Here is a 56756-nt window from a genome sequence, read left to right as displayed (position 1 = left end):
GCGAACTCGGCATCACGGTGCGGTACTTGACCCCGCACAACAAGTGGTCCATCCACTCCGAGTACCAGGACAACCTGTTCATGCTCTCGCTCTCCCGGGGCGGCCCGACCATCTGGATGAGCAAGGAGGACGCGGCCAAGATCGGCGTGCACGACAACGACTGGATCGAGGCGGTCAACCGCAACGGCGTCGTCGCCGCCCGCGCGGTCGTCTCCCACCGCATGCCGGAAGGCACCGTCTACATGCACCACGCGCAGGACCGGCTCATCGACGTCCCCCGCACCGAGACCAACGGGCGGCGCGGCGGCGTCCACAACTCGCTGACCCGGCTCCTGGTGAAGCCGAGCCATCTCATCGGCGGCTACGCCCAGTTGACGTACGCCTTCAACTACCTGGGCCCGACCGGCAACCAGCGCGACGAGGTCACCGTCATCCGCCGCCGCACCGACCAGGAGGTGACGTACTGATGGCCCCGACAGCCGCCACGCCTCCGACCGCACCGCCCGGCCGCCGGGTCATGGCCCAGATGGCGATGGTGATGAACCTCGACAAGTGCATCGGCTGCCATACCTGCTCGGTCACCTGCAAACAGGCGTGGACCAACCGCCCCGGCGTCGAGTACGTGTGGTTCAACAACGTCGAGACCCGCCCCGGCCAGGGCTATCCGCGCCGCTACGAGGACCAGGAGAAGTGGCGCGGCGGCTGGGACCTCAACAAGCGCGGCAACCTGAAGCTGAAGGGCGGCGGCCGGTTCAAGAAGCTCATCAACATCTTCTCCAACCCCACGCTGCCCTCGCTCGACGACTACTACCAGCCGTGGACGTACGACTACGAGACGCTGACCAACGCGCCGCTCCAGGAACACACCCCGGTCGCCCGCCCCAAGTCGCTGATCACCGGCAAGGACATGAAGATCACCTGGTCGGCCAACTGGGACGACAACCTGGGCGGTTCGGCCGACCACGGCGACAAGGACGTCCTCCTCGCGGGGATCGCCGAGAAGGTCAAGTTCGAGTTCGAGCAGACCTTCATGTTCTATCTGCCGCGCATCTGCGAGCACTGCCTCAATCCGTCCTGCGTCGCCTCCTGCCCCTCCGGCGCGATCTACAAGCGTTCCGAGGACGGCATCGTCCTGGTCGACCAGGACCGCTGCCGGGGCTGGCGGATGTGCGTCTCCGGCTGCCCGTACAAGAAGATCTACTTCAACCACCGCACCGGCAAGGCCGAGAAGTGCACCTTCTGCTTCCCGCGCATCGAGGTCGGCCAGCCGACCGTCTGCGCCGAGACCTGCGTAGGCCGGCTCCGCTACATCGGCCTGGTCCTCTACGACCCCGACCAGGTACTCGAAGCCGCGTCCACCCCCGACGACACCGACCTCTACGAGGCTCAGCGGAAGGTCTTCCTCGACCCCGACGACCCGCAGGTGGCCGCCGACGCGGAGCGCTCCGGCATCCCACGGGACTGGATCGAGGCCGCCCGGCGCTCCCCGGTCCACGCCCTGATCAACACGTACAAGGTCGCCCTGCCACTGCACCCGGAGTACCGCACCCTGCCGATGGTCTGGTACATCCCGCCGCTGTCCCCGGTGGTGGACGTGATCCGCGACACCGGCTACGACGCCGAGGACCGGGGCAATCTCTTCGCCGCGATCGACGCCCTGCGCATCCCCGTCGACTACCTCGCGCAACTCTTCACCGCCGGTGACCCGGCCCCCGTGGACGCCGTACTGCGACGGCTGGCCGCCATGCGCAGCTACATGCGCGACATCAACCTCGGCCGCGAACCCGACGCGACCATCCCCGCCGCCGTGGGGATGACCGAGGAGCAGATGTACGACATGTTCCGCCTCCTGGCGCTGGCCAAGTACGAGGACAGGTACGTCATCCCGCCCGCCCACGCCGAACAGGCCCACAGCCTGGAGGAGTTGGCCACCGAGTGCAGCCTCGACTTCGAGGACGGCCCCGGCATGGGCGGCTCGGGTCCGTTCGGTGAGGCGTCCGGCGACGCTCCGACCCCGATCGCCGTGGAGAACTTCCACCTGCTGCGCGACCGCCAGACCGCCGACGCCGTGGACACTCCTGCCGATTCCCCGGCCGCCCCCGGCGACAAGTCCACCCGGCTCAACCTCCTCAACTGGGACGGCAACGGCCGCCCCCAGGGCCTGTTCCCCCACTCCCCCGGAGACGACGAGAGCGAGCCGCGTCCATGACTCCCACCGGCAAACGCAGCCCCGCTGCCCGAAACGCCGCCGCCTGGCAGGTCCAGTCGCTGCTCCTCGGCTATCCCGACGCACAACTGCTCGAACAGACGCTGCTCGTACGGGTGGTCACCGACACGCTGCCCGACCGGGTCGCCGAGCCGCTGCGCCGATTCCTCGGGCACCTCGACCGGACGCCCGCCACGGAACTGGCGGCGGACTACGTCGCCACCTTCGACCACCGCAAACGCAACTGCCTCTTCCTGACCTACTACGCCCACGGCGACACCCGCAATCGCGGGGCCGCGCTGCTGCGCCTCAAGCAGACCTACGCCGCGGCCGGGCTGCGCCTGACCGACGACGAACTGCCCGACCACCTCTGCGTCGTCCTGGAGTTCGCCGCCACCGGCGACCCCGAAGCAGGCCGCCGCCTCCTCACCGAGCACCGGGCAGGACTGGAGCTGCTGCGCCTGGCACTGCGCGACTCACGCTCCGCGTGGGCCGATGTCCTGGACTCCGTATCGGCGACCCTGCCCCCGCTGGCCGGCGACGAGCGCGAGGCCGTCGCCAAGCTCGCCGCCCAGGGACCCCCCGAGGAACAGGTGGGCCTGGCGCCGTTCGCACCACCCGCCGGCAGGGAGTTCGGGAGCATGCCCGCCCCGGCTCCGGCGGGAGGCCGGTCATGACCCCCGACACGCACCCGCTCGACATCATCCTGTGGGTCGTCCTGCCGTACCTCGCGCTGGCCCTGTTCGTCGTCGGCCATGTCTGGCGCTACCGCTACGACAAGTTCGGCTGGACCACCCGGTCCAGCCAGCTGTACGAGAGCAGACTGCTGCGCATCGGCAGCCCGCTGTTCCACTTCGGGGTCCTGGCGGTCGTACTCGGCCATGTGGGCGGCCTGGTGATCCCGAAGGACTGGACCGGAGCCATCGGCGTCAGCGAGCACGCCTACCACCTCATGGCCACCACGCTGGGGACGGTTGCCGGGGTCAGCACCCTGGCCGGGCTCGCGATCCTCGTCTACCGGCGGCGTACGGTCGGATCGGTGTTCAGCGCCACCACCCGCAACGACAAGCTCATGTACGTCATGCTCACCCTGACCCTGGCGCTCGGTCTCTCCGCCACCGTGATCAGCAACATCCTGGGCGGGGGATACGACTACCGCAGCACCATCTCGCCCTGGTTCCGGTCGGTCTTCTACCTGCAACCCGACCCCGCGCTGATGGCCGGCGCTCCCGTGCTGTTCCGGCTGCACGCGCTCAGCGCCCTGCTGCTGTTCGGCGTCTGGCCGTTCACCCGGCTGGTGCACATGCTCACCGCACCGCTCGGCTACCTCACCCGCCCCTACATCGTCTATCGCAGCCGGGACGCGCAGCTGGGCTCCCGCACGCCCCGGCGCGGATGGGAACGCACCTGATGAACACCCACCACAACAGTCCCGCCCGGCCGCCCGGGACACACCTGTCGGCCGGTGAGGTCAGCAACCTGCCGGCCATGGGAGAGGAGTTGCTCGCCGATGCCAGGTCCGGGAACTCCGGGAACTCCGGGAACTCCGGGAACTCCGGGAACTCCGGGAACTCCGGAAGCTCCGGGCGAACGGCACGAACCGTCGTCGCGCTTCCGGGACTCCGCGTCACCCTGATCGCGCTCGCGGCGGGTTCCGAACTCGCCGAGCACGAGGCCCCGGACGCCGCCACCCTCACCTGCCTGACCGGCCGGGTGACACTCCGCGCCAACGACCGCGCATGGCCCCTCGGCCAGGGCGACATCGTCGCCATTCCCGACCAGCGGCACAGCCTGACCGCCGAGACCGACGCGGCGGTACTCCTCACCGTCCGGCTGGCATGAACACCGGCGGAGAAACCCCGTGCGCCTCGCGCCGTCCTCTCCCCCGAGCGTCGTGGTGTCGGACGTGAGCCGGCCAGCCGTGTGAGGACGTGCACGCGCCCGTGTGACGCAAGGCGGCGCGTCGGCCAACTGGCTTTCACAACAGATGAGTTGCCGTGTCACAGCCGTGCCACAGCGGTGTCCTGAAGGGAGGACATGTGTGACCTGGGGGCTCTGCGGGACCTCATAGTGATCACAGAGCGGGAAACGGTGAGAACGCCGCCAGCTCCCTGCTGATCCCGCCCCCGGAAGGAACCTCCCTTGAAGAACCGCCACCTGCGCAAGGCCATCCTCACCAGCGCCGCGATCACCGTCGGACTGCTGATGACGGCATGCCAGAACGGCACCGCCGACAGCTCGTCCGACAAGAGCTCGGCGAGTCCGGTGGCGACCACGGACAACGCGTCGGACTCCAAGGACTCCAGCCCCGGCACCGACTCCAGCTCAAGCCCCGGCACCGAACCCGACTCCGACTCCGACTCCAGCCCCGGCACCGAGGATGACTCCGACTCCCGCGAGACCGTCGTCGAGGGCATCAACGAGGGCAAGGGCGTCAACGGAACCTGGTTCGGCACCGTCTCCTACGTGGCGCCGAGCAAGTACAGCGTCTCCGACTCGAAGGGCACCGAGCAGCAGTTCTTCGTCGCCGAGGACACCAAGATCATTGGCTACGACGACATCTGCGACGCCGTGAACACCGGCCCGGGCGGCGAGGGCGGCGTCGAGTGCACCGAGGACCAGCTGGAGGCGGCTGCCAAGAAGGGCCTCTCCGCCCAGGTCGAGATCAGCAACGGCATCGCGACCACGATCACCGACGACAACTGAGCCGCGGGCCGGGCTCGGTCGCGTCTGACGACGTGACCGAGTCCGGCCGCCAGGAGCGGTGACATGACCGATACGACTGTCCCTGACCGGCTGCGGCCGGTCAGGGACAGTCGTATGTGAGGTGGCTGATGACCGTGCGGTCGACGGGGGAGATGACGCGCAGTTCGGCCCGGGCCGCGTAGTGGCCCTTGCCCTGGAAGGTCCACAGCAGGTGCAGACGGGCCTGTCTCTGGCCCCGGACCACCACTTCCCGCAGGACGCCGGAGGCGGTGCCGTCGCTCCTGGTCCAGCGGTACGAGAGTGTGCCCGGGCGGCCGTTCGTGGCGACGAGGGCGACGATGTCCGCGGTGCCGTCGCACCCCAGAACCGTCGGCCGGGCCGTGACCTCCACCGTGCGCACCGCGACGGACGGCCCGAGACGCTGCCAGGCGAGGAACGCGATGACGGAGATCAGCACCAGCGCGGGCAGGGCATGTCTGCGCAGCCGTCGGCGCGAGGGTGCGGCAGGAGGCGGCAGGGCGGGCAGCGTCCGGTGGGTACGGTGCGCGACGGCGGCGGTCACCCCCGGGCCGAAACGCAGCACGGTGCCTTCGGTGCGATCAGGCAGCGTCGGCGGCGTTGCCGACGTAGGCGTCGACGTAGTCGTCGGCGGCGGCAGGACCTGCGTGGAGAGCGGCTCGACGAGGGTGTCGTCCCGCTCGGGCCGCTGGATCCAGTGGCTGGCCAGCACGGTGGCGCTGTACTCGGCGTCGGCGGAGCCGGGTTCGTCGCGCGGGGCGTCCTCGTCGGAGGGGCCGAGCACCTGGGTGGGCTCGCGGTCCTCGGCGGAGGCGGAAGCCGGGACGGTGCGGTCGTTCTGAGCGGTCATCGGATATCACACTGCCTGGTCAGAAGCTGCTGCGAGCCGCCGCCGTCGGCGGAGGCCGGAGTCGTCGTGGCTTCCACCGCCCAGTAGCAGCCCTTGTTCTGGAAGGTGTGGTCGACGGTGAGGGTGTACTGGGTGGCACCGCTGCGCTCGAAGGTCTGGGACGCGCCGTCCGGAGTACCGAGCGCTGCCCGGGTGCCGAGCCCCGCCGCGGCGTCGCTCGTGGACCACGAGACGGTGATGGAGAACGGCCCGGTGCCGTCCGTGGTGATGTCGATGGTCGCCGCGCCGGTCGTGGAACCCGTCTGCCGGAAGCCCGTCACCGCGACGTCCTTGACAGCGGGAGCAGTCGGAGCGGTGGGGGAAGCCGTCGTCGGCGTCGGCTCAGCGGTCGCCCCGCCGGGCGTCGTCGTCTCCTCGGCCGGAGCCGCGGTGGTGGACGCCGAGGGCTCGCCGGTACCGGCGGTCGCCGCGCCCGAGGACGACAAGGTGGGCGAGGGTGAGGTGGACGTCGGGAGCGGGGAGGTGGAGGGCGACTCGGACGGGGAGGAACTGGGCGACGCCGGCAGCAGGCTGGGCTCTCCCGACTCTCCCGGCCCCACGGCGGGCTGGGCGCTGCTGGTGGCCAGGGCCTGTGCCGCCTCCTGCGGAGCCGCTCCCGGGCCGCGCTGGATGCCGTACGACAGAAGGACGCCCAGGAGCACGGCCGCACCGGACACGAGCAGCCCCGGCCGGCCGGGGAGCCACTGCGCCCAGCCGTGGCCCGGTGCCTGGCTCAGGACGGTGCGCGCGGTGTCCGTGGTGGTCCTCGGGGCGCTGCGGGCCGAGGGCAGCAGCAGCGGCAGCAGTGCCACCAGCGCGGCGAGCCTGCCTCGGCCGCATTCCTCCCAGTCGGGCCCGTAGGCGGCGCCGGCGATCGCCTCCAGTTCCGCGACGAACGCCTCGGCGTTCGTGGGGCGCTGTGCCGGGTCCTTGGCGAGACCGAGCCGCACCAACTCCCGAACCGCCTCAGGGACTTCGTCGGCGGGGACGGGCGCTTCGACGTGCTGCAGGGCCAGTTCGGCGAGGTTGTCACCGGAGTACGGCCGGTGGCTCGTCAGGCACTCGAAGAACGTGGCCGTGGCCGCGTACACGTCGGCGGCGGGAGAGGCGGGGGCGCCGGTCCACTGCTCCGGGGCCATGTAGGAGGGGGTCCCCGCCGCGCCGGCGCTGGTGCCGGCGTCCACCGCGATCCCGAAGTCGACGAGCCTGGACGATCCGTCCGGCACGACCAGGACGTTCGCCGGCTTGTAGTCGCGATGGACGACGCCGACGCGGTGCGCGTCGGCCAGCCCGAGCAACGATCCCTTGAGGATCACGAGCGCGGCCTCGGGGTCGAGCGGGCCCTGACCGTTCAACAGGGTCCGCAACGTGACACCGTCCACCAGCTCCATCACGATCGCGGCGCCGTCCGGGCTCTCGACGTACTCGTACAGCTCGGCGACGTACGGGCTCTCCAGTCCGCCGAGCAGTCGTGCCTCCGCCCTGAAATCGTGCACGAAGCCCGGCCTGGTGCGCAGTGACTCGCTGAGGTACTTGACCGCGACCGGTACGCCGGTCTCCTCGTGCACGGCCAGTACGACCCGCCCGCTCGCCCCGGCCCCGAGTTCCAGTGACTCGTTGTATCCGGGCACTGCCCAAGTGTTCATTTCCATCCCCTCAGGGCGGCCGTCCGGGCGGATTCCGCCCCTCCGGAGCATCGGGCCACGCGTTGGGAGACACATTTTCGGCCACCGCGGTTGCGGTGCGACAGCCCCCGGCCCTCGTTCCAGAAGATAACCATGAACACGTCAGCGATGTGGGCGGGTTCCCGCGAGGTGGATCGAGGGAGGTGGATCGAGGTCAGTGAGTGTGGGCCGATTCCGCCGCCGCCGCGATGTTGCGGGCCATGCCGCCGAAGACCGCGGCGTGGAAGGGGGCCACGCCCAGCCAGTAGGCGTGCCCGGCCAGGCCGTGCGGATGGAACAGGGCCCGCTGCCGGTACACCGTGCGGCCCTGGGGATCCCGGTCGACGGTCAGCTCCAGCCAGGCCAGGCCCGGCAGTCGCATCTCCGCGCGCAGCCGGAGCAGCCGGCCCGGCTCGATCTCTTCCACCCGCCAGAAGTCCAGGCTGTCGCCGACCCGCAGCCGTTTCGCGTCCCGGCGGCCCCGGCGCAGGCCGACCCCGCCCACCAGGGTGTCCAGCCGGCCGCGCACGGACCAGGCCAGCGGCGAGGAGTACCAGCCGTTCTCGCCGCCGATCGACTCCACCACGCGCCACAGGGCCTGCGGCGACGCCGCGACCGTACGCTCGCGCTGATCCGTGTAGAGGCTTCCGCCCGCCCAGTCCGGGTCGGTCGGCAGCGGGTCGCTGGGGGCGTGGGGAGTCGAGGCCGAGGACCATCTGGTGGCCACGTCCGCGTCCTGGACGCGCCGCAGCGCCAGCCCGATCGCCCGGTCGAGGGTGAGCGGTCCCTCCGGCGGGTCCGGCACGTAACGGACGATGTCCCGCTCGGCGCAGACCACCTCGTGCTTCAGCGACTCGACCAGCGGGCGCGCGAGAGCGCCCGGCACCGGGGTGACCAGACCGACCCAGAGGCTGGACAGCCGGGGCGTGAGCAGCGGAACGGGGACGATGACGCGCTTCGGCAGTCCGGCGACGGCGGCGTAACGCCGCATCATCTCCTGGTACGTGACGATGTCCGGCCCGCCGATGTCGAAGGTGCGGTTCACGTCGTACGGCAGCCGCGCGCACCCCACGAGGAGGCGGAGCACGTCGCGGACGGCGATCGGCTGGATGCGGGTGCGCACCCAGCTCGGGGTCACCATCGCGGGGAGCCGCTCGGTCAGATGGCGCAGCATCTCGAACGAGGCCGAACCCGACCCGATGATCACAGCGGCCCGCAGTACGGCGGTCGGTACGCCCGAGGCCAGGAGGATGCGGCCCACTTCGGCGCGGGACCGCAGATGGGGTGACAGCTCGCTCTCCGGTACTCCGGCGGGGCTCAGGCCACCGAGGTAGACGATCCGCCGGACTCCGGCGGCACGCGCCTGCTCACCGAAGATCCTGGCCGCGCGCCGGTCGGTCTCCTCGAAGCCCCGCCCGGTGCCCAGCGCGTGCACCAGGTAGTACGCGACGTCCATTCCCTCCATGGCCACCCGCACGGAAGCCTCGTCCGTCGCGTCCCCGCGCACGGCCTCCGCCTGCCCGGCCCACGGGTGGTCCCGCAGCTTGCCGGGCGAGCGGGCCAGACAGCGCACCGAGTACCCGGCCGCCAGCAACTCCGGCACCAGCCTGCCGCCCAGGTAACCGGTGGCGCCGGTGACGAGACAGCGCACCGGCCGGTCGTCCGCATGAAACGTCATGGCACTCATGCCTTCCCGTGTCTTCCCGGGACGTGCCCTCCGAGGGGCGCGGTCGCTGTTCCGTGTTCCCCGTTCCCTGCTCCCCGTTCCCTGTCCCCCTGAGGCCATGCTTGGGGCCGGGGGCGGGCACCGCAACCGCGCGGTCGCGACGACGCGAGCCGGGTCACTGGGCCCGGATGGCGTCGGCGGGCGGGGTGCGCAGGGCCTGGCGGGTGGGGAGTTCGACGGTGAGGAAAGCCGTGGCGGTGACCGTCAGCGCGAGGGCGGGCAGCAGCCACACCGGGCCCGTGGGCCACGGGTGGCCGAGGAAGCCCTGGCCCAGGAGCGCGAGGGGCACCGCCGACAGCAGCAGGGCCGCGGTGAGCGCGGTGGCGGCGGTCACCGCTGCCTCGCGCCGCATCATCGCGCGGATCTGCCGGGGTGTGGTGCCGATGAGCCGGAGAGCCGCCAGTTCCAGCCGGCGCTGGGCGGTGGCGGCGACGAGCTTGTTGGCGATGCTGAGGAGGAGATAGCCGAGCAGGACGACGATCGTCGCCAGGTTGATCCACACCTCCGGCGGCGCGTCCCGCAGGCCGTCGGTGGTCGTGGGGGCCGTGTCCGTGAGTGCCAGGCCCGGGTGGGACGCGGCGAGGGACGCAAGGGCCTGCCGGGCGGTCGCCGTGCCGTCCGTGCGGATCAGGATGCCCTGGTCGAGCCCCGTCGTCGTGTGTCCGGCCGCCAGGTCGTGGGACAGGACCACCGTGCCGAAGCCGAGCCCTCGGGCGTAGACGGCGACCACCTCGGCCTCGACCTTCGCGCCGTCGCCGAGGACGAGACCCACCCGGTTGCCCACCGACGCGGAGCGCGAGCGGGCGACATCGCTGCTGACGGCGACCGTGGCGCCGGTGAGCCGGTCCAGGCTCCCTTCCCGTACGCCGAGGTCGAGGACGTCCGACGCGTCCGGGGTGAGGATCATCGCGGAGGCGGACTCGGTCACCGTGTCGTCGAACATCTTGTACGGCCACACCACGGTGGTCGTGCTCACCGGGGCCGCCGCCCGTACGCCGGTCGTGCCCCGTACGTCGGCGAGCGTGCCGTCGGGCAGTCCGCCCAGGCCCGGTGCGTCGAGGCGCTGCTGGGCGAGAGTGCCGGTACGGGTGTCGTCGGCGGTGGCGGCCAGCACGGTGGTCTGGGTGAGTGTGTACGTCAGGACGAACACGACCGCCATGGCCAGGGTGCTGACGATCCCCGCGTTGCGCAGGGCGTACGCGCGGACGTTGGCCATGGCCAGCCAGGTCGGCGCGGAGACACCGGAGCCAGTACGGGTGCGCCTGGCCGCCGCGTTCCCGATGCCCCGGACGAGGGCCGGACCGGCCAGGGCCAGACCGATCGCCCCGAGGATGCCCGCGATGGACGTGGCCGCCGCGCCGAGAACCGTCGGGGAGAAGAGCGGTACGGCCGACATGGTGGTCGCGCCGACGATCACGAGGAGACCGATGCGCGTCCGGGTGCGCGACGGATCACGCGGCTCGCTGCGTGATTCGGCGACCGCCTCGGTGGCGGGCATCCGCGAGGTGCGCCAAGCCGAGCCGCGGGCCGAGATCTGCACGGTCAGGGCCATGAGGACGATCGTCGCGAGAGCGGGCAACGGGCTGACGGTCAGGGGTAGTTCGGGCGGCACGAGACCCTGGTCCGCCAGCAGTCCGCGGAACTGTCCGGCCAGCAGATAGCCGAGCGCCACCCCGGGTACGAGTGCCACGGCCGCGACGACGGTCGACTGGGCGGCGGCAAGTCGCCTGATCTGCCGGGGCGTTGCGCCCACGGCCCGCATCAGCGCGAGGTCGCGGCGCTGCCCGGCGATCGACACGGCCAGCGCGCTCGCCGTCACGAACCCGGTGATCAGCAGGACGATCCCGGCGAGCGACCCGGCGAGGAGAACCAGGAGGAAGCGGGACGCGCCCGCTCCGGGCGACACCAGGTCCCCGCGGTCCGCGCCGGTGACCGTCTCGAGTCCCGTCACCTTCAGCTTCGTAAGCCTCGTACGGACTTCGGCGGCGACCTGCTCCGCGGCGCCGGGCGCGGTGCGGAGGCCGATCAGGTCGACGGTTCCGGCGCGCGGGCCACCGCCACCGCCTCCCTCCTCTGGGAGCGCAGGCCGGACTCGACCAGGACACCGGTACCGGTGATCAGGGCCGCGCCGCCGAGAACCGCGCAGGCCACGGCGATCAGCGCGGTGATCCGGTGTCCGGCCATCTGGAGAGGGAGACGGAACATGTCGAACCTGGCGAAATTGGCGAACATGGCTCAGACCGTTCCTAAAGACTGAGCGGGAGTGAGTCCTGTTGCCAGAACCCATACTCAGTCGAACGCCCCGGACGGTGTTGGGCGTTCTGGTTGCCCGCGTTCGCTCCGCGTCCGGGCGGCACGGATCGTGTCCGTGGTCCGGGGATGCGGGGGCGGGTTTCCTCACGCCCAGGGACTCCTGGTCCGGCCTGGACGGTCCGATGCCCCACAGCATCACTCCGGTGCTGTGGGGGCGGTGTCGTCCGTCGCCGGATCGGGTGTCCCTGGGCGCGCCTTCCGATCGCCACGGCAGCAGCATCGTGGCGGGTGGTTGTGCGGGTTGTGGTGGTGAGGGGTTTCTGCCAGTGCTGGGCACCCCAGCGGCTGGTGTAGGCCGGGTCCACGGCGATGACCGCGATCCCCGTCTGATCGGCCATCGACGACAGCCGGGCGCGGAGCTTCCCAGTGGGCATACCGGAGATCAGCTGCCGGAAGCGTTTCCTGCGGCCATGCTTCTCCCGGGTCTTCTCAGCGGCGAAGTCCAGGTCCTCGACGGCGATCGCCTTTACACCACAAGCTCGGGCCCAGTGCAGGAGGTGGGTGAGGGCGTGCCGGACCTGCGCGTCACGGTGCTCGGCGCTGCCGGTCAAATCGTAGAAGAAACGGCGCGGACTGCCGGTCGGGTTGCCGTAACTGTCGAGGTGCCAGGCGGCGAGGTGATCGGCGTTCATGTCGACCCCGATCACGCCGTGGGCGAGCGCCGCCTCAATGGGGAGGGCCGGGGTGGGCGGGATCTGCCAGGACGCGGTCAGATACCAGCGGTCCCGGCCGGTATCGAGGTGAATGCGGTAGGCGACCGCCCGGTCGGCCGCGACACGGTCCGCCCACTCGCCGCCCCGGTGCGCGAACGCGACCCTGGACGTGAGGACGTAGCGGCCGTATGGGGCGTTCGCCAGATGCGCGAGCGGCGCGGGCAGCTTGATGCTCACCTCACCGTCGGGACCGATACGGATGGTCTCGTTGCCGTAGCGCTTGCCGGACTCACCGTCCGCCTGGCAGAACCAGCGCTCCGCCTCCCAGCGCCCGCGCCATCCGGGCTCGGTCAGCTGAGCCGCCTCCAGGTGGTGGCGGGTGCGGGCCAGCCGCTTGCCGCCGCGCACGACGTGGACGAGTCCGGCCTCGCGGTCGGCCCGCGCGGCGGCCAGCCGGTCCTGAAGCACCCGCAGCCGCCTCGACTTCGCATGCCACTCCCGCCGGGACCGGTAACCCCCCGGCGACTTCTTCGTCCCCCTCTGCCCGACCGGCAGTGACAACCGGTCCTCGACAGTGCGGACACCGGCTTCCAGATGGTGGATGTTCGCAGCCTGGCCACGCCGGGCCAGCGCCCACTGATCGTGAGTGGCCTTGGTGATCGACCCTGCCCACCGCGACGACGACAGCGGCGTCAACTCACGCTTCCGTACCGCCCACGCCTCCCCGAAATGCGACAAGCCGTCCCGACAGCGCGCCTTGAGATCCTTTGAAGCCAACGACCCCAGATGCGCACCCACCAGACGCAGCACCTTCTCATCGTCCTAGGTCAGGTCCTTGAAACGGGTCCGCACGGCCACACCGGACGGACCGGACGCGACGAACGGCGGCGCGATACTTCTCAGCCCACCCACCCTGTCACCCCCGCCCGTCCCCACCCGAAGATCCCGTCGCCATGGGAAACGAGCGCCGCCCGTGAAGGTCACGCATTCGATGCAAGAACATCAGTTCTCCACCCAAAACCGATCCCGCAGCCCAGACACGCGACACGACACCGACCACCCACACTCACTCCCGCTCACCAGAACGCACTTGAAGGCATGCCAGCCGCAACAGCTCCACACCCTTCTCGAACGGCCCCTGCGCAAGCGGTGTCCGGCTCATCGGCCTCACGATGTGAGCGACACTCCACTCGTCTGAGGGACATCGGTTCCGGCGGGCCACCCGCGTTGGGCACGCACTGTTGCCGGGAGAGATGGGACCGGACCAAGTAGCTTTGTTCTGAACGCTGTTCGAACTCGGTTGTCCGGGAACCACATCGGGATTGTCCTTGATCGGTAACGGACGCATCCTGTGGCCGCTTTTTCTCGTCATGCAGGTTGGTCGCGAGGTGACCAAGGACCGGCGAGGAACTGCGGGAAATGGGTGGGGACATGGCGCGGCACAGTGGCGGGCGCGGCTGGTACGGCAAGGTGCTCGGTGCGGCGCTCGGGGTGACGTTGCTCGCCACCGGTGCCTCGGTGTGGACCGCGCAGGCCGGCGCCGTGGACGGCTCCTCGCCGAAGACGACCGCTTCCGCCAAGCCCGGCGGCGCCGTCAAGCCGGTCGCGGTGACCATCGTGCACGCCTCGGACAAGGGTGCACGCGGCGTCAACATCACCATCGACGACGGCCCCGACCCCGACTGGACCCCCCAAGTGCTCGACGTACTGCGGGAGTACGGGGTGAAGGCCACGTTCTGCATGGTGGGGACGCAGGCGCAGGCCTACCCCGACCTCGTGAAGCAGGTGGTCGCGGACGGGCACCGGTTGTGCGACCACTCGGTGTCGCACGACACCACCATGGACAAGAAGTCCCAGGCCTACCAGTCGCAGCAGATCCTCGACGCCGAACGCATGATCACCGAGGCGTCCGGGGGCGTACGCCCGATGTACTACCGGGCGCCCGGCGGGGCCTTCACCCCGTACAGCCGCAAGCTCGCCGCCTCCCGGGGCATGCGCCCGCTGGGCTGGAACGTGGACACCAAGGACTTCGAGCGGCCGGGCACGGACGCCATCGTCGCCACCGTCGAGCGGGAACTGCCGAACGGGCCGACGCTCCTCTTCCACGACGCCGGAGGCGACCGCTCCCAGACCGTCGAGGCCCTGCGCCGGATCCTCCCCGAACTCAAGCAGCAGGGCTACTCGTTCGGCTTCCCGGTGCGCTGAACACCGGCCCTGGTCGCCCAACAGGGGACAACCTGGGGGCTCGGATCAGACGACGTCATGGACGTCGTGCACGTTGTGCTCGATCAGATCGGATGCGTGCCGGGCGACAGCGCGGTAGTCGGCATCGTCGTGGAGGACGGCCAAGCCGTGGTGGGCGGCGGTAGCGGCGATGACGAGATCCACCGCCGAGGCACTGCGATGCTCCCCGGCCTGAGCCATACGGTGTTGCACCGCGCTGATCCAGCGCCCCGCGTTCTTCGGCACGGAGGCATCCGGGTAGAGGTCGGCGAACATTTCGGCGATCTCGTCGTACTCGCGACCGTTACGAGCGCTGTACAGGAACTCGGCGCGCTGCACGAAGCAGGACGCGACGGCCCCGGCATCGATCGCGTCGTACCAGGCCGATCGCAGTTTCGGATCGCTGAGCAGCCGGACCAGGCCGGACGTGTCGAGCAGGTAGATCACCGGCTGTCCTTCTCCGCCCGGTGCAGACGCTCGGCATCCTCGACGGCACCCCAGGCACGCGCACGCTCGAAGTGACGGCTGATGCGCGCCGCGCGCTCCTGCTGCTCGGCGTAGAAGTGCAGAGCGAGATTGACCGCCTCTTTCTTGGTCCTGACCTTGGACAGAGCCATGGCGCGTTCCAGGGCGTCGTCGTCGATGTCGATCTGGGTCACTGACATGCGGCACCTCCTGCACGATGTTGGTGATGTACATAGAAGAATATGCCACCAACATCCCTAGGTCCAGCCCGCTGGCGGCACGCGCCGTCCGGTCCGCGTCGCCGTACGCCACCCGCACACCACCTGCGATTTCACCCTCACTGCAACCAATCCGGGGTCTCAGCGGGAACGGATTACGACCGGACATGTCCCGACCGTGGAGGCCCTCGGTGAAAGAAGTAGTACATATCGGCAGAAATCCGTCGGCCAGTCCCGCCCTGGAGGAGTTGCTGGGCCGGGTCGCGCTCGGGGACGAGGACGCGTTCGCCGGTGTCTACGACGCCGTGGCGGGGCCGGTGCTGGGTGTCGTGCGGGCCGTGCTGCGTGATCAGGCGCAGTCGGAGGAGGTGACGCAGGAGGTGCTGGTGGAGGTGTGGCGTACCGCTCCCCGCTACCGGGCCGACCGTGGGACGGCCATCAACTGGATCCTCACGCTGGCGCACCGCCGGGCGGTGGACCGGGTGCGCTCGGTGGACGCCGCCGCGGCCCGCGACCACAAGGCCGCGCTGCTGGACCGGCTTCCCGAGTACGACGAGGTGGTCGAGCACGTGGAGGCACGGCTGGAGCGGGAACAGGTACGGCGCTGTGTGCGCACGCTGACCGAGCTCCAGCGTCAGGCCGTCACCCTGGCTTACTACCGGGGGCTGACCTACCGCGAGGTGGCGGAGGCGCTGGCGCTGCCGCTGGGGACCGTCAAGACCCGACTGCGCGACGGGCTCATCCGGCTGCGCGACTGCCTGGGGGTGACCGCGTGACGACCACCGATCTGCACCGGCTGACGGGCGCCTACGCCCTGCACGCCCTGTCCGACACGGAGAACACCGCGTTCGAGCGTCATCTGGCGGGCTGCGAGGCGTGCGCGCAGGAGACCGCCGAGCTGTCCGCGACCGCGGCCCGCATGGGACTCGCCGTCGCCACGACACCCCCTGCCGGACTGCGTGAACAGGTGCTGCGCCGGATCACCTCGGTCCGCCAGGAGACCCCGGGCAGACCGGCGGCCCAGGCTCTCGCCGTCCGGTCCGGCCCCCGGGCCCGGACACTGTCCCGGTGGGCGCTCGCCGCCTGCCTCGCGGCGGCCACGGCGCTCGGCGGAACGACCCTGTGGCAGCACCAGCAGGCCGAGGACGCACGCGACCGGGCGCGCAGCGCCACGCAGGCCACGGACGAGATCGCCGCCGTACTGGCCGCGCCGGACGCCAGGACCCGCGCCGCCGGGCTGACCGGCGGCGCCACGGGTACCGTCGTCGTCTCCCGTGGCCGGGACAGGGCGGTGTTCTTCGTCTCGGGGATGGCTTCTCCGCCCGGCGGGAAGGTCTACCAGCTGTGGTTCGACGAGGACGGAACCATGCGGCCGGCCGGTCTGATGGACCCCGCCCGCAGCGACCAGGCCGTCCTGCTCCGGGGCTCCGTCGACGGGGCCTCGGGAATGGGCATCACCGTCGAACCCGACGGCGGCTCGAAAGCGCCGACGTCCGCCCCGGTCGCCCTGATGACCTTCCCGAGTTGAACGGGGGCAACGTGGCGGCAACGGGGATCAGACGAGGCCCGTGACCGTCACGGTGACCCTCGGGGCGGGCTGCGAGGGCTGGGCGTACTCCAGGGCGCCCAGGCGGCGCTCGACGGTGTCCCGGCCGACGCGGGCCACGTCCAGGGTCCTGGCCCGTCGCAGCGCTACGAGATGGATCTCGACGTGCCAGGAACCGTCGCCGTCCTGGCGGGTCACGCGCACTCCGGCGGACGGTGACCCGGTGGTCCCGGCCGGGGGCCGCGACAGCGCGGAGCGCAGCCGGTCCGTCAGGCCCGGCCGGAGAAAGGCCACCCCCGGCACGCCCTCCACGGCCGTGGCGAGTTCCGCGACGAGTGCCGCGTGCGCGGTGCCCTCGTGGTGCACGGTCATGGCGTACGGCCTTCTTCCTGGCCGTCGTCGGCCGGAGTGTGGAGGAGATCGGTGACACGGATGTCCACGGCCGCCACGACCATGCCCAGTTCGCGGTAAGCGGCCTCCCGTACCCGCTCACGCACCCGGGCGGCGAGGTCCGGCAGGGAGACGTCGGCCGGGGCGTGGATGTCGAGGCGGACTCCGACGGCGCCGTCGGCAGAGGTGTCGGAGTGGGCGTGGGAGCTGGAGCAGGCGTCGGAGTGGGCGTCGGCCGGAGCATCAAAAAGCCGGCAGGAGCCTGCCCGGACGCCCGCGACCGTCTCGGCCGCCGCGCGCAGCGCGCGGGCCGCGACCGCCTCCATGATCCACAGGTCCTCGGCGGGTTCACCGAGGGGCAGGGGGCGCCCCGGACGCAGTTCGAGGCGTACGACGTCCATGACCCGCCGGGTCAGCGGCCCGGCGTCGTAGGCGGCGGTGTCCGTCTCCTCCTGCAGGCCGCGCACCACGGACTCCAGGCGGTCGAGTCCGCTGACGGCCTGACTGCAGTACGGGCAGGACCGCAGGTGGGAGTCCGTGCCGCCGGTGTCGTCAGAGTAATCGGTGCCGTCGGACCGCTGTTCCCAGTCGTTCCAGGTCCGCGACAACAGCCTTCCGCACGGCAGGAGTTCGTCGTCGTCAGCGTGGGTGGACGCGTTGTTCGGCGGTTCGGTGCGGTCGGTCATCGCCAGGCCCCCAGTGCTTGGGTGAGACAACGGCGGGCGCGGAAGACACGGGCGCGGACGGCCTCCTGGCTGATGCCGACCGTGTCCGCGATGAACTCGTAGGAGCGGCCGTCCAGTTCGCGCAGCACCCAGCAGGCCCGCTGTTCGGCCGAGAGCAGGTCGAGGGCCTCCCGCAACTCGCGGACGGCTTCGTGGGCCTCCGTGATGCGGGCCGGGGAGGTGGTGTGCTCGGCCGCGGGCACGTCACCCGCCGCCTCCAGCGAGGCCACGGGTTTGCGGGCCCGCAGCACGTTCAGGCAGCGGTTGGTGACGATCCGGTAGGTCCAGGTGCCGAAGGAGGAGCGCCCCTGGAACTCCGGCAGCCTCCGCCAGGCACTGAGGAAGGCGTCCTGCACGGCGTCCTCCGCCTCGGTACGGGTCCCGAGCAGACCCGTGGCGAGCCGGATCAGGGCGGGCGCGTGCCGCTGCACGAGCACGGCGAAGGCGTCCTCGTCGCCTTCGCCGGCCCTGACCGTCAGCAGGACGTCGTCCGGGTCGGCCCGGGTGTCCGGTGGTGCGCTCCGGGTGCGGTCACCCGCCACTGGCGACTCCTTTCGTCCGGTCGTCCCGTTTTCCAGTCGTCCGAAGGTTGGACACCGCAGCGCCGTCCCCGTTACGGAGAACGACAAGAACGACAAGAACATGAAGAACTTCGGGAGACGGGCACCTTACGGATGCCGCGTGGGAGCACTTTCACTCCCCTTTTTCCGTAACGGAAGCGGGCACGGATTGGTCGGAAAGGGAAAATCATCCGATCGTGGGGGCGACCAATCCGCCCGGCTTTCGGGGCCGGATTCCCACCGTGACCGAGAACGAGAAGAAAGCACCGCCGCTGCTGGGCGCGCTCAGCGGCGTCTTGGCGGGATTCGCCGCGCTCACGGTCGCCGAGGCGGTGGCGGGAGGCGTGCGTCCGCAGGCCGGTCCTGTCGTCGCAGTGGGCGGCGCGGCGATCGACAGGACTCCCGCCACCGTCAAGGACTGGGCGATCCGGAATTTCGGTTCCGACGACAAGCTGGTTCTTCAGCTCGGAATTCTCGCGGTACTGGCGCTTTTCGCACTGGCGCTCGGAATTCTCGCCCTGCGGTTCAGGCGCACCGGCGCGGCCGGCGTGCTGTTGTTCGGAGTCGTCGGCGCCGTCGCGGCGACGAGCAGGCCCGACTCGACCGGTGTCACGGACGCGCTGCCCTCCGTGGCAGGCGCCGCCGCCGGAGCGGTTCTCCTGTACGTCCTCACGGGCCGCCTCGGGCCCCGGGCATCCGCGTCCGGAACGTCGGCGCCCGGCCGGTCACCGTCCGGCACATCGGCGCCCCACTTGTCGGCGCCCGATGCGTCGGAGTCCCGCACATCACCGTCCGGGACTTCGGAGTCCGACACATCCGCGCCCGGCCAGTCGGCGCCCGGCACATCGCCGTCCGGAACTTCGTCGTCCGGCGAGGGCTGGGACCGGCGCGGCTTCGTGATCGTGGCGGGCGCGGCGGCCGTGGCATCGGCGGGAGCCGGTCTGCTCGGCCGCTCACTGAGCGCTTCCGGCGGGCAGGACGCGGTCGCCTCCCGCAGGAACGTGGTGCTGCCCGCACCAGCCTCCCCGGCCCGGGCCGTGTCCAGGGGCGCCCGGCTGCGGATCCCGGGGGTGAGCCCTTTCGTCACACCCAACAGCGACTTCTACCGGGTCGACACCGCCCTGGTGGTGCCCAGGGTCGACGCCACCGAATGGCGGCTGCGCATCCACGGCGCCGGCGTCGTCCGGCCGGTCACCCTCTCCTTCGACGACCTGCTGCGGCGCGAGCTGGTCGAGCGGGACATCACGCTCACCTGCGTCTCGAACGAGGTCGGCGGCCCGTACGTCGGCAACGCCCGCTGGATCGGCGTACGACTGGCCGGTCTGCTGGCCGAGTGCGGGGTGAGGCCGCCCTCGAAGGGCGGGCCGGCCGACCAACTGGTGGCCCGCTCGGTGGACGGGATGACGATCGGCAGCCCGGTCGAGGACGTGATGGACGGCCGCGACGCCCTCCTCGCGCTGGGCATGAACGGCGAACCGCTGCCCTTCGAGCACGGCTTCCCGGTCCGCATGGTGGTGCCCGGCCTCTACGGCTACGTCTCGGCCTGCAAGTGGATCAAGGACATCGAGCTGACCACGTTCGACGCCTACGACCCCTACTGGGTCAGGCGCGGCTGGGCCCGCAGGGCGCCGGTCAAGACGCAGTGCCGTATCGACACCCCCAGGCCCTTCGCCCGCCCCGGCACCGGCGCGGTCATGGTCGCCGGGGTCGCGTGGGCCCAGCACCGCGGCATCGACAGGGTCGAGGTCCGGGTCGACGACGGCCCCTGGCAGGAGGCCCGGCTCGCCGCCGAGGACACCCGCGACACCTGGCGCCAGTGGTCCTTCCCCTGGCAGGCCACCAAGGGCGGCCACACCCTCACCGCCCGCGCCACCGACCGCACCGGCGCGGTGCAGACCGAGAAGCGCGCCCGCACCATCCCCGACGGCGCCAGCGGATGGCACTCCGTGGTCGTGACCGTCGACTGATCCCGGCCTCCCCCTGACCCCTGGCCTCTGGCCTCTGACCTCTGGCCTCTCAAGCCACCTTCCCCGACCCCCGTACGAACGCGGCTCAGACCGCACCGACCCACAGGAGAAACACCATGAACACCCGCATCAGCCGTACCCGCCGTATCGCCGCGACCGTCGCCGCGGCGGCCGTCCTGCCGCTGGCCCTGAGCGCCTGCTCCGACGACAGCGGCAGCGACTCCGCCAAGTCCGACTCCTCGACGAAGGCGTCCGCTTCGGCCGCCACGTCGGACGACGGCATGACCGGTTCCGGCAGCGCCACCACGGCCGACCAGCCGTTCGGCTCCGCCTGTTCGGCGGTGCCCGCGAGCGGTGCCGGCTCGTTCGACGGCATGGCCCAGGACCCGGTGGCCACCGCCGCGTCCAACAACCCCGCCCTGTCCACGCTGGTGGCGGCGGTGAAGAAGGCCGGCCTGGTCGACACCCTCAACAACGCCCAGAACATCACCGTGTTCGCGCCGACCAACGACGCCTTCGCCAAGATCCCGAAGGCGACCCTTGACAAGGTCCTGAACGACAAGGCCCAGCTGACGAAGATCCTCACCTACCACGTGGTGGGCCAGAAGCTGACCCCCAAGGACCTGGAGAAGGGCTCCTTCGACACCCTGGAGACGTCGAAGGTGACCACCTCGGGCTCCGGTGAGTCCTACACCGTCAACGACTCCGCCAAGGTCGTCTGCGGCAACGTGAAGACCGCCAACGCCAACGTCTACATCATCGACACCGTTCTCATGCCCACCAGCTGACGGACCGTCATATTCGGGGCGCCACTTCGGTGGCGCCCCGAGGTTTTTCCGGGTACCCGCGTCACAGACCCGGCCGGGCCGGGTCTGACGGAGTGAAGGCACATAAGCGGAGCACATCAGCGACGAGACAGAGATGGGCATGCCATGACCACGCAGACCGCACCAGTCGCCAACGCCAACGCCAACCCCAACACCAACACCAACACCAACGCCAACAAGGACCTGGACCTGGGCACCCCGCAGCCGGTCAGGTCGCCGCAGACCACGACGGCCGTGTCCGGCGGTGCGACGGGAGCCGACCAGCCTGCCGCGAACCGTGGCCGGACGTCGATCGCCGACGTCGTCGTGGTGAAGGTGGCGGGCATCGCCGCCCGGGAGATCCCCGGCGTGCACGACATGGGCGGCGGGCTCTCGCGCAGCTTCGGCGCCGTACGCGAGCGCGTGCCCGGCGGCCGGCCCAACGTGGGCCGCGGCGTGAAGGTCGAGGTGGGCGAGCGGCAGACGGCCATCGACCTGGACCTGGTCGTCGAGTACGGGGTGTCCGTGATGGACGTCGCCCAGGACGTCCGGGAGAACGTCGTCTCCGCCGTGGAGCGCGTCACCGGGCTTGAGGTCGTCGAGGTGAACATCACGGTCAACGACGTCCACCTGCCCGACGACGAGGAGTCCGCGAGCACGACCGAGGCCCGCGTGGAGTAGGGCGGCCGGTCAGGGGCAGGAGTGGACCGGGTGAGAGGTGGATGGGCATGAGCACACCGTTCGTAGGCATGATCGCGGGTATGGCCCTGGCGTTCGCCGGCTGGTTCGGCGGGTTCGGCGCCTTCCTGCTCGTGGCCGCTCTCGGCGCCCTGGGCTGGATGCTGGGCCGGTGGGCCGAGGGCGGCGGCAGCATCCGGGATGTACGGGACGTGCGGGACGCGTTCGAGCGGAGCCGTCGATGACCGCCGCCGCGCAGCGGGGCACCACCACCGTCTCGGAGCGGGCGGTGCGCAGGATCGCCGAGCGGGCGACCACCGAGGTGCTGCCCGCCCGGGGCGGCGCCCGGACGGCCCGGGCCGCGGCGTCCGTGCGCGGCAGAAGGGCGGACGTGTCCCTCGCGGTGACGCTGCCCTATCCAGCTCCGCTGACCGACACCGTGCGGGACGTTCAGCGGCACGTCGTGGAACGCACCCGGGAACTGACGGGCCTCGACGTGCCGGCCGCGCGCGTCAGCGTCATCTCGCTCGCCCCGCCGACCTCGTCCTCCCACCCACTGGTGTCCCCGGCCCTGGAGGCCGACCCGGACGCCCCGGACGCCCCGGACGGCCGTGAGAGCCGTACGCCCCGGCGCTGGTGGTCCCGGCGCCGGATTCCGGTCGCCGTGCTGTCCGCGGTGGCCGCCCTGGGGTGCGGTGCGCTCGCCCTCGACCTGGTCCGGGTGCACACCGCGCACCGGACGGCCGCCGCCTGGCGGACCTCCGCCGTGCACTGGGCGGCCGGGCACGGGCCCGGCGACCCGGCTGTCGTCGCCGTGGGCGGGTTGACCGCCCTGCTGGGCGTCTGGATGATCGTTCTCGCTCTCTCCCCCGGCCGGCGTCGCCAGTACACCGTCCGTACCTCGGCGGCCCACGTCGACGCCGCGGTGGACCGCTCGGCGGTGGAGGCCCTGGTCCGCGACGCGGTGGGAGACGTGGACGGCGTCGGAGCGGTGCGGGTACGCGTGCGGCGCCGACGGGTCACCGTGCGGGCCGGGCTCGCCTTCGGCGACCGGGCGCACGCGCACACCGCCGTCACGGCCGCCGCCCGGGACACCCTGGCCGGCTGCCTCCTGGGCGGCGGTCACCGGTTGCGGGTCACCGTCACGCCGGAGCACGTGTGGCAGCGTCCCGCCCCGACAGCGGACACTCCGGGACACGGTGACGGCGGCCCCTCACTGGTCGCCTTCCCCGCCTCCGCCTCAGCCTCCGCCTCCACCCCGGGAGGCGACCAGTGAGGGGCCGCACCAGTACCGTCGTCAACCGCGCCGTCCTCGGCGGCGTCGGAGTAGCGCTCGTCCTCGCGGGCTCCTGGCTCGCCGCCACCGACCGCCACCTCGCGGACCGGCTGCCGTCATGGTGGCCGACCGCCGGTACGGGCACCGTCCTGCTCGACGAGGACGGGCTGACGCGCCTCCGCGCCGAGGGCTGGTGGACGCCCGCCGTCATGGCTGCGGCGATCGGCCTGACCGTGCTGTTCGCGCTCTTCTCCGTCGCACGGTTCGGCCGGGGCCCGACCCGGCACCTCGCCCTGCCCTCCCCCCGCTGCACGGTGCGCCCCCAGGCCCTGGCCGAGGCGCTGACCGCGCGCACGGCGGCCCTCCCGGGCATCGCCCGCAGCCACGCCCGGGTACTGCCCCGGCGCGGCCGGCGACTGGACCTGGATCTACGGGTCTGGCTGGAACCCGACACGTCCCCGGACGCCGTACTGCCCGCCCTGCGCGCGGTGACGGCCGAGGCCGGGACAGCTGCGGCACCGTACACGGCGCACACCCGGGTCCGGCTGAGTGCCGCCTCGCACCGCATGCCCCGTGTCCGCTGAGCCGTACACCGACGTGTCCGGCGATGTCCGCCGGGCGCGTCGGCTCCCGTGGCCGTCGCCGTGCCAGTTCGTGGCCTGGCGGTCCGCGGTGCGGCGCACGCCGGTGTCACTGTGGAACGACGACATCACGGACTACGCGGCGGCGCTGACGTACTACGCGATCCTCGCGGTGCTCCCCGCCATGCTGGCCACGGTCCTGGCGTTCGGTCTGATCAGCCCGGAGACGGCCGAGGGCTTCATCACCCACGTCACCGCCTACGCCCCGGCCGAGTCCGGTGCCGAACTGCACACCGTCCTGACCCATGCGCTGGACACGGACCGGACGGTCTGGCCTCTCCTCGTGACCGGTGCGGCCAGCGCACTGTGGTCGGCCACCAGCTATCTCGCCGTCTTCCGCCGTGCCCTGCACCGCATGCACCGCGTCGAGGACCGGCGCTCGACCTGGCGCAAGGCGCACCGCATCGTGCTCACCGCGCTCGTCCTGCTCGCGCTGCTCCTCGTCGGCTCGCTCACCCTGCTGCTCACCGGCCCGCTCGCGGAGGCCGTCGGCCGCACCCTGGGCATGGACGCCACCGTGGCCTGGACGTGGCGGCTGCTGCGCTGGCCGCTGCTGCTGTGCCTCGTCGCCCTGCTGGTCGTGATCGTCTTCCACACCGGCCCCGACATCGCGCGCCGACGCGGGCACAGCCTGTCCGGCGGCGCGCTGGCCGCCGCGCTGTGGCTGACCGTCTCCGCGGGCTTCTCGACGTACGCCTCGACACTCGGCGCCTACAGCAGGCTGTACGGCTCGCTCTCCGGCATCGTCGTCTTCCTCGTCTGGCTGTGGCTGTCGAACCTGGCGCTGCTCACCGGCGCGCAGTTCGCGGCGGAACTCTCCAAGGCGCCGCCCGCTCAGAGCACCGGGAAACCTCCGGTGCCGTAGCACTCCTCGGGGAGGGGGTCCGGGGTGCCGTCGGGGTCGAGGAGGTGGGCCACGAGGGCAGCGGTGGTGCGGTGCCAGAAGCGGGGGCGACGCAGCATGGCGTGGTCGCCGCCGCCGATGACGGCCATCCCGGCCCGCGCCCCAGTACTGCGCGCCCGGCGCACACAGTCCGCCGCGTCGGCGGGCGAGGTGACGCGGTCCCGTTCGCCGTGCAGGGCGACGACGTGCCGGCCCGCCGTCTGCTCCACCGGCTCGCCCGGCGGCCACCAGGGGGCCAGTGCCACGACGCCGCACACCTGCGGGTGACCGGCGGCGCGCAGGGCGGCCCGGCCGCCCATGGAGTGACCGAGCAGCACGGTGGGCACCGGGCCGGCCAGTGCGGCGAGGTCGCGCAGCGCCTCCCCGGTGTCCCGTACGGGATCGGCGCGTCCGCCGTTCCAGCCGCGGAGGCGATAGCGGACCTGGGCGACCAGGACGTCCTCGTGCGGCAGAGCGGCGGTCACCGCCCGCACGACGAGGTCCATCCGCAGCGCGGCGAGCTGCCAGGGCCGGGAGCGGCGCTCGCTCGTCGCCTGCCCGCCGTGCAGCACCAGCACGGCAGCCCGGGGGCGGGCCGGACGGCGCCTGAGCAGCAGGGTGTTCCTGGGCGACGGAAGGAATCGAGTCCCGTACTGCTCGTCCTGTTGCCCGTCCCGCTGCTGGTCCTGTTGCACGACGGCACACCCCCTGCTCCGGCTGTTCCGGCCTCCGCGTCCCGCGTCGCGCGGGCCACGGAGGCGATCCTCTCCCGACCCGACCCGACCCGACCTGATCCGATCTGATCCGATCTGATCCGATCCGATCCGATCCGATCTGATCCGACCGGTCCGTCACGGCATCCCCGGGCCGCTCCGTCGCGGCGGGCGCGGGAAGAAGCCGCTCGTACGGGCCGTGTACTCGGCGTACCCGGGCCGATTGGCCATATGCCGCTCCAGCAGCCGTTTTCCGCTTCCCCGGGTCAGCAGCAGGCTCATCACCACCGGGGACACGACGGACACGACGGCCGCCGCCCAGGAGTCGCAGACGATCAGGAACAGGCCCCACCACACGCAGAAGTCCCCGAAGTAGTTGGGGTGCCGGGTCCACGCCCACAGCCCGCGGTCCATGATCTTTCCCCGGTTGGCGGGATCGGCCCGGAAGCGGGCCAGCTGGGCGTCCCCGGCCGCCTCGAAGCCGATCCCGACCGCCCACAGCGCGGTGCCGGCCCAGGCGAGGGCCGACGGCGGGCCGGACACGTACTGCGCGGCCTGCACGGGCAGGGACACCAGCCAGACAAGGCCGCCCTGGAGGAGATAGACCATGCGCAGCGCGTACGCGTTCCGGCTGCCGGGCGCCTTGGCCAGCATCTTCTCGTAGCGCGGGTCCTCACCGTGGCCCCGGCCCCGGCGGGCGATGTGCACCGCGAGCCGCAGCCCCCAGACCGCTGTCAGTACGGTCACCAGCAGCCGTCGTACGAGGTCGCCCTCACCTGCGGAGGCCGCGAAGGTCGTGACGGCCACCGCCGCGAAGCCGGTCCCCCAGGCGACGTCCACGATCCGGTGCACGCCTATGCGCACCGCGACGCCGAAGGTGACCAGCATGACCGTGAGGGCAGCGGCGGCGGCCCAGGCCAGGTTGAGCGCGAACGCGTGCCACGGGAAGCCGCTCACGGTGGTGTTCACGGTGGCGTTCATCGGCCGGGGTTCTCCTTGGTGAACAGGTACTGCTGCACGTCGAGGTAGCCGGCCCGGAAGCCGGCCTCGGAGTAGGCCAGGTAGAAGGTCCAGAGGCGGTGGAAGACGTCGTCGAAGCCGAGTTCCGCGACGTCGTCGGCGCGCTCGGTGAACCGTTCGCGCCACAGCCGCAGCGTCTCGGCGTAGTGGGCGCCGAAATCGTCCCGGCAGGCGAGGCGCAGCCCGGTGTGGTCGCGGGCGGTCTCCTCGATCGCCCGGGTGGACGGGATCCGGCCGCCGGGAAAGACGTACTTGTGGATCCAGGTGAAGGTGTCGCGGCTCGCGAGCATCCGCTCGTGCGGCATGGTGATGGCCTGCAGCGCCACCCGGCCGCCCGGGGCCAGCCGCTCGTCCAGGGCGCGGAAGTACACCGGCCAGAACTCCGCGCCGACCGCCTCGACCATCTCCACGCTGACGACGGCGTCGTACTCGCCGCGCGCCTCGCGGTAGTCGCACAGCTCGACGGAGACGTGGTCGGTGAGTCCGGCCGCGCGCACCCTTTCCATCGCCAGGGCCCGCTGTTCCCGGGAGAGGGTGAGCGAGGTGACGCGGGCACCTCGGGCGGCGGCCCGCAGGGCGAGTTCGCCCCAGCCGGTGCCGATCTCCAGCAGCCGGGTGCCCTCGCCGACGTCGGCCAGGTCGAGCAGCCGGTCGATCTTGCGGTGCTGGGCGGCGGCGAGCCGGTCCCAGCTCGCGGGGAAGCCGCGGAACACGGCGGAGGAGTAGGTGAGGGTGTCGTCGAGGAAGAGGGCGAACAGGTCGTTGGACAGGTCGTAGTGGCGGCTGATGTTGGCGCGGGAGCCGTCGGGTGTGTTGCGCTCGTCGTGCGGGTGACGCGGCGCCCACAGGCCGCGCAGCCGTTGCAGCGGGCCCGGAATCAGCTCGGCGGCGTGGCCGGCGAGGACGGTGAGGACGGCCACCAGGTCGGGGGCGTCCCACTCGCCGGCCATGTAGGACTCCCCGAACCCGACCAGCCCGTGGGTCCCGATCCGGGCGTGGAAGGCGGCCGGGTCGCGCACCTCGATCAGCGGCCCGCCGAGCCCCGCATCCGCGGCACCCACGAACCTGGCCCGCAGGGGCAGCCGGTCGAGGGCCCGCCGAACGAGGGCGGCAGTCACGGCGGTACGGGCCCGGGAGGCGGCCGGTACGGCGACGATGTCGGGCCAGAGGGCCGGGTCGACGGGGGTGGCGCGGTCAGGAGTGGGATCGGCTGGGGTGGCGCCGACCCCACGGGCGGGACCGGTGGGCACGACGAGGTCACGGGCGGGACCGGCCAGGGCTTCGTGGCCGCAGGGGGAATCCGCCGGGGCGCCCTGCCCACGGCCGACGGCCTGTTCGTCGGGGGCGGTGTGGCCGTCAGGGGTGTTGGGCTCTGCTGTCCTCATGTCGCTTTCTCCGGGGTGCGGTGGCCTGGGCGGGGCTGGACGGGCAGTCCCCGCAGGTAGAGGCGGATGCCGTGGGCCCGGATCGCGGCCGACACGGTGAGGGTGGACCAGGGGTGGCGCAGCGCCAGCCGCAGCAGGGACGCCGTGCTCACCGCGCGCCGGGTGCCGCGCACGGTCGCGGTGAAGGCCCGGCCGCCCTCGCGGTCCAGGTGCACGGTGAGGTCGAGGCGCGGTCCCGGCTGCGGCACCCGCATGCGGTAGGCGCCGTCGACGGGGAAGAACGGCGAGACGTAGAACTTCTTCTCGGCGCGCGCCGTCCCGGACGCGTCCGGGCGCAGCAGGTAGGAGTGGCGTCCGCCGTAGGTGTTGTGCACCTCCGCGACCACGCAGCGCGGTTCCCCGTCGGGGCCGTGACACCAGTACAGGGTGAGCGGGTTGAACACGTACCCGAGCACCCGCGCGTGGGTGAGCATCACCACCCGGCCGCCGTCCAGGTGTACGCCGTGACCGGCGAGGAACTCGTCGAGGCCGGCCCGGATCGACGGGCGGTCGCCGGTGAAGTGGTCGCGCGGGTCGAAACGGGCCAACGGGCGTAGCGGGACGGGGAGTTGGGGTGGGTGGTCGGGGTCGACCAGCCACATGTACGTGCGGTGGCGCAGCACGTAGCGGCGGGGTGTGGTCCGGACATGGCTGATCGTGCACGCGTAGAGGGAGGGTATGGCGTTCACCAGCGCACCCCCAGCGCCGCGGCGGCCTCGACGCCCGAACGGCAGCCGTCCTCGTGGAACCCCCAGCCGTGATAGGCGCCCGCGAACACGCAGACGTCACTGGCCAGTTCGGGCAGGCGCTGCTGCGCGGCCACCGACTCGGGGGTGTAGACGGGGTGTTCGTAGACCATGCGGGCCAGCACCCGGCCGGGGTCGACGCGGTCCTCGCCGCCCAGGGTGACCACGAACGTCTCGGTGGCGTCGAGGCGTTGGAGCCGGTTCATGTCGTAACTGACCCGTACCTGGCCGCCGTCGGCCGCGCACGAGGGCATCAGGTAGTTCCAGGCGGCGCGGGCGCCGGGCGCGCGCGGCAGCAGCCGGGTGTCGGTGTGCAGGAGGGTGGTGTTGCGGGAGTAGCGGAACGCGCCCAGCACCTCCCGCTCCCGCTCGCTCGCGTCGGCAAGCAGCCGCAGCGCCTGGTCCGGGTGGACCGCGATCACCACGGCGTCGTACGACTCGGTGGTGCCGTCGTCGGCCGTCACTTCGGCGCCGTCCGCGTGGCGCCGTACGGCCCGTACGGGGGTGCCGGTGCGGACGTCGCCGATCCGCTTGGCCATCAGGTCCACGTACGTGCCCGAGCCACCGCTGACCGTGCGCCACACCGGAGAGCCGCTCACCGACAGCAGTCCGTGGTGCTCCAGGAAGCGGAACAGATAGGCGGCCGGGTAGCGTTGGGCGGTGGCGGCGTCGCAGGACCAGACGGCCGACACCACCGGCGTCATGAAGTGGCTGCGGAAGTAGGCGGAGTAGCCCTCCCGGTCGAGGAACTCCCCCAGTGTGAGCACCTGTTGGCCCTGGTCGCCCTGGTCTCCTCCTCGGTCCAGCAGTCGCCGGGCCGCGCGGTGGAAGGCGGGCACCTCGGCCAGCAGCCGCAGATAGGGGCCGCGCAGAAGGTTGCGGGGCTGGGCGAACACTCCGGCCGGCCCGCGGGCGCCCGCGTACTCCAGGCCGCAGCCCTCGCACCGCACCGACATGCTCATCTCCGACTCCTGCGTGGCGACGCCGAGCTCGTCGAACAGCCGCAGCAGATGCGGGTAGGTACGCCGGTTGTGCACGATGAACCCGGAGTCGACGCGGTGCACCCGCCCGTCGTGCGGCGACGTCAGCTCGTGGGTGTGCGCGTGTCCGCCGAGCCGGTCGTCGGCCTCGTACAGGGTGACGTGACCGGCGCCGCCCAGGACGTACGCGGCGGTCAGTCCCGCCACCCCGCCCCCCACCACGGCCGTGCGCCGCCCCTCCCGTGCCGTCCGCTCCGGGCCGCGCGGGCCATCCGTCGGCGTCCGTTCCATCACGTCTCCTCCCGCCCTGCGATCAGGGATCTCCGCGTAATCCGGATCAGGTCGGGCGGCGGATTGGCCGGGCGGCGAATCGGCCGGTGGAGTCATCACCCACAACGCAGGTCAACTCAACGCAAGGCGACGCAACGCAGGTCGCCGCCGCTCCCCCCGGCGGCGGACCGGTGGGAGCGGCGGCGACGGGGCAGCGGAGAGGGCGGGTCAGTCGCAGGGGCCGTTCACCCAGCGGTTGGCCTCGCCCTGGTCGTTCGCGACGCCGTCCCAGGTGTCGCCCCAGCCCTTGTCCAGACAGAAGGAGTTACCGCCGTACCCGTTGTCCGCGTACACCACCACGGAGCTGTACGAGTCGCCGGTTCCGACCAGATGGGGTTGTCGTACTGGAACTGGAACTTGGCCATCGGCCTGGGGCCTGCATATTGATGAGGCCCCTACCACGTGTCCCGGCATGCGGAACACGCCAAGAATGGGCACGTAAGGGCCACGGGCGCCCAGCGGGCACCGCACGCGCACCGTTCCTTCTCACCGCGTCGCCCTCCAAGTCGAATGAACAACAGCGCCATTCAGCCCATTAATCACTTGTACAGATATCACAGAGAATTCTTCCATTCCAGCTACATCGCGAGGAGAAACGGCAATCGGATCACTTTCCTGCGTAATATTCCAGCCGCAGAATCAGGCGATTCTGCGCGGCCGAGAATCGCCAAGATCATTCCCCTAAAAGGAGTTGGCCCCTCGATGACGCTGGATATCCATGACGCGCCCGCACGGCGCACAATTTCGGTGTGGATCGCGGCGGTGACGGCCGTGGCGGTCGCTTCTGTCATCCTCGCCCTGACGCCTACACGCGCGCACGCCATCGCCAGCCCCGTGCCGCTGGGCACGGCGGCCGGTTACGGAGTGCTCGCCGGCGCGACCGTCACCAACACCGGCCCCACGGTGGTCGAAGGTCTCAACGTCGGCGTGAGCCCCGGGACGGCCATCACCGGGTTCTTCGCGTCCGACGGAGGGCCCGGCGACGTGACCCCGCCCGGGACTCTGCACTCCGCCGACGCCGCAGCGGGTCAGGCCAAGGTCGACCTGACCACGGCCTACAACCAGGCCGCCGGACAGACGCTGACGAACGCGGTGTACAACGACGATCCCCACGAGTTCGGGGGCCAGACGCTGACGGCCGGCCTCTACCGGGCGAACAGCCGCGCGCAGATCACCGGCACACTCACCCTGGACGCCCAGGGCGACCCCAGTGCCGTCTGGGTGTTCCAGATCGGTTCGACGCTGACGACGGCAGCCGAGAACAGCTCGGTGAGCCTCGTCAACGGCGCCTCGCCGTGCAACGTGTACTGGCAGGTCGGCAGCTCGGCCACGCTCGGTACCAACACCTCGTTCGTGGGCACCGTCCTGGCCGACACGTCGATCACCGCCACCACGGGAGCGACCATCAACGGCCGCCTGCTGGCCGACGCCGGCGCACGCGGTGACGGCGCCGTGACGCTGGACAGCAACAGGATCTTCCTGGGGCCGTGCGGGACCGGTGGGACCACGGGCGGGCTGGTCAGCGGCGGTGTGATCGCCGGGGCCACGACCGGCGGCACGACCACGGGCACGCCCCCGGGCACCACGGGCAGCACCACCGTCGGCGCCATCGCCGGCGTGCCGACGGGCGGCGGAACCGGTGGCGCCCTGGGCGGTCTCCTCGGCGGCGTCCTGACGACGGGCGGCACCACGGGCGGAGCGCTCGGCGGCCTTGTCGCCGGCACCACGACAAGCGGGACCACAGGCGCCACCACAGGCGGCGCCAACGGCGGCACGACCGGCGGTCCCGGACACGACCATGGCGGGCAGCCCGAAGACCACGGCGGTTACGACCACGGAGAGAAGCCCGCAGAGCACGGCGGTTCCTACGGGCACGGCAGCAAGCCCGGCAGCGACGACGGCTACGTCGACGTTCGTCACTGAGTCGTACATGAGTCCCTGAGGGGACGGGCGGCGCCCGGCGCGCGGTGGATCAATTTCGATTCCGCCGCGCGCCGCGCCGAAATCTCAGGAGAAGCAGTGAGAGAAGCCGGGATCGAAAGGCCGGGTGGGGCCGTGTTGGACGGCACTACGCCGACGGATGCGAACGTACGCGTGAACCTGTCCGAGGACGAATTCACAATGGAATCCGCGCGACAACCGACGGAAGGGGCCGCGGAAAGATCCACGGAACAATCGGAGCCTCCGCCGTTCCTCCTGCAAGCGGCAACGAGCGCGGCCGCGTTCCTCTGTCTGACGACGGCCCTGGTCCATGTGCTCCTGGTGTTTCTGCACGTGGCGCCTCCGAATCCGCTTTCCCAGCAGTACAGCCGACAGGTCAACGCGTGGGTCTTCCCGCTGTTCGAGCAGAACTGGCGACTCTTCGCCCCGGATCCGGAATCCGTCAACCGGCAGATCTCAGCGAGGACCGCGCACACCACGCCGGACGGCACCGTGCAGGTGAGCGGCTGGTTCGATCTGACCGCCGTGGACAGTTCCGCGGTGAAGCACAACGTCTTCCCGAGTCATACGGCGCAGAACATGCTGCGCCGGGCCTGGAGTTCCTACCTCGACAACCACGGCGACGACGACCGGCCGCGCTCGCGGCGAGCGCTGATGACTCAGCAGTACCTCACCAACATCGCGTCGGATCGCGTCACCGCCCACCGTGGCGGGAGCTTCGAGGCCATCCAGGTACGGGTGGTCACCGTACCCATCGCCGCGCCCGCCCGGGCGGGCAGCGCGGGCGGAGCCACAGTCGCGCCGAGAGCGGACGATACGCGGTATCTGCCCTGGTGGAAGGTGGCGGCGGACTTCCATGGAAACTGAGCTGGTACCCGCACGGCACCCGCGTACCGCCCGGCCGGCGGGGGCGGGCCCCGCGCACCCCCTGCCCGACCGTGTTCGTGCGACTCTCGATGCCCTGACCGAGCGGCCTGTCTCCCTGTACGCCGCGGCGGTCCTGCGTATCGGATACGGCCTTGCATACCTCGCCTTCCTGCTGCGCGAGTTCCCGCATCGCCATGAGATCTGGGGTCCGGAATCACCGTGGACGCCGGAGTTGGCCAGGCAACTGTTCGACCAGACGGGATGGGTCAGCATCCTCACCCTGTCCGACAGCCGGGCCTACTTCGAGTCCTGTTACGCACTGGCCGTCGTCGCATCGGCACTGTTCGCCCTCGGCTGGCGGACCAGAGCGGTGTCCGTACTGTTCGCGGTCGTCGTCGCGTCGTTCCACGGCAGGGCGATCTTCATGACCGACGGAGGAGACAACCTCATCCTCCTCATGGCCGTCTACCTCGTCCTCACCGCATGCGGCCGCCGCTGGTCCCTGGACGCACGCAGAACCCGGCTTCGAACATGCGCGGGTGCTGAGGAGCACATGCAGGCGGACCGGATCGCGGGTGAGCTCCGCCATCATCTCCGTACTTCCCGGCGGACCCTGACCGCCGTGCTGCACAACTGCGGGATGTTCGTCATCGCAGCCCAGGTCTGTTTCCTCTACGGGTCCGCGGGTCTGTACAAGGTGCAGGGCGGATCCTGGGGCAACGGCACCGCCCTCCACTACGTCCTGAACCTCGACCTGTTCCGGCCCTGGCCCGGACTCTCCCTCATGGCGGACGAGCACGACGTACTGATCGCCATCGCCTGCTACCTGACGGTGCTGTTGCAGGTCGCCTTCCCGTTCGTCCTGTTCGGGCGGCTCAAGTACCCGGTCCTGGCCATGCTGTTGGGCATGCACGTGGGTATCGCGGTACTCATGGGACTGCCTCTCTTCTCCGGCGCTATGATCATCGCCGACGCTGTCTTCCTGCCGGACCGCTTCTACCGGGCTCTGGGACGGCTGTGGCAGCGCACAGTCGTGGGGGCGGGTTCCGGAAAGACTGCGGATCAGGCCCGGCCACCCCTTGCACCGGTGCCCGCGCAGAGCGAACCGTCCGGCTGAGGCGGAGCCACCCGTGTGACGGCCATCGTCCGATCTGATCGCTGCCGTCCGACAGCGACAGGTACACCCGCGAGCACCGGACACGGGGTATCGCTCACGGCGGCCCCTCAGCAACGAGAAGGTGGCCATGCAGGCCCGCAGCCTGCGGGCGTCGTGCATGCGCACCTCCGGCACTCAGGAGTGGACCGCCGCGTCGATGTACGTCTTGGTGATGTCGGTGATGAAGTCGCGGCTGCTGTCCGGGGTGAGTGCCCGGGTCCGAAGGCGGTCGTAGATCACGTTGTAGTGCTGTACGTCGGACGGCTTCTCCAGGTAGAGATCGCTGGTGAACCGTTCCAGGTACACCACCCCTGCCTCGGGGCTGTCGGCGAACTGCAGGATGGAGAACTGTCCTGACAGGCCAGGGTGAGCGCCCGCCGTGTGGGGAAGCACCTGCACCGTGATGTGCGGCTCCGCGCCAAGTGCTTTCAGGTGCTCCAGTTGTTCACGCATGACGTCCGGGCGGCCGACGACGCAGCGCAGCGCCGATTCGTTGAGGATGACCCACACGCGCAGCGGGCAGGCCGGGTCGTAGATCCGGTGCTGACGGCGCAGCCGCACCTTGAGGCGCGTGGCGGCCTGTTCGGCAGTGAGCCGAGGGATCGTTTCCGCAAGGACGGCATGGGCGTAGGCGGGCGTCTGCAGCAGATCGGGCACCACCATGGGCGCGTGAGTGTGCAGGGAAACGGCGTCTGTCTCCAGGCCGATGTAGACACTGTCGGAGAGGTCGCCGTAGGGGTGCCACCAGCCTCGCTGACCGGATTCCCTGGCCATCTCCATCAGGGAGTCGATGACCTGCTGATCCGTCACTTCGTAGATCGCGCACAGGTCGCGCACATCGCGGGGGCTGATGGCACGGTTGCCGTTCTCCAGATGACTGATCTTGGGCTGCGAGACCATGAGCCGCTCAGCCACTTCTGTGCTCTTGAGCCCGCTGGCAAGGCGGAGCCGGCGAAGCTCGGCTCCGAGACGGCGTCTCCTGACGGTGGGATTGGTCTTCGCCGTCACGGGCGGTGTACCTCCGGATCCAAATGGCTGTATCGGCACGCAGGTTGCCACGGCACGAGGGGTGTTGATCACGCGCAATGCCGCCGGGATCGCCGACAGCTGAAACGGATTCTTACCTTGGCAATTGCCTTCGTTCGAGCGGTACAAGAGCCTCCGCCGTCGGATGCCGGCAACAGCACAACGGATCGCGCAGGTCAGAAGATACGAGGATGGTCGCCGCCCTGGCCGTGGGCACGGGCCGGGGAAACGCGACCCCTTCCGATCACCCGTCACCCGCGGGGAGCCGGACGGTGAACGTGGTCGATCCAGGGCCGCTTTCGAGGGTGACGCCGCCGCCGTGGGCCTCCGCCACCGCTGCCACGATCGACAGTCCGAGGCCGGTGCCGGTGCCGTGGCCCGTGCCCTCGGTGCGGCGGCGGTCCGCGCGGGTGAAGCGTTCGAAGACCTTGGGCCGGATGTCGGCGGCGACGCCCGGCCCGTCGTCGTGGACCTTCATCAGCACCGTCGCCTTGTCCCCGCTCTCCAGCGAGATGGTCACCGTGCTGCCGACGGGGGTGTGCAGGCGCGCGTTGGCCAGCAGGTTGGCCAGCACCTGATGGAGCCGGTGGGCGTCACCCGTCACGGTCACCGGCTCCTCGGACAGCTCCAGGGTCCAGCGGTGTCCGGGACCCGCGGCCTGCGCGTCCGTCACCGCGTCCAGGACCAGGCGGGTCAGGTCGACGGGCAGCCGTTCCAGGGGGCGGCCCGCGTCGAGGCGGGCGAGGAGCAGCAGGTCGTCGACCATCTCGCCCATCCGGGCCGCCTCGGCCTCGATGCGCTCCAGGGCGCGCACCACCTTCGGCGGCACCGGGCCGGGGTGCAGCAGCGCCAGTTCGGCGTGACCCCGGACCGAGGCCACGGGGGTGCGCAGCTCGTGGCTGGCGTCGGCGGCGAAACTGCGCAGCCGTTCCTCGCTCGCGTGCCGTTTGGTCAGCGCGTCCTCGACGTGCCCGAGCATCAGGTTGAAGGCGCTGCCGACGCGTCCCACCTCACTGCGCGGATCGGCCTCGGGAGCGCGCGGCCACAGTCCCACCTCGCCGCTGGAGAGCGGCAGTTCACTGACCCGGGTGGCGGTCGCGGCCACCCTGCTGAGCGGTCGCAGCGACCAGCGCACCCACAGCGCTCCCGCGACGCCGGCGACGGCGAGAGCCGCGCCGAGGACGACCGCGGCGACCAGTTCCAGCCGGTGGACGGCGGCCTCCACGGACTCCGTGGGCAGCCCGGTGACCAGGACGTCCCCGTCCCTGCCCTCGGTCGCCATCATGCGGTAGTCGTCCAGCGTCGAGAGGTCGACCGTGTGTCCCTCGCCGTCGGCGGGCAGCCCGGCGAGCCGTCTCCGGTCCCGCGCGCTCAGCGCGACGGTCACCGTGCCCGTACCCCGGCCGGACGCCACCACCGCCGCGTTGGTGACCGTGCCGTCGACCAGCCGGGCGCCGAAGGTCCCGGCGGACTGACGGCGGGTGTCGCCGTCGCCGCCCTCGTCGCCGTCGTGGTCGGACGGCAGCGGGCCGCCGTGCTCCAGGCTCGCCGGGAACCGGACGCCCGCCTCGCGCAGCTGCTGGTCGAGGCGGCCGGTGAGGAAGCCGTTCAGCTCCACCACGGCCGCCACCCCGACGGCCGCGCAGCTGACGGCGAGCAGCACGACGAGTCCGGTTGTGAGCCGCGCCCGCAGCGTGTGCGGGCGGGGCAGCCTCGGCAGCCACCCGCGCGCCCTCACCGGGCCACCGGCTTGAGCACGTATCCGGCGCCCCGCACCGTGTGGATCATGGGCGGGCGGCCCGCGTCCACCTTCTTGCGCAGGTAGGAGATGTACAGCTCGACGACATGGGCCTGCCCGCCGAAGTCGTAGGACCAGACGCGGTCGAGGATCTGCGCCTTGCTGAGCACCCGGCGCGGGTTGCGCATCAGGAAGCGCAGCAGCTCGAACTCCGTCGGGGACAGCTCGACGAGTTCGCCGCCGCGGGTGACCTCGCGAGCCTCCTCGTCCATGACGAGATCGCCGACGGTCAGCCGAGGCCCGTCCTCCGTCTGCCGGGCCATGCCGGCCCGGCGCACCAGCCCGCGCAGCCGGGCGACGACCTCCTCCAGGCTGAACGGCTTCGTCACGTAGTCGTCGCCGCCCGCCGTGATGCCGGCGATACGGTCCTCGACGGCGTCCCGTGCCGTCAGGAAGAGCACGCACACGTCGGGGCGTACGGCGTGCAGCGAACGCAGTACGGCGAAGCCGTCGGTGTCCGGGAGCATGACGTCGAGGACGACGGCGTCGGGCAGCAGTTCGCGCGCCTCGGTGACGGCCGAGACGCCGTCGCCCGCCGTGCGGACCTCCCAGCCCTCGTACCGCAGGGCGCCGGAGAGGACCTCCGCGAGGTCGGGGTCGTCGTCGACGACGAGGACCCGGAGCGGGGTGCCGTCGGTCCGGGTCAGCGTGGGGCGGCCGAAGCCACGGGGGCGGGGAGTGTTCATCTCGGTTACAGGATGCGGTCTCGCCGCCTCCCGGGCAGCTTTCCCCACCTCTGAGTTCCCTCTGAGTCCGCTCTGCGCCCGCCAGGGCCCCGGACCGCCCGGCCACCCTTCCCACCTGCGGGTTCGTCAGCGCGGCGGGCCTCGCGCTGAGAGCGGGCTCAGAGGTTGCGTCGGCACAGTGTCGTCCCGGACGGCCAAAGGGGCGTACCGACGTACCGACGTACGACAGCCGAAGGGACACGCGGATGACGACGGCGTACGCGCAACGAAGGGTCGCCCCCGCGCCGCCCGCGCCACGGCGCTCCCCCGCCGGGCCGGTGCTCGCCGCCTTGTGGGCCGGCGCCGCCGCCGTGATCGCCCTGTGGTGGCACGACACGGGCTCGGTCGTCGGTACGGCGGGGTGGCTGACCGGGGCCGGGCGGATCGCGGGACTGCTGTGCGGGTACGCCTGTGCCGTCCTCGTCGGTCTGATGGCCCGCGTGCCGCTGCTGGAGCGGCGGATCGGGGCGGACCGGGTGACGCGCTGGCACGCCAGGGCGGGCCGCTACACGGTCTGTCTGCTGGTGGCGCACATCGTGCTGATCCTGCTCGGGTACGCCGCCCAGGACGGCTCCTCGTTCCTCGACGAGGCGCTCACCGTGATCCTGGACTACCCGGAGATGCTCAAGGCCACCGCCGGCACCGTCATCCTGTTCGCCGTCGGGATCGTCTCCGCCCGCGCGGTGCGCCGCCGGGTCGCCCACGAGTTCTGGTACTACCTGCACCTGCTCACATACGCCGCGGTCTTCCTCGCCTTCGGCCACCAGCTCGCCCTGGGCTCCGACTTCACCGGCAACGGGCCGGCCCGGGCCGGCTGGTACGCGCTGTACCTGGGCGTCGCCGCCCTCGTGGTGTGGTTCCGGATCCTCGCCCCGGTCCGGCTCAACCTGCGGCACCGGCTGCGCGTCGACTCCGTGCACCGGGAGGCGCCCGGCGTGTACTCCGTCGTCATCGGCGGCCGTCGGCTGGACGAGATGGGCGTACTGCCGGGGCAGTTCCTGCGCTGGCGGTTCCTCACCGACGGCATGCGCTGGACCTCCACCCCGTACTCCCTGTCGGCGCCGCCGCGCCCCGGCCTGCTGCGCATCACCGTCAAGGCGCTCGGCGACCACAGCGCCGCCGTGTCCCTGCTGCGGCCGGGCACCCGGGTGTGGGCGGAGGGCCCCTACGGGGCGCTGACCGCCGACCGGCAGACCTCGCACAGGTCCCTGCTGATCGCGGGCGGCGCCGGCATCACCCCGCTGCGGGCCCTGTTCGAGACGCTGCCCGGCGACGTCACCCTCCTCTACCGCGCCCGGACCAACGAGGACCTCGCCCTGGGCGGGGAACTGGACGCGATCGCACGATGGCGCGGGGCGAGGGTCCTCTACGCGCTCAACGGCCCGGACGGCCGGCGCCCCGACCTCTCGGCCCACTCCCTGCGCGCGGCCGTGCCCGACCTGGAAGCCCACGACGTGTACCTGTGCGGCCCGCACGGATTCACGCGGGACCTGTACGAGGCACTGCGCACCGCCGGGGTCCCCGACCGGCGTATCCACCACGAGTCCTTCGAGCTGTGAGGCCCTCTTGCACACGTTGAGGAAGAACCGTCCGCTGCGCCGCATCGCGCTGGCGAGCGCCGCGACCGTCTCCGGCATGGTGCTGCTGCTGTCGCTCAAGCCGCACACGACACCGGCGGTCGTCACCGGGTCGGCGAGCTCCTCCGCGCCGTCCGGCAGTTCCAGCGGCTCGGCCACCGGCACCCGTACCCTCACCGGCGACTCGGTCCAGACGCGCTACGGCCCCGTCCAGGTCCGCGTCACGCTGACGAACGGGAAGCTCACCGACGTCACCGCGGTCACCTATCCACAGGAGAACCCGAGGGACCAGCAGATCAACTCGTACGCCGTCCCGCAGCTGACCAGGGAGGCCCTCACCGTCCAGAGCGCCGACATCGACACGGTCTCGGGAGCCACGTACACCAGCGACGGCTACCGCCGGTCACTCCAGTCGGCGCTGGACTCCGCGGGCAGCTGACACCCGCCCCGGGAGTTGCGCCCCGGGACACATTCGATCGCCGAACGGGGCATGAAGTGCTCGATGCCGGGGACTTGTTTCGGTCATACGATGACAAGTGGGTCGGCATGGTCAGGTGCTCGGGCCCAGGTCAGAGCCAGGGCCGTCGCACCGTCCGCCGGGGCGCGCAGACAGGGAGCAGGGCATGATCCGTTCAGCCGACATCCGCGAGTGGCGCAACCACGAGGTGATCGACGAGAAACAGCGCAGGATCGGCATGCTCGAATCGGTCTACGTCGACACGGCCACCGACGAACCGGCCATGGCCACCATCAGGACCGGGCTGCCCACCCGCCACCGGCTGGTCTTCGTCCCTCTCGACGACGTGGTCCTCGGACCGGGCTACGTCAAGGTCTCCTACTCCAAGTCACAGGTGCGCAACGCCCCGTCGATCGGAACCGACGACGTGCTCCCCGCCGAGCAGGAGGCGGAGATCTTCAAGCACTACGGCCTGGCGTACCAGCCCGGAGCAGGGGGCGAACGTCAGCTCGCACGCCGCTGAACACATGTGCACCTCGCTCACCTCGCAAAATTCACACATGGCACAGAGGAGATGGTCCGGATGATGGCGCTCTTCCTTCTGTTGGTCCTGGTGGCCGTCGTCCTGGGAATCATCGGCGTGGCGGCCCATGGCCTGGGATATCTGCTGGCCATCGGCATCGTGATCTTCGCCGCCGACCTGATCTTCTTCGGGGCACGGCTGACCCGGCGCGTCAGGCGGCGGCCCGTCCGCTGACCGCGAAGCCGTACGGTGGGGGCGAACCCGGGACGTGGACGGACGGATCGTCGTGTCGGCCATGCGGCCGGGTTCCTGTCGGGGGGCCATCGGACAAGGGTCCGGCGGTTTCCCCTGACGCGCCCGCGGGCTTCGGTGCGAGGCCGCCCTGACTCGAGGGCGGCGTGGTGGAGGGTACGGTGCCCGGTGCGGGTGACGAGTCGGGGTCACGGCGGGCGGCCGGGCCGAAGTTCTGGAGACAGGTCGTCGAACGGCTGAGCACAGCGCTGATGGTGATCGGTCCGACCGGCCGGATCGACGCCGTCAACCCGGCCGCCGAGCGGCTGCTGGGCCGTACCGCCACCGCGGTACGCGGGAAGGACGCCCACGACCTGCTGCACCGCGACGCGGCCGGCGGCACCCTCCCCCGGGAGCAGTGTCCGTTGCTCCGGGCGCTGGCCGGGAAGAGTGCCGCACGCGGTGACGGCGACAGCTGTCTGCGCGGCGACGGCCGCCTGGTCACGATCTCCTGGTCCGCCTCTCCCCTGGTGGACGACGGTTCCTTCAAGGGCATGGCCGTGCTGCTCACCGACGGCGGCGGCGACCCGGGCGCGCGTCGCGAAGGGGCGGCCTACACGAGCGCCCTGGAGGACCTCAACGAGCGGCTGACCCTGGTCGCGGAGATCACCGACGTACTCGGCCAGACCCTGGAGACCGACGAGGCCCTCGCCCGGCTGGGCCGCCTGCTGGTCCCCCGCCTCGCCGACTGGACGGCGGTGGACCTCCGGACCGGTTCCGGGCGGATCCACCGGGTCGCGGTGACCGGACCCGCGGGCCGGGACGCCGCGCTGGAGGGCGGGCGCGAGCGCCTGCCCGAGGCCGGGGAGGGGGAGCGTGACTGGTCGCCCCTCGTCCAGGTGCTGAACGGCGGTGATCCCGTACGGCAGGGCGTGCCGGAGATGGCCGCCGCCGCACCGCCCGGCTCCGCCCTGGCCGCCGTGCACAGCGACTTCCTGCGGACGGTGCACGCGACGTCCGCCATCACGGTGCCGCTGGGCTCCGGCCCCGAACGGCAGATCACCGGCGCCCTGACGGTGGTGCGCACCGACCCGGCGCACCCCTTCGACGACGCCGACCTCGGGGTGGTGAGCGACATCGGCAGGCGGGTCGGCCTGGTCATCGACAACGCCCGCCGGTTCGGCCGCCAGCGCGCCGTCGCCGAGGCCATGCAGCGCAACCTGCTCGCCCCGCTGCCCCAGCCCGGCCGGCTGCGGCTGGCCGCCCGCTACCAGCCCGCCCCCGTCGGCTCCCAGGTCGGCGGCGACTGGTACGACGCGTTCGAGCTGAAGGACGGCACGCTCGCGCTGGTCATCGGCGACGTCGTGGGCCACGATCTGACGGCGGCGGCCGGGATGGCCCAACTGCACGGCATCCTGCGCTCGTTGGCCTGGGACCGCTCCGGGCCGCCGGGCACCGTCGTCGACCGCCTCGACGACGCCATGCCCGCCATCACCACCGTCCCCATGGCCACCCTCGTCCTCGCCCGGGTGGAGGGCCACCCGGACACGGGCCCGTGGACCCTACGGTGGACCAGCGCCGGCCACCCGCCGCCGCTCCTGCTGACCCCCGGCGGACACGCGCGGTACCTCGAAGCCGGACAGGGCCTCCTTCTCGGCGCCCACCACGGCGGCGGCGAGAGCAGGCCGACCGCCACCCAGCCCCTGCCGCCGGGCTCCACCCTGCTGCTCTACACCGACGGCCTGATCGAGATCCCCGGCAGCGACCTCGACACCGGAATGAGCCGCCTGCGCCGCCACGCCCTGGACCTCGCCCACGCGCCCCTGGACACCCTCTGCGACCAGCTCCTCGCCCGGATGCCACCCGGCAGCACCGACGACGTGGCACTCCTCGCGCTGCGGCTGCCGGAACTGTGACGGAGACGGAGACGGGGGTGTCCTGCCCAGCCTTCAGACCAGTTCGAGTCGCCGTTCCGGTCGCCGCGCCACCGCGGGCTCCGGTTCCCACCTCCTGGTGGTCCGTACGTACCCGTCGATCACCGAGAGCATCGCCAGGATGATCAGCGGCCCGAACACCCACGGGTGTTCGGCCATCTCCGTCGGCAGCCAGCGATACGACACCAGGAGCGCGGCGAAGACCGCCACGCCGTGGGCGACCAGCCGGGTTGCCGACCGGTCCCAGCCGCGGGCGAGCGAGCGCAGAGCCGCCTCGACCGTGAGCGCGAACACCACGCCGGCCACGAGGTCCGCGCCGTAGTGGTAGCCGAAGCCCAGCGTCGCGGTGAGCGTGGCGACCAGCCAGAACGTACCGGCGAACCGCAGGAACCGTGGGCCCTTGCGGGAGTGGACGAAGATCGCGGTTGCCCACGCCGTGTGCAGGCTGGGCATGCAGTTGCGGGGCGTGATCCCGTCGTACGGCATCGGGCGCGGGGTGGTGATCGGCAGTGGCGTGTTCGGCCACAGGTCGGCCACCGCCCAGTGCCCGCCGCCGGTGCCGAAGGCGCCGGGGCCGTAGGCGAAGACCGGTCCGACGACCGGGAAGATCATGTAGATGCCCGGTCCGAGGAGGCCGATCGCCAGAAAGGTGCGCACCACGTGATGGCTCGGGAAACGGCCTTCGGCGGCCACGTTGCGCAGCTGGTACAGCGCGACGCAGACCGCGGCGACCGCGAGCTGGATGTAGACCCAGTCGAGAAGATGCGTGCCGATCGGGCCCGTGGCCCTGACCATCCGGCCCACCAGCCACGACGGATCGCCCAGCGTGTGATCGGCGGTCGCCACGTACTGGTCGAGCACCGTCGGGCGGGTCTTCGACGTGATCAGCAGCCAGGTGTCGCCCGCCTTGCGGCCGGCCACCAGCAGCAGGCCCAGCCCGACGCCCTTCAGCAGCAGGAGCCGTTCCTGGCCGGTGCGGCGTGTGACGGCGATGACCGCGCAGCCCAGCATCACCCACAGAGCGCCGTTGCCGAAGCAGTGGCCGCCCACCCTGGCGCCCGCCGCCATCCGCATCAGCACCAGCACGACGTCGATGCCGATCGCGACACCGGCCGCGATGAACCGCTCCCGCCAGGTGAGCACCACCATCGTCAACGCCATGCTCGCGTACAGCAGGGGACCCGATTTGGGGGTGAACACCACCTCTTGCACCTGGTTGGTGATCGGCCCCGGCAGGCCGTAGTGACGCGCGGCGATCTCCAGCGCGACGAGGAATCCAAGGGCCACCACACCCGCCACGGCCCAGAGCCGCGCCGACGGCTGCCGCCACATCGAGACCGTCGAGAACGCAGCTCCGCGACGTATTCGCTCAAACGCTCGTGGCGGCATATGTGGGTTCCCATTCGATTTGCCGGACTTCTGTAAAACAGTTACCGATCTCGCTTTATGGGCAGCTTTCTCCCTCATCAAGTCAACCTGTGTGAGACCTGTCAGCGGCTCCCGACAGATAAAGATGGCTGAATCACGGTCCGGGTTCCGGACTCGGAGAGGTCCCGGGCCCGGTGGCAGATCCGGCAGTGCCCCCGGAAGCGGTCGTGCCTGCCGGGCCACCACCGCCGCACCGCCCGGCCCAGCGGCACAGCGGCACAGCGGACACGGCGGAAAGCAGAAGAGGACCGCGAGGACGATACTCCAGCCGCCGGGCGAGGTGAAGTCCCGGAGAACACCAGCTGGACGGCGAACCAAGCGACGGGCAGTACGGCGAGCAGCACGGCGGTCAGGGCCGCCGAGGTGTGCGGCGCGTCCTTGGACGGGCGGCGGACCGGCGCGGTGCCGGAGGGCGGTCAGCCGGGCGGCCGGGCGGCCGGGACGGAGTACGGCGGTGTCTCGCCGCCAGGGTCGCGGGCCTCGTCGGTGAGCGACGACTCACCCTCCTCGCCCTCACCCACCCACACCACACCGTGCCGACCGGACCCGTAGCAGCTTGTCCGCCACGGCCCGGTCGGCACGGTCACAGCACAGCCGGCACGACGTACACATCTGCCGCGACGGCCCGGGGCGTCTCAGTTGGTGAAGGTGATGTACTTCCAGCCACCGTGGGTCGTGGAGTTGACGGCGTCCCCGGAGGCGCCGTCGATGTACGACGACCGCACCCGGGCACGGATGCCGGACTCGCCCGGCGCCGGCAGGCTCACGACCGACTTGCCGTTGCCGGCCAGGGCGAAGTACTCGGAGCCCGAGTCGTACCAGGAGCCCTGGTAGTAGACCTCGAGCTGGAAGCGCTGCTTGCGGCCGGAGTAGTAGTTCATGGTCGTGGTGAACACCGGGTCGGTGTTCTTGTGGAAGTAGTAGTACGTCGTGGAGCCGATCTTGCCCGTCTTGTAGTGCTTGGAGACGGTGGTGGAGATCCTGGCCTGGGCGCGCGCCGTCGACTTCACGGTCTTCGAGGTGTAGCGGGCGTCGCCCGCGAACACCGCGGTGACGTTGGTGTCACGGGTCATGTCGACAGTCGCCGACAGGTTGCCGTGGGAGTTGACCCTGGCCGTCTTCAGCAGCCTCTTCGGCTTGTCGGTGCCGAAGGGATCCGCGTAGAGCGAGACGGTGCGGTTCTTGTAGGTCGCACCGAGGTGCGCGGTGAACGTGACGTCCTTGCCGTACGCGTACAGCTTGCCGTTGTTGGTCAGGGTCAGCGCGGTCGCCCTGCGCGAGACCTCCACGGCGTCGGCGCCGGAGACGGGGGCGTGTGTGGCGTCGCCCGCGTAGAAGACCTTGTAGGTGACTCTGCCTCCGACGGGCGGGGTGTTCGTGAAGGAGAAGGTGCCGTCCGCCTTCGTCTTCACGGAGGGCAGCGCCCTGCCGTTCGGCGTCTCGATGTCCGTACGGGTCACCCGCAGGGTGGTACCGGCGGGGAGGCTCGTCTTCGAGGTCAGCCTGCCGGTGACGGTGAGCTTCTTGGCACGGTCGGACTTCGCCGGGGCCGCCACCTTGAGCGTCGGCAGCTCCTTGGTGGGGTCGGTCAGGGCCCGCAGGACGTAGGTGCCGAGGCCGCTCACGGAGACCGCGAACACCCGGCTGCTGTCCGGCGCCCAGGCCAGTGCGCCCGATACGAGGGTGTCGGCGTTGTACTGGGGGTCGGTGGCGGGGAAGTCGTACTCCCGCAGCGGCTTGAGGTTGCCGGGCCGGTAGATGTGGACGTCGGGGTCGTAGGTGGAATCGCTGCCGCCCGCGATGCTCCCGTCGGGCGCGACCCGCACGGCGTTCGGGTAGGCGTTGATGGCGTACTCGTCCTGCTCGGCGAGGTCGGTGGTCGAGTAGGCGCCGATGCCGTAGCCGAACTCCGGGTCGCCCCACGAGGTGAGGACCTGGGTGCCGTCGGGCGTCAGGTCCAGCTGCTTCACCGCGGTGTCCATGTCGCCCTTGACCCGCAGCGTGGCTCCGTCGGCCGTGACGTCGTACACGGCGAGCTCGCCGCCGTTGCCGGCCACGAGGACGCCGGGGACGGCCGGATCGGAGGCCAGGAACATGCCGAAGGCGCCGGAGAAGTCGACGTCCCCCCGCTGGGCGAGGTGGACGACGGGTGCCGCGCCGGAGAGGTCGAGCGAACCGAAGTCGGTTCCGTGGGCGAACCAGATCCGGCCGTCCACCACCTCCAGGGCTTCGGGGGCCGCGCCGACCGGGTAACTCGCGGTCTGCGTGTACGTCCCCGTCTCCACCGACACGATCCGCTTGCCGGTCTTCGAGGCCGCGTACAGCTGCCCGGAGTCGGCGGACAGCGCGAGGCCGCTCACGCCGGAGAGCCCGGTCAGCGTCGCCTTCACGGTGCCCGCGTAGTCGGTGACGACGATCTTGCCGCTGGTCGGATCGGAGACGTAGACCCGCCGGTGGACTCCGTCCACGACGATGTCGCCGACCGACTTCACCGGAAGGATCTTCGCGGAGTCGGCTGCCGCCGGACCCGCCACGCCGGCCACCAGGGCCGCGGAACTGAGAACGACCGCGAGTGCCGTCGCGATCGAGATGCTGCGCCTGCGCACAGTGCTGAAACCCCCACAGAAGACGCCCGGTGCTCACCGGGCGGAAAGGAATCGAAGGGCCGCGTGTCCCCCCTCGCACCAACGACTGGTGCGTGGACGCTGCCGAGTAGTGCAGCGTATGGCATGCAAGTGACAAGCGAGCAGCGGATTGTTCCAGAGACCGGCTCTTGGTGGAGAGCTCCGGCGGGCAGCACAACGCGTCGCCATCGCCCGTGCCGAGAACCCGCTGTTCCTGCTCGACGGGCCGTTCGCGGCGCTGGACGCGATGACCTCAGGAGGTGGGTGACTCTGAGGAGGCGGATGGACACGCTTTTCGCCCGTTACGTCTGCTGCCAGGGGGTACTCGTGGTGTCGCTGCCGGCTCGTGTCCGCGCAGTGGGCCGTCTGTCCCCTACGTCGGAGCGATCGTGCGAGCACTTGTCGACAACCGCACTCTCAAGCAACTCCCTGAGCCCTCCAGCGCCCCCCGGCTCCGCTGCTGGGTGCCCCGGGGCGTGTACGCACCCCAGACCGACACCCGGCTCCTGAGGCAGGCGATCCGCCGAGAGGGCGTCTCGGCGGGGACGGACGTACTGGACCTGGGCACCGGCAGCGGCATGCTCGCCGTCGAGGCGGCCCGGCTCGGCGGCCGGGTCACCGCCGTCGACATCTCCTGGCGGGCGCTCGCCACCGCCCGGCTGAACGCCCTGCTGAACGGACAGTCCCTGCGCGTACGCCACGGCGACCTGGCGTCGGCCGTACCCGGCAGCCGCTTCGACCTGGTCATCAGCAACCCGCCCTACGTGCCCGCCCCCGGCATCGCGCCGCCCCGGGGTCTCGCCAGGGCCTGGGACGCCGGCCAGGACGGCCGTCTGCTGATCGACCGCATCTGTGACACCGCGCCGACGGTCCTCCGGCCGAACGGGACCCTGCTGATCGTGCACTCGCACCTGTGCGGCGTCGACGCGACGCTGGCCCGCCTGGAGAAGGCCGGGCTGCGCGCGCAGGTCGTCGACCGAGCCCTGCTGCCCTACGGCCGGGTGCTGCGTTCCCGGCTCACCTGGCTGCGGGAGCAGGGGCTGACGGCGGCAGGCCGTGGAACGGACGAGGGAACGACGGAGGAGCTGGTGGTGATCCGTGGCGAACACGCCTGAGCGTCCCCGCCGTGTCCGCGTCCAGCGCGACGGCCCTCTGCTCGTCGAGGGCCCGGTCGAGGTGGTCGGCGAGGACGGCGAGGTGTTCGTCTCCCGCCGCTTCACCGTGGCGATCTGCACCTGCCGCCGCAGCCGCGACTTCCCCTGGTGCGACACCAGCCACCGCCGCCGCTGCCGCAAACCGTCCGAGAAGGAAGGACAGGAAGGCAAGACCTCATGACCGGCGCCCCCACTCCCTCCCCCGCCCTCGCCCGGCAGCAGTTCCGGCTCCGTCCCCCGCCGCTGCCCGAGCCGCGCGGCCCGCTCTCCGCCGCGGTGACGGCCCGGCTGCGGGGAACGGACGCCGGGAGTACGCCGCTTCCCGTCCCGTCTCCCGACAACCGCTCCCCGTACGGCGACGACCTGCAACTCGCCCTCTACATCCTCTACGAGCTGCACTACCAGGGCTTCCATGACGTCCCCGACAGCCTTGAGTGGGACAGCGGTCTGCTGGCCTGCCGCGGTGCGATGGAGGAGGTCTTCCTGGGCGCACTGCGCAGGGACGTGCCCATCGACGACGCGGAGACGGCGGAACAGGCGCTGGACGAACTCCAGCTCGAACCGGTCGGCGACGACGGCACCGGCGTCTCGTACTTCCTCCGGGACGAAGGCACCCTCGATCACGTGCGCGCGTACGCGGCGGCGCGCTCCCTCTACCACCTCAAGGAAGCCGACCCGCACGCCTGGGTCATCCCCCGGCTCCACGGCCGGGCCAAGGCGGCCATGGTCGCCGTGGAGTTCGACGAGTTCGGCGGGGGCCGCGCCGACGAGATCCACGCGCAGTTGTTCGCCGACCTCATGGAGGACCTGCGGCTGGACACCACGTACGGCCACTACGTCGACGCGGCGCCGGCCGAGATGCTCGCCACCGTCAACCTGATGTCCCTGTTCGGTCTGCACCGCGCGCTGCGCGCTGCGCTCGTCGGGCACTTCGCGGCCGTCGAGGTGACCTCGTCCCCGGGCTCGCGCCGCCTCGCCGAGGCGATGCGCCGCGTGGGCGCCGGCCCGGCCGCCGTGCGGTTCTACACCGAGCACGTGACGGCGGACGCGGTGCACGAACAGGTCGTACGGCACGACGTCGTGGGCGGACTCCTGGAGGGCGAACCGCACCTGGACGCCGACGTGGTGTTCGGCATCCACGCGACCACCCACCTCGAGAACCGCCTCGCGGACAGGCTGCTCACCGCCTGGCGCGAGGGCGCCACCGGACTGCGCGGGGACTGGCCGACAGCAAGTGAGCGGCGGCGCTCGGCCTAGCGTCCTGCGGAGGAGTACGAGGGGAGTACGAGGGGAGTACCGGAGAGTACAAACCGATGGGCGCCGCGTACGGCGCCCATCGGGGTGGAGGGGGAGGGCTCAGGCCTCAGAACCCAGGCCTCTGAATCCAGGCCTCAGTGCTCAGACGAGCGGACCGGGGGTGCCGGGAGTACCCGGCGTGCCACGGGTACCGGGGGTACCAGGGGTGTGGGGAGTGTGGGGAGCACCGGGCATACGGGTCGTTCCAGTGGTCCCAGGCATCCCGGGTGTCCCGGCGGTACCGGTGGTACCGGGTGTCTCGGTGGTACCCGCGTCTCCGGGGCGGATGCGTCCGCGCCAGGCGCCCGTCTCGCCGCCGTGCTCCTCGACGTAGTCCTTGAAGCGGTGCAGGTCGCCCTTGACGCGGCGGTCGATGATGCCGAGCGCGTCCGCGCCCTTCTCGACCATGCCGGTGGGCTCGACCTCCATCGTCAGCTCCACCCGGGTGTGCGTCTCGTCGAGACGCTCGAACCGGACCGAGCCGCGCTGATGGGTGTCGCCGCCGACGGAACGCCAGGTGATCCGGTCGTCCTGGAGCTGGTCGACGATCTCGGTGTCGAACTCGCGCTTCACCCCACCGATCTTGGTGGTCCAGTGGTTGTGCCGGTCGTCCAGCTGCTTGACCTCCTCGACGCCTTCCATGAACTTCGGGAACTCTTCGAACTGAGTCCACTGGCTGTAGGCGGTGTGGACGGGAACTTCCACGTCCACGACTTCCTTGACCGTGCTCATGCTTTCCTCCTTATATGAGGTGTTGGCGGCATTGGCGGTCTTCCGCACAGACTCGGGTACCCAGGCCGACGGGATGAAGACATCCCGATCGGGGCGTATCCCCCGGCATGAGGGGCATACGGCGGCCACGATCACGGACAAGTGACGCCACCACCGGACAGGCCCTACGGGCGACCGCCCCCGCCTCCGCCACCTCCGCCGAAGCCGCCGCCCTCCGGGGCCTCGCCCGCCGTGACCGTGGCGATCTTCTCGGCGGAACCCAGTTCACCCGACCCGGCCAGACCGCCGGTGTCGGTGCCCGAGGTGCTGCCGCCGGTGTGGACGGTGTACTCCTCGCCGTTCTCGATGCCCTTGCCGGAGTAGACGATGTTCTGGACGGCCTTCGAGGTGACGTACGACGCCACGACCTTGCCGTCGGAGTCGGCGATGTGCACGGTGGTGCCCGCCTGGACGGCCGTGTCGAGCGTGGCCGAGAGCCAGCCCTGCCCGGACTCGGCGTCGGGGGCGACGACCATGCCCGAGCTGCCGGCGGCGAGCAGCGAGCCGCCGCCCACGGTGAGGGTGCCGTTGACGTCGAGCGCGCCGTTGCCGTTGCGCTCCGGGCCGTTGACGACGACGGTGCCGCCGCTGATCTCGGCGTTCCCGTTGGAGTCGAGGCCGTCGCCCTCGGCGTCGATGACCAGGGTGCCGCCGGTCACCTTGACGGTGTATTCGCCGACGCCCTCTCCGCTCCCGCCTCCGCCGGGGCCCCCGCCGCCGAAGCCTCCCCGGTCGCCCTGGTCGCCCTCTTCGCTCGAAGTCGCCTCGTTGCCGGACGCGTTGACGCCGTCGTCGCCGGAGGTGACGTCGGTCGAACCGCCGCTGACGAGGATGTCCTTGCCCTCCAGTCCCTCGTTCGACCGCGTGATCCTCACCGTGCCCGCGCTGATGACGAGGTCGCCCTCCGCGTGCACCCCGTCGTCGCCGGCGGCGAGAGTGGCGGCGGCCCCGCCGAGGTGGACGGCCCCGTCGCCGTGCACGGCGTCGGCGGAGGACGTGACGTCGACGCTGCCGCCCTCCAGGACCGTGATGACGCCCGACTTCAACCCATGGGGGGAGGAGTCGTCGGAGTCGTCGGAATCGTCGGAGTCGTCGGAAGCCTCGCTGGTGACGGTGACCTTCCCGCCGGTGACGACGAGGTCGGTGGCCGCGTCGATGCCGTCGCCCGCGCTGGTCACCTTCACGGTGCCACTGCTGACGGAGACGTAACCCCGGTCGGTGTCCTCGGTGTTGTCGGCCCTGAGCCCGTCGCCCCCTGCCGTGACGGTGACTGTGCCGCCGCTCACCACCACGTAGTCCTTGCCGCGGATGCCGTCGTCGGCGGCGTCGACGGTGACAGTGCCGCCCTGGATCACCAGGCCGTCCGTGCTGGTGATCCCGTCGGCGCCGTTGCCCTTCACGGTGAGCGAGCCGCTGCCGCCGATGGTCAGGTCGGCGGCGCTGTGAAGGGCCGCGTTCGCCTTCGCGTCCTCGGCGTACGTACCGGTGTCGCCGAGGGTGTTCTCGCTGCCGTCGGCGAGGACGACCACGACCTCGTCGGCGTCGGTGACGTCGATCGCGGCGCCCTTGGAGTTGGCGATCCTCGCGCCGTCGAGGATCAGCGTCACCTTGGCCTTGGGAGCGGTGACCACGAGCTGCCCGTCTTCGAGGCTGCCGCCGATCCGGTAGGTGCCCTCGGCGCTGATCGTGACGGTCGCCCCGTCGACACTCACCCCCTCCCCCTCCCCCTCCCCGTCCGAGGAGGCGGAGTCGCCCGTCAGCTCGATGCCCACAACGTCGGCCCCGGCCGCATCAGCATCAGCATCAGCATCCGCGTCCGTATCCGTATCCGTGTCCCCGGTCTCGGCGTGGACGTCCTGGTTGTCGGCGAGCACGGCGGCTGCCTTCTGGGACCCGTCAACGGCCGCCGCGGCCGACGACGAGCCCGACCCCGAAGCCGCCGACGAGGAACCGGAGTTGTCGCTCGACGAGCACCCCGCGAGCGCGGCGCCGGCAAGTCCGACCGAGGCGAGCACACCCGCCAGTTTGTACGTGCTCATGCCGGCCTCCCGTGAAGTGTGTGAAGCATGTGAGGTGTGTGAAGTGCGTGAGGTGGGGTCGGAAAGTGGCGACGCAGAACGGGCAGCCACCGGTGGGCGGGCAGTCCGGGCCGCAGCGCGGCGAGACCGGTGCCGTACTTGGAGACAGTGACCGGCCGGTGTTTCAGCGACCACAGGAGCCGGTCGGCCTCCGACCCGGCCCGCCCGGACTTGGTCTCGACGACGGCCCGGTCCGGGGTACCGAGTCCGGTCCCGTCGGGCAGCGTCCAGGTCAGCCCGGTGTCGACGGTCACCCTGCTGTCGCTCAGGGGCAGGAACAGGGTCGTACGCCGGTACGACGTGACCAACGTGGGGACGAACCTGAACCCGCCGGAGTCGATCCCGGCCCCGGCGAGCACCTCGTCGGCGTACGCGCGCGCCTCGGGGGACAGCCTCCACAGGTCTCCGTCGTACGGGATGCGCTGCTTGACGGTGGTACCGCGCGGGCCGCTCGTCTTGACCTCGAAGTAGTGGTCGCCGGAGTCGAGATACGTACGGACACGCAGCTTGAAGCGGCGCCGGCGGCGGCGCGCGGTGCGCAGGTAGGCGTCCAGTTCCGGGGTGTCGTAGTAGACCGACCGGTATCCGAAGTCCCGCTCCCCGGCCATCTCCAGAACCTGAACCTGCATGTCCTCACCCAACCCACCGATGACCAGCGGGAGTTCACGGATCGGCAGCATGTACTTGCGGTCCAGGCGGGTCAACAGCGAGGCCCGTGCGACGAGTTCGTCGAGCCCGATCGGACGCAGGGCACCGACCATCGGGGCGAGAGCGAGGGAGGCGGGCGCGGTCACGCCCCGACTCCTTGTCGTGCGGGGGCGGTTCCGGCTTCCTGGGGCGCCTGCGAGCCTTCGGTGACGACGTACCGTACGTCGACCTGGGTCGTGTCGTTGACGAGGTCGACGCCCCTGACCGACATGTTCACCACGCGCCCGCCGAGCAGCACCTCCAGATGTGCCCGCAGGGCCTCGTCGTCGGTGTACGCGGAGTCGAGCCGGAGGCTGAGCTGCCGGTGCCGCCCGAAGAGCCGGGGGTGGTCGCCGACGTACATGGTGAGGACGATCAGGCCCATCAGGGCGCACGTCAGCACGTTGACGCTCGTGGGGAGCCCGGCGAGCAGGCCGAGGGCGAGCGCGGAGAAGTAGTACGCGATCTCGTGCTGCGCGATCTCGTACGACCGCAGCCGGATGATCGACAGGACCCCGAACAGTCCCATCCCCAGCCCGATCCCGACCGACGAGGAGCTGAGCGCCATCGCGACGGCCAGGACACCGACGTTCACGCCGAGGAAGGCGGCGATGAGGTCCCTGCGGTGGTGGCGCGGAAAGTACACCGCGAAGGCGAGCACGGCGATGGCGACGAGATCGACGGCGCCGAGCAGTGCCTGGTTCACGACAGGCACCCGGACTTTACGGTGACTTGGCTCATTGTTTAACCATGAGCAACCTGCCTGTGAATCAACTGGGCCGTTTCTTAACGGAGTTTGAGAATCACGCGCGTGCGCCGGCGGACGGTCGGCCGAATGCCCAGGTCTGGCTGTACCGACCGTCGCAGCCGGCCAGTTGGAGGCGGCGACCACCAGGGCATGGCCGGTCCGGGGGCTGAGGAGTCGGATTACCCGCCCGACCCGGTAGGTCCCGCCGTACGGCTCGGCCTGCGGCTCGTACGGCTGGTCCGCCCGGACCGGGGCGCGACGAGGTGCCGGTGCCTGGGGTCACCCCGGTGGCCGGGTGCCCATGAGGCGCGGTGTCACCAGGCCAGGGCGTCGCCCATGTCCGACTGCCAGTACGAGACGCTGACCGAGCTGTCGACGTACACGCCCTTCGCGGGGAGCGCGGGGTGGGCGGCGCTCGGGCTCTTCACGTTGAAGTAGACCGCCAGGGTCTTCGCCGTGTAGCCGCTCGAGCCGCTGCCGTCCGCCATCGAGAGGAGGACGCTCGCGTAGCCCGACTCGCCGGGGGCCAGTGTGACCACGGCCTGCGGCTGGGATTCCTCGACGACCGGCGGGACGGACTGCGCGTCACCGAACCGAAGGGCCGGGTAGTCGACGAGGTCACAGTCCTTCGAGCCGGTGTTGGTGACGGTGAGGAGAAGGTGGTTCAGCGGGCGGGAGACCACCGTGGCGGTCGTCCTGGTGGAGGCGGGCGAGCAGGGGGAGCGGACGTAATCGGAGTCGGAGGCGGGCTGGGAGGCGTTCGAGCCCGTCGAGCCTGTGGAGCCCGTCGAACCGGACGCGCCTGTGGAGCCCGTCGTCCCGCTCGAACCGGTGCTGCCCGTGCTTCCGGTGCTGCCCGTCGAGTCCTTGGCGTCGACCTGGCCGGCCTCCGTCGACGTTCCACCGGTCGTGGGCGAGGAGTCGGACGCGGTGGACGAGACGGGCGGGGACACCGTCGCGGCTCCCTCGTCGTGAGTGCCATCCGCGCTGCTACACGCCGTCAGAGTCAGAGTGACAGCCGTGAGTGCGGCGGCGGCGAGCAGGCGGGTGCGGGCGGTACGTGCGGACATGTGATTCCCCTGATGCGATTGACGCGATCGACGATTGACGTGATGTCAAACGGCTCTGTACGCAGGCCACTTGACCGGGAGCCGGAAGCGGCGTGCTTGGATGGCCAGAGCTTGTTCCGTGATCCGTCCCAGCCGCCACAAACGCCGGGACATCCGGAACGCTGGAACGCTCACACCCCCCTGACCTGGGGGAACAACCGGCGCCTGGAACGGCTGTCCGGGACACGGAGAGAGGGAGGAACGGTGACGGGCGATGAGTTCCCGGAGCTGCTGGGCCGGTTGAAGGAGCGGTCCGGGCTCAGTTACGGAGTGCTGGGGAAGCGGCTGCACATGAGTGCGTCCACGCTTCACCGGTACGTCAACGGGGACGCCGTACCGACGGACTACGCACCCGTGGAGCGGTTCGCCCGGGTGTGCAGGGCGACGCCCGAGGAACTGGTGGAGCTGCATCGCCGGTGGATCCTCGCGGATGCCATGCGAGGGCAGCAGAAGGCGAGCGGGGCTCCGGCGGAGGAGGAAGCCTCCTCGGCTGCGGCTGCGGCTACCGAGGCAGCCCCGCCCGCCACGCCCGCCGCCGAGGCCGTCGTTCCCGCCGAGGAGGAACAGCAGCCGTCGGCAGTGGAGTTGACGGCCGAGGCCGCCGGGTTGGCGACCGGGGCGGCGGGGGTCTCCTCGGCTCGGCGCCGGCGTACCGTCGTGCTCGCCGGGGCCGCCGTGGTCGCCGCTGTCGCCGCGGCGGCGCTCGTGGTGAATCTCGTACCCGGCAAGGGAGATGACGACCGGAGCGGTAAGCAGTCCGTGGGAGCCACGGGCTCCGGGGCGCTCGGCCGGAGTCCGGTCGCCTCCGCGTCGGCCACCGCCAAGGGCGGAGCGGCGACACCGTCCGCCTCGCCCGACGCAGGGCCCTCGGTTTCCCCCTCCCCCTCCCCCTCCCCCTCTCTGTCCGTCTCCCCGTCCGCGTCCTCCTCCCGGAGCGGTGGGGGCGGGGCGGCGCCGCAGGGCGACGGTTCCGCGGACGGGGCCGACGCGCCCAACGTGTCCGTCAACCCGTACAAGTGGGAGGGGCCGTGCAGCGCCCACTACCTGATCGACCAGAAACCGGAGCAGGTGCCACCGCCGCCGACGGAGCCGGACGCCCGTGGGTGGGTCACCGCGCTCGGCGGGATCACCGGCGGGCAGCAGATGCTCGCGCTCACCGTGCAGGGCACCGGGAAGGCGACGGTGGTCCTGGAGGCGCTGCATGTGCGGGTGGTGGAGAAGAGCGCGCCGCCCGCCTGGAACGACTACTCGATGGGGGTCGGGTGCGGTGGTGGAGTGGAGACGACGTCGTTCAAAGTGGATCTCGATGCCGGGCGGCCCTCGGTCTCGACCAAGGCCGGGCAGCGTGACTTCCCGTACAAGGTGAGCGAGTCCGATCCCGAGGTCTTCTACGTCTTCGCCGACGCCCGGACCCACAACGTGAGCTGGTACCTGGAGCTGGACTGGTCCAGCGGCGAGGAGCAGGGCGTCGTACGCGTCGACGACAGGGGCAACCCGTTCCGGACCAGCGGGAACGTGGGGCGGCCCGCGTACGACTATCCCCTCGGTTCCTCCGAGTGGGGGCGGGACCCGTACGAGCCCGACATTCTCGGCTGAGCACTTCCGGTTGAGCGTTCCGGGCTGAACCTTCCGGCTGAGATGGCGACACTTTTCCGGCCGAGGTGGCGACGCCAAACGATCAAGAAGGTTGCTTGACTTAAGTAACTCTTTTATGTTTGCCTGAGTCAAGCAATATTACCTACCGCACAGGAACCGCTCCCCCATGATCAGCAGCCCGCAGCGGCAACTGCGCAGCCGTCCAAGCCCCGTAGGGCGTCCCGACTCCGTAGGGCGTCCCGACTCCGTGGAGCATCCCGGCCCCGTCGACGCCGCTGTCGCCGCCGCCGTCTTCGCCTGTTCCTTTCCCGGCAGTCTCGTCACGTTGCCGGGCGGCCCGGAGCTTCAGTGGTGGCCCGGCGCGTTGCTGACCGGCGTCTCCTGCGTGGCGTTGCTGTGGCAGCGCCGCCGGCCCCGTACCACCGTGGCGGTGACCGCCCTCTGCGCCACCGTCATGGTGGGAATGGGCCACGTTCTCTCGGTTCTGCTGCTCGGGCCGCTCATGGTCGCGCTCTACTCGCTGGCCCTGCGGACCGACCGGAAGACCGCCAACTCCCTCACCTGCTGCGGCATCGCCCTGCTGGTCGGCACGGCGCTGTTCGCCGGTCCCGCCGGGGAACCGCTGGTCCTCAAGCTGGTCGGCCCCGCCGCCTGGCTGCTGCTGCCCACCGCGCTGGGGACCGCGACCCGACTGCGCGGGGACTTTTCGGAGGCGGTCCGGGCCCGTGCCGAGCACGCGGAACGCACCCGGGAGGAGGAGGCGCGGCGCCGGGTCGCCGAGGAGCGGATGCGGATCGCGCGCGACCTGCACGACGTCGTCGCCCACCACCTGGTCCTGGCCAACCTCCAGGCCGGCGCCGTCGCCCGTCAGCTGCCCGCCCGGCCCGACGAGGCAGCGCGGATCGTCACCGAGCTGACCGGCACGACCTCCTCGGCCCTGCGCGAACTCAAGGCCACCGTCGGCCTGTTGAGGCAGTCCGACGACCTGGACCCGCCCATGGAACCCACTCCCGGACTCGCCCGGCTGCCCGAGCTCGCCGCCTCCTTCCAGCACGCCGGGCTCACCGTCGCCGTCACCGTGGAAGGGGAACCGCGGCCACTGTCGGCCGGGGTGGACCTCACGGCGTACCGGATAGCGCAGGAGGCCCTGACCAACGTCACCAAGCACGCCGCCGCCCGTTCCGCCGAGGTGCGGCTCACCTACTCGGCGGCCGGCGTCGTCCTGGCCGTCACCGACGAGGGACCGGGGAAGAAACCCGCCTCG

At 71.2% G+C, this 56756-nt stretch carries 55 protein-coding genes and 2 pseudogenes (2 of these 57 cut by a window edge); 29 read left to right on the top strand and 28 right to left on the bottom strand.

The window, feature by feature from the left end; genetic code table 11:
• The 6 genes from G3I71_RS03030 to G3I71_RS03005 form a co-directional block, all read left to right on the top strand.
• Positions 1–467: the end of a nitrate reductase subunit alpha gene (locus tag G3I71_RS03030; protein WP_164312285.1), read on the top strand. It extends 3268 nt beyond the left edge of the window; only the last 467 of its 3735 coding nucleotides appear in the window; its start codon lies beyond the left edge, outside the window; the stop codon is at positions 465–467.
• Positions 467–2209, top strand: coding sequence for a nitrate reductase subunit beta (gene narH, locus G3I71_RS03025; RefSeq protein ID WP_239148823.1), 1743 nt, complete (start codon positions 467–469; stop codon positions 2207–2209). Before G3I71_RS03030 ends, narH begins: the two co-directional genes overlap by 1 nt.
• Positions 2206–2883 carry a nitrate reductase molybdenum cofactor assembly chaperone gene (narJ, locus tag G3I71_RS03020; RefSeq protein WP_164312284.1) on the top strand — a complete coding sequence of 226 codons (678 nt, stop codon included), beginning with the start codon at positions 2206–2208 and terminating at the stop codon, positions 2881–2883. Before narH ends, narJ begins: the two co-directional genes overlap by 4 nt.
• Positions 2880–3617 (top strand): respiratory nitrate reductase subunit gamma, encoded by a 738-nt coding sequence (gene narI / locus G3I71_RS03015; protein ID WP_164312283.1) that lies wholly within the window; start codon positions 2880–2882, stop codon positions 3615–3617. Before narJ ends, narI begins: the two co-directional genes overlap by 4 nt.
• Positions 3617–4048 carry a cupin domain-containing protein gene (locus G3I71_RS50160; protein WP_203729141.1) on the top strand — a complete coding sequence of 144 codons (432 nt, stop codon included), beginning with the start codon at positions 3617–3619 and terminating at the stop codon, positions 4046–4048. The genes narI and G3I71_RS50160 overlap by 1 nt, the downstream gene beginning before the upstream one ends.
• 300 nt (positions 4049–4348) lie before the next feature.
• A complete protein-coding gene (locus G3I71_RS03005; RefSeq protein WP_164312282.1) occupies positions 4349–4912 on the top strand; it encodes a hypothetical protein in 564 nt (187 codons plus the stop codon).
• A 100-nt stretch (positions 4913–5012) separates the two neighbouring features.
• Here the strand turns inward: G3I71_RS03005 and G3I71_RS03000 are convergent, their stop codons facing one another.
• The 6 genes and pseudogenes from G3I71_RS03000 to G3I71_RS02980 form a co-directional block, all read right to left on the bottom strand.
• Positions 5013–5780 (bottom strand): hypothetical protein, encoded by a 768-nt coding sequence (locus G3I71_RS03000; RefSeq protein ID WP_164312281.1) that lies wholly within the window; start codon positions 5778–5780, stop codon positions 5013–5015.
• Positions 5777–7465, bottom strand: coding sequence for a serine/threonine protein kinase (locus G3I71_RS02995; RefSeq protein WP_164312280.1), 1689 nt, complete (start codon positions 7463–7465; stop codon positions 5777–5779). The genes G3I71_RS03000 and G3I71_RS02995 overlap by 4 nt, the downstream gene beginning before the upstream one ends.
• Before the next feature lie 193 nt (positions 7466–7658).
• Positions 7659–9161: an SDR family oxidoreductase gene (locus tag G3I71_RS02990; RefSeq protein WP_164312279.1), complete on the bottom strand. Its 1503-nt coding sequence runs from the start codon at positions 9159–9161 to the stop codon at positions 7659–7661.
• 163 nt (positions 9162–9324) lie between these two features.
• On the bottom strand, positions 9325–11160 hold the full coding sequence (locus G3I71_RS02985; protein ID WP_343242826.1) for an FtsX-like permease family protein: 1836 nt from the start codon (positions 11158–11160) through the stop codon (positions 9325–9327).
• A 74-nt stretch (positions 11161–11234) separates the two neighbouring features.
• Positions 11235–11441: a hypothetical protein gene (locus G3I71_RS52570; RefSeq protein WP_343242825.1), complete on the bottom strand. Its 207-nt coding sequence runs from the start codon at positions 11439–11441 to the stop codon at positions 11235–11237.
• Positions 11442–11455: 14 nt separating this feature from the next.
• Positions 11456–13087: pseudogene (locus G3I71_RS02980) on the bottom strand (IS200/IS605 family accessory protein TnpB-related protein).
• Between the two features lie 519 nt (positions 13088–13606).
• Here G3I71_RS02980 and G3I71_RS02975 point away from each other — a divergent pair.
• The gene (locus G3I71_RS02975; RefSeq protein WP_164312278.1) at positions 13607–14380 is read left to right on the top strand and encodes a polysaccharide deacetylase family protein; all 774 of its coding nucleotides are present in this window, start codon (positions 13607–13609) and stop codon (positions 14378–14380) included.
• Between the two features lie 45 nt (positions 14381–14425).
• Here the strand turns inward: G3I71_RS02975 and G3I71_RS02970 are convergent, their stop codons facing one another.
• On the bottom strand, positions 14426–14845 hold the full coding sequence (locus G3I71_RS02970) for a PIN domain-containing protein (RefSeq protein ID WP_164312277.1): 420 nt from the start codon (positions 14843–14845) through the stop codon (positions 14426–14428).
• Positions 14842–15063, bottom strand: a complete 222-nt coding sequence (locus G3I71_RS02965; RefSeq protein ID WP_203729137.1) for a type II toxin-antitoxin system VapB family antitoxin — start codon at positions 15061–15063, stop codon at positions 14842–14844. The genes G3I71_RS02970 and G3I71_RS02965 overlap by 4 nt, the downstream gene beginning before the upstream one ends.
• Before the next feature lie 209 nt (positions 15064–15272).
• Between G3I71_RS02965 and G3I71_RS02960 the strand changes: the two genes are divergently transcribed.
• A complete protein-coding gene (locus G3I71_RS02960; RefSeq protein WP_164312276.1) occupies positions 15273–15857 on the top strand; it encodes a sigma-70 family RNA polymerase sigma factor in 585 nt (194 codons plus the stop codon).
• Positions 15854–16609 (top strand): anti-sigma factor, encoded by a 756-nt coding sequence (locus G3I71_RS02955; protein ID WP_164312275.1) that lies wholly within the window; start codon positions 15854–15856, stop codon positions 16607–16609. The genes G3I71_RS02960 and G3I71_RS02955 overlap by 4 nt, the downstream gene beginning before the upstream one ends.
• Before the next feature lie 27 nt (positions 16610–16636).
• Here G3I71_RS02955 and G3I71_RS02950 read toward each other — a convergent pair whose 3' ends face one another.
• Genes G3I71_RS02950 through G3I71_RS02940 form a run of 3 tightly spaced genes read right to left on the bottom strand, consistent with a single transcriptional unit; the run spans position 16637 to position 18284 of the window.
• Complete coding sequence (locus G3I71_RS02950; protein ID WP_164312274.1) at positions 16637–16999, bottom strand: hypothetical protein; 363 nt, start codon at positions 16997–16999, stop codon at positions 16637–16639.
• Positions 16996–17703, bottom strand: a complete 708-nt coding sequence (locus tag G3I71_RS02945; protein WP_164312273.1) for an Asp23/Gls24 family envelope stress response protein — start codon at positions 17701–17703, stop codon at positions 16996–16998. Before G3I71_RS02945 ends, G3I71_RS02950 begins: the two co-directional genes overlap by 4 nt.
• The gene (locus G3I71_RS02940) at positions 17700–18284 is read right to left on the bottom strand and encodes a sigma-70 family RNA polymerase sigma factor (RefSeq protein ID WP_343242824.1); all 585 of its coding nucleotides are present in this window, start codon (positions 18282–18284) and stop codon (positions 17700–17702) included. The genes G3I71_RS02945 and G3I71_RS02940 overlap by 4 nt, the downstream gene beginning before the upstream one ends.
• Positions 18285–18544: 260 nt before the next feature.
• Between G3I71_RS02940 and G3I71_RS02935 the strand changes: the two genes are divergently transcribed.
• From G3I71_RS02935 to G3I71_RS02905, 7 genes are all read left to right on the top strand, one after another.
• Positions 18545–20269, top strand: a complete 1725-nt coding sequence (locus G3I71_RS02935; RefSeq protein WP_164312271.1) for a sulfite oxidase — start codon at positions 18545–18547, stop codon at positions 20267–20269.
• A gap of 116 nt (positions 20270–20385) precedes the next feature.
• A complete protein-coding gene (locus tag G3I71_RS02930; RefSeq protein ID WP_164312270.1) occupies positions 20386–21057 on the top strand; it encodes a fasciclin domain-containing protein in 672 nt (223 codons plus the stop codon).
• A 144-nt stretch (positions 21058–21201) separates the two neighbouring features.
• Positions 21202–21756, top strand: coding sequence for an Asp23/Gls24 family envelope stress response protein (locus tag G3I71_RS02925; protein ID WP_164312269.1), 555 nt, complete (start codon positions 21202–21204; stop codon positions 21754–21756).
• A 47-nt stretch (positions 21757–21803) separates the two neighbouring features.
• Positions 21804–21998, top strand: a complete 195-nt coding sequence (locus G3I71_RS02920; protein WP_164312078.1) for a hypothetical protein — start codon at positions 21804–21806, stop codon at positions 21996–21998.
• Complete coding sequence (locus G3I71_RS02915; protein ID WP_203729133.1) at positions 21995–23029, top strand: DUF6286 domain-containing Asp23/Gls24 family envelope stress response protein; 1035 nt, start codon at positions 21995–21997, stop codon at positions 23027–23029. The genes G3I71_RS02920 and G3I71_RS02915 overlap by 4 nt, the downstream gene beginning before the upstream one ends.
• Positions 23026–23613, top strand: a complete 588-nt coding sequence (locus tag G3I71_RS02910; protein ID WP_164312268.1) for a hypothetical protein — start codon at positions 23026–23028, stop codon at positions 23611–23613. Before G3I71_RS02915 ends, G3I71_RS02910 begins: the two co-directional genes overlap by 4 nt.
• A gap of 70 nt (positions 23614–23683) precedes the next feature.
• A complete protein-coding gene (locus tag G3I71_RS02905) occupies positions 23684–24535 on the top strand; it encodes a YihY/virulence factor BrkB family protein (RefSeq protein ID WP_343242833.1) in 852 nt (283 codons plus the stop codon).
• Here the strand turns inward: G3I71_RS02905 and G3I71_RS02900 are convergent.
• The 6 genes from G3I71_RS02900 to G3I71_RS52205 form a co-directional block, all read right to left on the bottom strand.
• The gene (locus tag G3I71_RS02900; RefSeq protein ID WP_164312396.1) at positions 24505–25170 is read right to left on the bottom strand and encodes an alpha/beta hydrolase; all 666 of its coding nucleotides are present in this window, start codon (positions 25168–25170) and stop codon (positions 24505–24507) included. The two genes, G3I71_RS02905 and G3I71_RS02900, sit on opposite strands and share 31 nt — an antisense overlap.
• A gap of 234 nt (positions 25171–25404) precedes the next feature.
• Complete coding sequence (locus tag G3I71_RS02895) at positions 25405–26223, bottom strand: DUF1295 domain-containing protein (RefSeq protein ID WP_164312395.1); 819 nt, start codon at positions 26221–26223, stop codon at positions 25405–25407.
• A 20-nt stretch (positions 26224–26243) separates the two neighbouring features.
• The gene (locus tag G3I71_RS02890) at positions 26244–27671 is read right to left on the bottom strand and encodes a class I SAM-dependent methyltransferase (protein WP_239148822.1); all 1428 of its coding nucleotides are present in this window, start codon (positions 27669–27671) and stop codon (positions 26244–26246) included.
• Positions 27668–28399, bottom strand: a complete 732-nt coding sequence (locus G3I71_RS02885) for a DUF1365 domain-containing protein (RefSeq protein WP_343242823.1) — start codon at positions 28397–28399, stop codon at positions 27668–27670. Before G3I71_RS02885 ends, G3I71_RS02890 begins: the two co-directional genes overlap by 4 nt.
• The gene (locus G3I71_RS02880; protein ID WP_164312266.1) at positions 28396–29727 is read right to left on the bottom strand and encodes an NAD(P)/FAD-dependent oxidoreductase; all 1332 of its coding nucleotides are present in this window, start codon (positions 29725–29727) and stop codon (positions 28396–28398) included. The genes G3I71_RS02885 and G3I71_RS02880 overlap by 4 nt, the downstream gene beginning before the upstream one ends.
• Positions 29728–29934: 207 nt before the next feature.
• Positions 29935–30063, bottom strand: coding sequence for a hypothetical protein (locus G3I71_RS52205; protein WP_275409152.1), 129 nt, complete (start codon positions 30061–30063; stop codon positions 29935–29937).
• Between the two features lie 405 nt (positions 30064–30468).
• On the opposite strand from G3I71_RS52205, the gene G3I71_RS02875 reads away from it, so the two are divergent.
• The 3 genes from G3I71_RS02875 to G3I71_RS02865 all read left to right on the top strand — a co-directional run bounded on the left by G3I71_RS02875 (position 30469) and on the right by G3I71_RS02865 (position 33691).
• Positions 30469–31689, top strand: a complete 1221-nt coding sequence (locus tag G3I71_RS02875) for an ice-binding family protein (protein ID WP_164312265.1) — start codon at positions 30469–30471, stop codon at positions 31687–31689.
• Positions 31690–32040: 351 nt separating this feature from the next.
• Positions 32041–32574 carry a DUF5819 family protein gene (locus tag G3I71_RS02870; protein ID WP_343242822.1) on the top strand — a complete coding sequence of 178 codons (534 nt, stop codon included), beginning with the start codon at positions 32041–32043 and terminating at the stop codon, positions 32572–32574.
• Positions 32564–33691 carry an HTTM domain-containing protein gene (locus G3I71_RS02865; RefSeq protein WP_164312264.1) on the top strand — a complete coding sequence of 376 codons (1128 nt, stop codon included), beginning with the start codon at positions 32564–32566 and terminating at the stop codon, positions 33689–33691. Before G3I71_RS02870 ends, G3I71_RS02865 begins: the two co-directional genes overlap by 11 nt.
• A 174-nt stretch (positions 33692–33865) precedes the next feature.
• Here G3I71_RS02865 and G3I71_RS02860 read toward each other — a convergent pair whose 3' ends face one another.
• The 3 genes from G3I71_RS02860 to G3I71_RS02850 form a co-directional block, all read right to left on the bottom strand.
• Positions 33866–34738: a helix-turn-helix transcriptional regulator gene (locus tag G3I71_RS02860; protein WP_164312392.1), complete on the bottom strand. Its 873-nt coding sequence runs from the start codon at positions 34736–34738 to the stop codon at positions 33866–33868.
• Between the two features lie 262 nt (positions 34739–35000).
• On the bottom strand, positions 35001–36494 hold the full coding sequence (locus G3I71_RS02855; RefSeq protein ID WP_164312263.1) for a HAMP domain-containing sensor histidine kinase: 1494 nt from the start codon (positions 36492–36494) through the stop codon (positions 35001–35003).
• Positions 36491–37240, bottom strand: coding sequence for a response regulator transcription factor (locus tag G3I71_RS02850; protein WP_164312262.1), 750 nt, complete (start codon positions 37238–37240; stop codon positions 36491–36493). Before G3I71_RS02850 ends, G3I71_RS02855 begins: the two co-directional genes overlap by 4 nt.
• A 245-nt stretch (positions 37241–37485) precedes the next feature.
• Between G3I71_RS02850 and G3I71_RS02845 the strand changes: the two genes are divergently transcribed.
• From G3I71_RS02845 to G3I71_RS02825, 5 genes are all read left to right on the top strand, one after another.
• Positions 37486–38838, top strand: a complete 1353-nt coding sequence (locus G3I71_RS02845) for a ferric reductase-like transmembrane domain-containing protein (protein ID WP_164312261.1) — start codon at positions 37486–37488, stop codon at positions 38836–38838.
• A gap of 7 nt (positions 38839–38845) precedes the next feature.
• Positions 38846–39295, top strand: coding sequence for an FMN-binding protein (locus tag G3I71_RS02840; RefSeq protein ID WP_164312260.1), 450 nt, complete (start codon positions 38846–38848; stop codon positions 39293–39295).
• A 184-nt stretch (positions 39296–39479) separates the two neighbouring features.
• Positions 39480–39836 (top strand): PRC-barrel domain-containing protein, encoded by a 357-nt coding sequence (locus G3I71_RS02835; protein ID WP_164312259.1) that lies wholly within the window; start codon positions 39480–39482, stop codon positions 39834–39836.
• 60 nt (positions 39837–39896) lie between these two features.
• A complete protein-coding gene (locus tag G3I71_RS02830; protein WP_164312077.1) occupies positions 39897–40070 on the top strand; it encodes a hypothetical protein in 174 nt (57 codons plus the stop codon).
• A gap of 179 nt (positions 40071–40249) precedes the next feature.
• Positions 40250–41983, top strand: a complete 1734-nt coding sequence (locus G3I71_RS02825) for a SpoIIE family protein phosphatase (protein ID WP_343242821.1) — start codon at positions 40250–40252, stop codon at positions 41981–41983.
• Positions 41984–42016: 33 nt separating this feature from the next.
• Here the strand turns inward: G3I71_RS02825 and G3I71_RS02820 are convergent, their stop codons facing one another.
• The 3 genes from G3I71_RS02820 to G3I71_RS02810 form a co-directional block, all read right to left on the bottom strand.
• Positions 42017–43333, bottom strand: coding sequence for a phosphatase PAP2 family protein (locus tag G3I71_RS02820; protein WP_239148820.1), 1317 nt, complete (start codon positions 43331–43333; stop codon positions 42017–42019).
• A gap of 512 nt (positions 43334–43845) precedes the next feature.
• Positions 43846–44010, bottom strand: a complete 165-nt coding sequence (locus G3I71_RS02815; protein WP_164312257.1) for a hypothetical protein — start codon at positions 44008–44010, stop codon at positions 43846–43848.
• A gap of 54 nt (positions 44011–44064) precedes the next feature.
• Complete coding sequence (locus G3I71_RS02810; RefSeq protein WP_164312256.1) at positions 44065–46035, bottom strand: Ig-like domain repeat protein; 1971 nt, start codon at positions 46033–46035, stop codon at positions 44065–44067.
• A gap of 482 nt (positions 46036–46517) precedes the next feature.
• Between G3I71_RS02810 and G3I71_RS02800 the strand changes: the two genes are divergently transcribed.
• The 3 genes from G3I71_RS02800 to G3I71_RS02790 are packed head-to-tail and all read left to right on the top strand — an operon-like array spanning position 46518 to position 48464.
• Complete coding sequence (locus tag G3I71_RS02800; RefSeq protein WP_164312390.1) at positions 46518–47168, top strand: HemK2/MTQ2 family protein methyltransferase; 651 nt, start codon at positions 46518–46520, stop codon at positions 47166–47168.
• A complete protein-coding gene (locus G3I71_RS02795; RefSeq protein WP_164312255.1) occupies positions 47152–47388 on the top strand; it encodes a CDGSH iron-sulfur domain-containing protein in 237 nt (78 codons plus the stop codon). Before G3I71_RS02800 ends, G3I71_RS02795 begins: the two co-directional genes overlap by 17 nt.
• Entirely contained in the window at positions 47385–48464 is a 1080-nt protein-coding gene (locus G3I71_RS02790; protein ID WP_164312254.1) for an iron-containing redox enzyme family protein, read from the top strand. The genes G3I71_RS02795 and G3I71_RS02790 overlap by 4 nt, the downstream gene beginning before the upstream one ends.
• A gap of 312 nt (positions 48465–48776) precedes the next feature.
• Here G3I71_RS02790 and G3I71_RS02785 read toward each other — a convergent pair.
• The 5 genes and pseudogenes from G3I71_RS02785 to G3I71_RS02765 form a co-directional block, all read right to left on the bottom strand.
• Positions 48777–49235 (bottom strand): annotated as a pseudogene (locus G3I71_RS02785) (SRPBCC family protein); the annotation flags it as partial.
• A 164-nt stretch (positions 49236–49399) separates the two neighbouring features.
• Positions 49400–51313: a carbohydrate-binding domain-containing protein gene (locus tag G3I71_RS02780; RefSeq protein ID WP_164312252.1), complete on the bottom strand. Its 1914-nt coding sequence runs from the start codon at positions 51311–51313 to the stop codon at positions 49400–49402.
• Positions 51310–52146: a polyphosphate polymerase domain-containing protein gene (locus G3I71_RS02775; protein ID WP_343242820.1), complete on the bottom strand. Its 837-nt coding sequence runs from the start codon at positions 52144–52146 to the stop codon at positions 51310–51312. The genes G3I71_RS02780 and G3I71_RS02775 overlap by 4 nt, the downstream gene beginning before the upstream one ends.
• On the bottom strand, positions 52143–52745 hold the full coding sequence (locus tag G3I71_RS02770; protein WP_164312251.1) for a DUF4956 domain-containing protein: 603 nt from the start codon (positions 52743–52745) through the stop codon (positions 52143–52145). Before G3I71_RS02770 ends, G3I71_RS02775 begins: the two co-directional genes overlap by 4 nt.
• Before the next feature lie 356 nt (positions 52746–53101).
• Positions 53102–53857 carry a DUF4232 domain-containing protein gene (locus G3I71_RS02765; RefSeq protein ID WP_164312250.1) on the bottom strand — a complete coding sequence of 252 codons (756 nt, stop codon included), beginning with the start codon at positions 53855–53857 and terminating at the stop codon, positions 53102–53104.
• A 243-nt stretch (positions 53858–54100) separates the two neighbouring features.
• Between G3I71_RS02765 and G3I71_RS02760 the strand changes: the two genes are divergently transcribed.
• Positions 54101–55492: a helix-turn-helix transcriptional regulator gene (locus G3I71_RS02760; protein ID WP_343242819.1), complete on the top strand. Its 1392-nt coding sequence runs from the start codon at positions 54101–54103 to the stop codon at positions 55490–55492.
• Between the two features lie 166 nt (positions 55493–55658).
• Positions 55659–56756 carry the 5' portion of a sensor histidine kinase gene (locus tag G3I71_RS02755; protein WP_164312248.1) on the top strand. Its footprint extends 213 nt past the window's final position, so only the first 1098 of its 1311 coding nucleotides appear in the window; the start codon lies at positions 55659–55661; the stop codon falls past the right edge of the window.

Origin of the sequence: Streptomyces sp. SID12501, from assembly GCF_010550245.1 — a bacterium.
GTDB lineage: Bacteria > Actinomycetota > Actinomycetes > Streptomycetales > Streptomycetaceae > Streptomyces.
The sequence above is the reverse complement of the archived record's forward strand: the minus strand, read 5'-3'. Positions and strand labels throughout refer to the sequence as shown.

What these genes read in the sequence shown, in the direction of transcription:
- narI (WP_164312283.1), top strand. Translation starts at nt 2,880, where the DNA reads ATGACCCCCGACACGCACCCGCTCGACATCATCCTGTGGGTCGTCCTG.
- G3I71_RS02865 (WP_164312264.1), top strand. Translation starts at nt 32,564, where the DNA reads ATGGAAACTGAGCTGGTACCCGCACGGCACCCGCGTACCGCCCGGCCG.
- G3I71_RS02780 (WP_164312252.1), bottom strand. Translation starts at nt 51,313, where the DNA reads ATGAGCACGTACAAACTGGCGGGTGTGCTCGCCTCGGTCGGACTTGCC.
- G3I71_RS02950 (WP_164312274.1), bottom strand. Translation starts at nt 16,999, where the DNA reads ATGACCGTGCACCACGAGGGCACCGCGCACGCGGCACTCGTCGCGGAA.
- G3I71_RS02890 (WP_239148822.1), bottom strand. Translation starts at nt 27,671, where the DNA reads ATGAGGACAGCAGAGCCCAACACCCCTGACGGCCACACCGCCCCCGAC.
- G3I71_RS50160 (WP_203729141.1), top strand. Translation starts at nt 3,617, where the DNA reads ATGAACACCCACCACAACAGTCCCGCCCGGCCGCCCGGGACACACCTG.
- G3I71_RS02965 (WP_203729137.1), bottom strand. Translation starts at nt 15,063, where the DNA reads ATGTCAGTGACCCAGATCGACATCGACGACGACGCCCTGGAACGCGCC.
- narH (WP_239148823.1), top strand. Translation starts at nt 467, where the DNA reads ATGGCCCCGACAGCCGCCACGCCTCCGACCGCACCGCCCGGCCGCCGG.
- G3I71_RS02830 (WP_164312077.1), top strand. Translation starts at nt 39,897, where the DNA reads ATGATGGCGCTCTTCCTTCTGTTGGTCCTGGTGGCCGTCGTCCTGGGA.
- G3I71_RS02765 (WP_164312250.1), bottom strand. Translation starts at nt 53,857, where the DNA reads ATGTCCGCACGTACCGCCCGCACCCGCCTGCTCGCCGCCGCCGCACTC.
- G3I71_RS02850 (WP_164312262.1), bottom strand. Translation starts at nt 37,240, where the DNA reads ATGAACACTCCCCGCCCCCGTGGCTTCGGCCGCCCCACGCTGACCCGG.
- G3I71_RS02925 (WP_164312269.1), top strand. Translation starts at nt 21,202, where the DNA reads ATGACCACGCAGACCGCACCAGTCGCCAACGCCAACGCCAACCCCAAC.
- G3I71_RS02835 (WP_164312259.1), top strand. Translation starts at nt 39,480, where the DNA reads ATGATCCGTTCAGCCGACATCCGCGAGTGGCGCAACCACGAGGTGATC.
- G3I71_RS02915 (WP_203729133.1), top strand. Translation starts at nt 21,995, where the DNA reads ATGACCGCCGCCGCGCAGCGGGGCACCACCACCGTCTCGGAGCGGGCG.
- G3I71_RS02995 (WP_164312280.1), bottom strand. Translation starts at nt 7,465, where the DNA reads ATGAACACTTGGGCAGTGCCCGGATACAACGAGTCACTGGAACTCGGG.
- G3I71_RS02880 (WP_164312266.1), bottom strand. Translation starts at nt 29,727, where the DNA reads ATGGAACGGACGCCGACGGATGGCCCGCGCGGCCCGGAGCGGACGGCA.
- G3I71_RS02945 (WP_164312273.1), bottom strand. Translation starts at nt 17,703, where the DNA reads ATGACCGACCGCACCGAACCGCCGAACAACGCGTCCACCCACGCTGAC.
- G3I71_RS52570 (WP_343242825.1), bottom strand. Translation starts at nt 11,441, where the DNA reads ATGTTCGCCAATTTCGCCAGGTTCGACATGTTCCGTCTCCCTCTCCAG.
- G3I71_RS02790 (WP_164312254.1), top strand. Translation starts at nt 47,385, where the DNA reads ATGACCGGCGCCCCCACTCCCTCCCCCGCCCTCGCCCGGCAGCAGTTC.
- G3I71_RS03000 (WP_164312281.1), bottom strand. Translation starts at nt 5,780, where the DNA reads ATGACCGCTCAGAACGACCGCACCGTCCCGGCTTCCGCCTCCGCCGAG.
- G3I71_RS02975 (WP_164312278.1), top strand. Translation starts at nt 13,607, where the DNA reads ATGGCGCGGCACAGTGGCGGGCGCGGCTGGTACGGCAAGGTGCTCGGT.
- G3I71_RS02875 (WP_164312265.1), top strand. Translation starts at nt 30,469, where the DNA reads ATGACGCTGGATATCCATGACGCGCCCGCACGGCGCACAATTTCGGTG.
- G3I71_RS02820 (WP_239148820.1), bottom strand. Translation starts at nt 43,333, where the DNA reads ATGTGGCGGCAGCCGTCGGCGCGGCTCTGGGCCGTGGCGGGTGTGGTG.
- G3I71_RS02845 (WP_164312261.1), top strand. Translation starts at nt 37,486, where the DNA reads ATGACGACGGCGTACGCGCAACGAAGGGTCGCCCCCGCGCCGCCCGCG.
- G3I71_RS02930 (WP_164312270.1), top strand. Translation starts at nt 20,386, where the DNA reads ATGAACACCCGCATCAGCCGTACCCGCCGTATCGCCGCGACCGTCGCC.
- G3I71_RS02920 (WP_164312078.1), top strand. Translation starts at nt 21,804, where the DNA reads ATGAGCACACCGTTCGTAGGCATGATCGCGGGTATGGCCCTGGCGTTC.
- G3I71_RS02990 (WP_164312279.1), bottom strand. Translation starts at nt 9,161, where the DNA reads ATGACGTTTCATGCGGACGACCGGCCGGTGCGCTGTCTCGTCACCGGC.
- narJ (WP_164312284.1), top strand. Translation starts at nt 2,206, where the DNA reads ATGACTCCCACCGGCAAACGCAGCCCCGCTGCCCGAAACGCCGCCGCC.